Raw genomic sequence first — 41,630 nt, 5'->3', positions numbered from 1 at the left:
GTGCAAACAAATCTTCACCGCCGTCATCCGGAGTGATAAAGCCGAAGCCCTTAGAATCGTTGAACCACTTGACTGTACCTGTTGCCATAAAATAGCGTCTTTCAAATAATAACAATCACACGAGCCGTAAAAGCAAGAAGCCTCGCGTAACGCTGCCCCTTCTAGAACTTGCTCACTTCTATTGACAAGCTGAAACACGCTTATCAATGAATGTCATTGTTCGCGTTAAAAATAAAAAAGTCAAGTAATTTCCTTTGTGCAATTTAATTTATGGTTTTGCATTGTTTTTTACTCTTGATTTAATCTGTTCTATCGTCATCTGCATAGCAATCGGAAAACGCGTAATATCGATATAAACGTTTATTTATTCAGTGTTGCGCGTTGCGCATTTGGCGGAAGGTTTTAGAATAGGCGCATGGTAACCAAGCACGAAGACGGGACAGTAGCGACGCGACAAGAGCAAAAGCTCAAGCCGCCCCCAATGTATCAAGTATTTTTGCTCAATGATGACTACACGCCAATGGAATTCGTGGTCATCATCCTGCAGGAATATTTCAACAAGGATCGCGAAGCCGCAACGCAGATAATGCTAAAAGTGCATCGCGATGGCAAAGGCATGTGTGGTGTGTATCCGAAAGATATCGCATCCACCAAGGTTGAACTGGTATTAACGCACGCACGCAAAGCAGGGCATCCCCTGCAATGCATGATGGAGGAAGCATGATTGCGCAGGAACTGGAAGTAAGTTTGCACATGGCGTTTGTCGAAGCACGACAAGCAAGGCACGAGTTCATCACGGTTGAACACCTGCTGCTGGCCTTGCTCGACAACCCGTCCGCGGCCGAGGTGCTGCGAGCCTGTGCGGTCAACATTGACGATATGCGCAAGACGCTGACTATCTTCATTGGCGACAACACACCGACGGTGCCGGGTTCGAATGAAGTGGATACCCAACCAACCCTGGGTTTCCAGCGCGTCATCCAGCGCGCCATCATGCATGTGCAATCGGCTTCCAACGGCAAGAAGGAAGTGACCGGCGCCAACGTGCTGGTTGCGATCTTCGGCGAAAAGGATTCGCACGCGGTGTACTACCTGCACCAGCAAGGCGTGACTCGGCTCGACGTGGTCAATTTCATTTCGCACGGGGTGCGCAAGGACCAGCAAGCCGACGCCCAGAAATCCTCTGAAGGTGCGGAAGAAGTGCAGTCCGAAGGCCAGGCCAAGGAAAGCCCGCTGGACCAGTTCACGCAAAACCTGAACAAGCTGGCGACCGAAGGAAAAATCGATCCGCTGATCGGCCGCGAGTACGAGGTCGAGCGCGTGATCCAGACCTTGTGCCGTCGCCGTAAAAACAATCCTTTGCTGGTCGGTGAAGCCGGCGTCGGCAAGACTGCGATAGCAGAGGGACTGGCATGGCGCATCACCCAGGGCGAGGTTCCTGAAATATTACAAAACGCGATTGTCTATTCACTGGACATGGGCTCGCTGCTGGCCGGCACCAAATACCGCGGCGATTTCGAGCAACGCTTGAAAGCCGTGCTCAAGCAATTGAAAGACAGTCCGCACGGCATCCTGTTCATCGACGAGATCCACACGATCATCGGCGCCGGTTCGGCGTCCGGCGGTACGCTGGATGCGTCCAATCTGCTGAAACCGGCTTTGTCCAGTGGCCAGTTGAAATGCATAGGCGCCACCACTTACACCGAGTTCCGCGGTGTCTTTGAAAAAGACCATGCGTTGTCGCGTCGTTTTCAGAAGATCGATGTCAACGAACCGACGGTGGAGCAAACCGTGCAAATCCTGCGTGGCTTGAAGTCGCGCTTTGAAGAACACCACGGTGTCAAATACTCGGCTTCCGCACTGACCAGTGCAGCCGAACTGGCGGCGCGCTTCATCAACGACCGCCATCTGCCGGACAAGGCGATCGATGTGATCGATGAAGCCGGTGCGGCGCAACGCATCCTGCCGAAATCGAAGCAGAAAAAGACCATAGGCAAAGGCGAGATCGAAGACATCATCGCCAAGATTGCGCGGATTCCGCCGCAGTCGGTCAACCAGGACGATCGCAGCAAGCTGCAAACCATAGACCGCGATTTACGCAATGTGGTGTTCGGCCAGGATCCGGCGATCGATGCGCTGGCGTCGGCGATCAAGATGGCGCGTGCCGGCCTGGGCAAGACCGACCGGCCGATCGGCTCTTTCCTGTTCTCCGGTCCGACCGGGGTCGGCAAGACCGAAGTGGCCAAGCAACTGGCGTTCATCCTCGGCATCGATCTGATCCGTTTCGACATGTCCGAATACATGGAGCGTCACGCTGTGAGCCGCCTGATTGGCGCGCCTCCGGGTTATGTCGGTTTCGATCAGGGCGGTTTGCTGACCGAAGCGGTGACCAAGAAACCACATGCGGTATTGCTGCTGGATGAAATTGAAAAAGCCCATCCGGACATTTTCAATATTTTGCTGCAGGTGATGGATCATGGCGCACTGACCGACAACAACGGACGCAAAGCCGATTTCCGCAACGTGATCATCATCATGACCACCAATGCCGGCGCGGAAAGTCTGCAAAAACGTTCGATTGGCTTCACCGACAAAAAAGAAGCCGGTGACGAGATGGCGGATATCAAGCGTATGTTTACGCCGGAATTCCGCAACCGCATCGATTCCATCATCAGTTTCCATGCACTGGATGAAGAAGTCATCTTGCGTGTGGTCGACAAGTTCCTGATGCAATTGGAAGAGCAGTTGCACGAGAAAAAAGTGGATGCGATCTTCACCGAGAACTTGCGGAAGTTCCTGGCCAAGAAGGGTTTCGATCCATTGATGGGCGCGCGGCCGATGTCACGTCTGATCCAGGACATGATACGCAAGGCGCTGGCCGACGAACTGTTGTTCGGCAAGCTGGTCACCGGTGGCCGGGTCACTGTCGATCTGGACGACAAGGATCAGATCAGCCTGGACTTTGCAGAAAAAGATTCGTCTTCGCCTGCGGCGCCGGAGGAAACGGTGGAAGTGGAATAAGGAAGTGGAGTAACTTCGCGCCCGGCCAAGCATTTGTCCGAGCAATTAAAAAGCCTGAATTCACGCAAGTGATTCAGGCTTTTTAATATGTACTACTGTTGCGTCATTCCCGCGTACGCGGGATGACAGAGTTTCAGAGTTGGGTTTAAGGCAGCAGGGCAGTGTCGGCGGCCTGTTTGGCCTGAATATCCGAAACGGCTTGCTGGATTGCAGACAGACGGTAATCGGTGCCGGGATGGATCGCTGTATAGCCATTCAGCACGCTGGCCGGATAGCTGGTCGCCAGACGTTGCCAGAGAGCTGCTGCGCCATCGACCTTGTAACCGGCACGGGCAACCATGTACAGCGACAATTTATCGGCTGCCGCATCCAACTGTTGCGGGTATGGCTTGACGCCCGCCATGCCGTTCAAGGCCGCGGTATCTGGCCGCAAGCGGATCAGATTGTCGATCACACCGGTCATGGTGGCGGTGTTGCGTTGGCGGGCCGGATGGGTCAGCGTGTTGTGCGCCATTTCCTTGGCGATCACCAAGGCCAGTTCATCGTCGCTCTTGGTGAATTTCATCATGCCGCTGCTGATCAGCACGCGTCGGCCATCGGCATAACTGACCACATTCTCGGTGTTGCCGAGCTCTATGCCAAAGGCGCAGGCGCGAGTCAGCGGGATGTTCAAGATCTGGTTGCCGCCATTGCGCGCGATCGTGACCTTGATGCTATTGCGGCCATTCACCAGCGGGCCGAGCATCAAGGCAGTCTGGCGTTCGGCATCGGCTCCCGCCGGCACCGGCTTGTCCTGGATGGCTACCAGCAGATCGCCGCGTTGCAGGCCGACCTTGGCGGCGCCGCTGCCAGTGAGTACGCCAGTCACTTGCAGTTGATCGCTCAGGCCCAGGGCGCTTGCCGCTTCAATGAATTCAGCAGTATAGGAATATTTTGTCTTGGCGGTGAAGCCCAGCAGATTGCGCGCATTGTTTCTGCATAAGACGGCGTTGTTTACCAGCAAAGGAGCGGCGACGTCGTACAAGCGGTCTTGCATGCCGATCAAGGTTTTCAGTTCGGTCTGCTTCGGTGATGGCGTCAGCGCTACCGGCTTGGGAGGGGCCGGCGGCAGTTTGACGCTGGGTGTGGTGGAGGTACTACTCGGTTCCTGTGTCGCACAGGCCGCCAGCAACAGCACCGGCAATGCCAGCGCCGTATAACGCTTGACTCCTTGCCATCCGGCGCCGCGCGTCAAATTCATCAATCTCATTAATTTCTCCATCAATTTTTTCCGGTGCTGCCGAAGCCGCCTGCGCCGCGTTCGCTGCTCTCGAAATCTGCTACGACATTAAACTGGACACGAGCTACGGGCACAATGATTAATTGCGCCAGCCGTTCCATCGGGTTGAGGGTAAATTCGGTAGTGCCGCGGTTCCAGGTCGAAACCATCAGCTGACCCTGGTAATCAGAGTCGATCAGGCCGACCAGGTTCCCCAGCACGATGCCATGTTTGTGGCCGAGGCCGCTGCGCGGCAGGATCATTGCCGCATAAGCCGGGTCGCCGATATGAATCGCCAGGCCGGTCGGGATCAGATGGGTTTCACCGGGTTTGATCGTCAGCGCGGTGTCCAGGCAGGCGCGCAGGTCCAGGCCCGCACTGCCTTCGGTCGCATAAGCCGGCAATTGATCTTGCATGCGTGGGTCGAGAATTTTGACGTCGATGGTATTCATGGAATTTTGTAACAATCTATTAAGTGAAATGATAGGGCTAGGTATAGGTATAGCAAACATGACAGGAACAATCCCGCCCGGTGTTCGTCAAGCTACTTCTGATTTTCGCTGCCGACCGCGGGCGATGAAAGCCGCCGCGGAAAGTAGATGCTGATACAGATGCCAATGCAGATGCGCGGATGCTAACCAAGACGAGCGGCGATTGCAGCAATCAACTGGCGCGCCAGTTGTTGTTTGCCGGCGCGCGGCAGGCTTGTGTGGCCGTCGGTATCAAACAACACCAGCTGGTTATCGTCTTTGCCGAACGTGTCATGGCCGATATTGCCGACCAACAGCGGCACATTTTTCCTGATGCGTTTGGCTTCGCCATACTGCAGCAGGTGCTCCGATTCAGCCGCAAAACCGACACAGTAAGGCGCTTTCGCCAATGCTGCAACTGTTGCCAGAATATCCGGGTTTTGCTCGAACACCAGTTCGGGAGCGCTGCCGTCGGCATTTTTTTTCAGTTTTTGCGGGCTGGCATTGGCCACGCGCCAGTCAGCCACCGCCGCCACGGCGACGAAGACATCGGTGCGGCCATCGGTGGGGCCATTGGCGCCGGCCAGTTGCGCCATCACGATATCGTGCATTTGTTGCGCGGTCTGGACGCTGATACGGCGTACACCGTAGGGTGTAGTCAGTGCAGTCGGACCTGACACCAGGGTGACTTCCGCCCCGGCTTCGTAAGCTGCGCGGGCTACGGCGTAACCCATTTTTCCGGATGAAAGATTAGTGATGCCACGGACCGGATCGATCGGTTCGAAAGTAGGGCCGGCGGTCAGCAGCACGCGCTTGCCTTTGAGCAGCTTGGGTTGGAACGAAGCGATCACTTCTGTCAGCAACTGGTCCGCCTCCAGCATGCGGCCCATGCCGACTTCACCGCATGCCTGCTCGCCGGCATCGGGGCCAAGCAACTGAATGCCGTCCGCCAGCAATTGCGTCAGATTACGTTGAGTTGCCGGGTTTTGCCACATCTCGACATTCATCGCCGGCGCCACCAGCAAAGGCAAGGTGGCCTGGCGCGCCACGCACAGAGTCGACAACAAATCGTCGCAGGCGCCGTGCGCCAGCTTGAAGATGAAATCGGCGGAGCAGGGCGCGATGACGATGGCGTCGGCGTCGCGGGTGAGGTCGATGTGCGGCATGTTGTTGCCAATGCGCGCATCCCATTGATCGGTAAATACCGGCTTGCCGGACAGGCCCTGCATGGTAATCGGGGTAATGAAATGCATCGCCGCCGCGGTCATCACGACTTGTACCGATGCGCCCGCTTTGATCAGTGCGCGCGTGAATTCCGCCGCCTTGTAACAGGCGATGCCGCCGGTCAGTCCCAGCACGATTTTTTTACCAGCGAGATCCATGGTTACTCCTGGAAAGGTAAGGAGGGAGGGTGGCTGTGTCGCGTATTTCGCTTGTGTTTTGCTTATTAATTAATTACTTATTCACGCGACGCAACTCATCAATCACAAACAATACCGCACCGACGCAAATCGCGCTATCGGCGATGTTGAAAGCAGGCCAGTGCCAGTTACGCATATAGAAGTCGAGAAAATCGATCACATGGCCGTAGGCAATGCGGTCAACCACATTGCCGATGGCGCCGCCCAGTATCAATGCCAGCGCGGTGCAAAACATGCGCTGTCCGGCATGGCGTTTCAGCAGGAAAATGATGAACAGCGCGGCAGCGATGCCGAGCCCGGTAAACAGATAACGTTGCCAGCCTGATTCCGTAGACAGAAAGCTGAACGCGGCGCCTTTGTTATATATCAGCACCAGATTGAAGAACGAGGTCACTGCCTGCGATTCGCCATAGCTGAACAGGCGCACCACGGTGATCTTGGTCAGTTGATCGATCAGCAGCACCAGGGCGGCGATGGCAAGCCACGGCGCCAGGCCGTATTTGGAGGAAGATGAAGAATAAGATGAAGAAGATGAGGATGCAGCGCGTTTTTTAGTGGCCATATGGGTTTATCTGTTCTCGGCAGTGTGGCAAAAAAGTGCGCAGCTCGCGACATCGTGCCAGGACGAGTGCCAACTGCGCATGATCAACTTGCGTATGACTGATTTACTTCAGCGGTTCAGGCGAAATGCCGGTCTTCACCGTTGCCGAATAAATTGGCAACGCAGCGTCCGCACAGGCCCGGATGTTCCGGGTGGCTGCCGACGTCGGCCCGATAGTGCCAGCAACGTTCGCATTTTTGCTGCGCCGACGGCGTCACCAGGATCGCTTCTTCCGCTTCTGTCGCTACTTCAGAGACCGTTGCGCTGGAGGTGATCAGGACAAATTTCAGGTCGTCGCCCAGGCTGTTGAGCAGTGCATATTTTTCCGGACCAGCCTTGATCTCTACTTCCGCCTGCAGCGAGGAGCCGATACCGCCTGCAACCCGGACTTCTTCCAACTGCTTGGTGACATCGGCGCGCACGGCGCGTATGGCGCTGAATTTTTCGATCAGGGCTGCGGCGCCTTTGATTTCCGGCAGCGTGTAATAGGTCTGGGTGAAAATGGTTTCATCGCTGGCCGCAAAGGCTTCCGGGCTGGCGAAGAACGACCAGGCCTCTTCCGCCGTGAACGACAGCGTCGGCGCCATCACCCGCAGCAGCGCCTGGGTGATATGCCAGATCGCGGTTTGTGCCGAACGGCGCGCCGGCGAGCTGACGCCGCTGGTGTACAGACGATCTTTCAAGATGTCGAGATAGAAACCACCCAGGTCTTCCGAGCAGTACATCTGCAGTTTCGAGATCACCGGATGGAACTCGTAAGTCTCGTAATGCTGCAAGATATCGGCTTGCAGGCGGGCCATGCTGGCGATCGCATAACGATCGATTTCCAGCAGATCGGCGATCGGCACCGCATCCTTCAAAGGATCGAAGTCGGAAGTATTCGCCAGCAGGAAGCGCAGGGTGTTGCGGATGCGGCGATACGATTCTGTGACTCGCTTCAAGATCTCGTCGGAGATCGTGATCTCACCCGAATAATCGCTGGCAGCTACCCACAGGCGCAGGATTTCCGCGCCCAGCGAGTCCGCCACCTTTTGCGGCTCGACGCCGTTCTTCAGCGACTTCGACATCTTGCGGCCTTCGCCGTCGACCACAAAACCGTGCGTCAGCAACGCGTTATAAGGCGCGCGGCCATTCAGCATGGCCGAGGTCAGCAGGGAAGAATGGAACCAGCCGCGATGCTGGTCCGAACCTTCCAGATACAGGTCGGCCGGGAATTGCGACTGGCTGGCGTGCGAGCCGCGCAATACAGTCTGATGGGTAGTGCCGGAATCGAACCAGACATCCAGCGTGTCTTTATTCTTGATGTAGTTGACGGCGTCGTCGCCCAGCAATTCTTTCGGGTCCAGCGCTTGCCACGCTTCGATCCCGCTTTGCTCGATGCGCTGGGCGATTTGTTCCAGCAATTCCGGTGTGCGCGGATGCAACTGGCCGGTTTCCTTGTGCACGAAGAACGCCATCGGCACGCCCCATTGGCGTTGGCGCGACAAGGTCCAGTCAGGACGGTTGGCGATCATGCCATGCAAACGCGCCTTGCCCCAGCTTGGGAAGAACGCGGTTTCTTCAATTGCTTGCAAGGCAGTGCTGCGCAAGCTTGGATGGCCGTCTTTCGGCAGGTTGTCCATGCTGGCGAACCACTGTGAAGTGGCGCGGTAGACGATCGGCGTCTTGTGCCGCCAGCAATGCATATAGCTGTGATCGAACATGACCAGCTTGAACAGCGCGCCAACTTCCTCCAGCTTGCCGCAGATCGGCTTGGAGGCTTCCCAGATGGTCATGCCGGCAAAGAACGGCAGCCAGGAAGCAAACTTGCCGTCGCCCATGACCGGGCTGATGATGTCGGCGTCCTTCATGCCATGCGCTTTGCATGAGATAAAGTCTTCGATGCCGTAGGCCGGCGCCGAGTGGACGATGCCGGTGCCGCTGTCGGTGGTAACGTAGTCGCCCAGGTAGACCGGCGACAGGCGGTCATAGCCAGCGTCGGCGGCGGCCAGCGGATGTTTGAAATTGATCAGCGCCAGCGCTTCGCCTTTGCAACTGGCGATAACCTTGCCTTCGAGACCGAAACGTTGCAGGCAATCCTCGACCAGGTCTTGCGCCAGGATCAGCAGCAAGGGGGCGCCGTTGCGCGCGGTCTGCACCAGCGCGTAGTCGACTTCCGGGTGGACGTTGAGGGCCTGGTTGGAGGGGATGGTCCACGGCGTGGTAGTCCAGATGACGACATAACCTTGATCGGTCGGCAGCGACGCCAGGCCGAACGCAGCGGCGATTTTTTCCGGCTCGGCAAACGGGAAGCCGACATCGATGGAAGGATCGCGCTTGTCCTGGTATTCGACTTCTGCTTCAGCCAGAGCCGAACCGCAATCAAAACACCAGTTGACCGGCTTCAGACCGCGATACACATAACCTTTTTCCAGGATAGTGCCGAGCGCGCGCAGCTCGTCGGCTTCGTTGCCGAAGGCCATGGTCTTGTATGGGTTGTCCCATTCGCCCAGCACACCGAGGCGGATGAAGTCTTTGCGTTGCAGATCGATCTGTTCATTAGCGTAAGCGCGCGCCTTGGCCTGCACTTCCGCCACCGGCAGGTTCTTGCCGTATTTCTTTTCGATCTGGATCTCGATCGGCATGCCGTGGCAATCCCAGCCCGGCACGTAAGGCGCATCGAAGCCGGCCATGTTGCGGGCCTTGACGATCATGTCCTTGAGGATCTTGTTGACGGCGTGGCCCAGGTGGATTTCACCATTGGCGTACGGCGGGCCGTCATGCAGGATGAATTTCGGGCGGCCCTTGGAGGCTTTGCGAATCCGTTCGTAGACTTTCTTTTCCTGCCATTGCTTGACCCATTGCGGCTCGCGCTTGGCCAGATCGCCGCGCATCGGGAAGGCCGTTTCGGTCATGTTGACCGGGTATTTGCTTTGCGGCTTGCCTTGTGGCTTATTCGGCAATTTCGCTGCTTTATTGTTTTCTGGTTTGCTGGTCTGATCGGACATAATTTTCTTCAATGGAATTCAGTGGAGCCAGGCGCAGGCGGAGCGCGTTAAGTTAAACTGGCACTAGCGTTATCAGGGTAAAGCGACGGTGCAGCGTCAAATTCGGTCTGTCGCGGAAGTTGGCACATGCGCAGCTGCAGCGTCTTGCTGGCCGAAATATGCGCGCGCATTGCTGACGTCGCGCGCAATCGCGGCAGTCAAGGTCGGCAAGTCGACATATTTCTCTTCGTCGCGCAGTTTTTGCAAAAACTCAACCCTTATCAATTTGCCGTAGCAATCGCCGGCAAAGTCGAGAATATAACTTTCCAGCAGCACCCGGCCGCTGTCGTCCACGGTAGGACGAATACCAATGCTGGCCACCGCCGGCAAAGGCTGTTCGGCCAGGCCATGTACTTTGACGGTAAAAATGCCAGACAAGGCCGGGAGCTTATGGTTAACCCGCAGGTTCAAGGTCGGGAAGCCGATAGTGCGGCCCAGTTTCTTGCCATGCACCACATGCCCAGAGATCGCATACGGATGGCCCAGCAATGCTCGCGCATGGCTGAAATCGCCGGCCGCCAGCGCGGCGCGCACCGCCGACGATGATACTCGCGCACCTTCATTCATGACCGTCGGCAGGGTTTCGACATGGAAGCCGTATTTCTTGCCAGCCTCGATCAGGGTGGCGATATTGCCGGCGCGGCGCGCGCCAAAGCAAAAATCTTCGCCGACCATCAGCCATTTCACGTGCAAGCCTTCAACCAGCACTTTCTCAATGAAATCCTGAGGCGACATGGCCGCAAAACTGGCGTTGAAGTGTTCGACAATCACGCGATCGATGCCGGCCTGCGACAGCGACTGCAGCTTGTCGCGCAGGTTGGCGACGCGGGTCGGCATATTGGCCGGTTGTCCGGCGCGTTGCGCGAAAAATTCACGCGGGTGCGGCTCGAACGTCATCACCGCAGCATCCAGCCCCAGTTCCGTGGCGGCCTTGCGGACGTGCGCGAGCAGCACCTGATGGCCGCGATGCACGCCATCGAAGTTGCCGATAGTGAGCGCGCAAGGGGCGCGCGATTCGGCGTTGGGAAGTCCGCGAAATACCTTCATTGAAGTGACCGGAATATTTATTGCAAAAACCTTGGATTATAAATGCTTTCGACGTTTTACCCTTGCCCAGAAGTCGAACGGCAGCGGATTGCGTGGTTTTTAATTGATAAAACAGCTATTTTATTGAAATTTGGATACTGATTGACGCATTGACGAATCATTGAAGAATAATAACGCCAAAAAAAATCGCCCCTGAGGGCGATTTGTCGTCAGACAATCAAACCTCGGCTAATTTAGCCCTGTTTGTTGCCGCCCAGCAGGCCGCCCAGCAAACCACCCAGATCCAGGCCGCCGGCAGGCGCGCTGGCGTTGCCTTGTGGTGTCAGTTTGTCTACCAGGCCAGGCAAGATCTCTGACAGATGACCGGCTGCTTCGCTCGGTGAAATCCCTGCCGCTTGCGCCAGTTCTTCCAGATGGCCGCCACCCAGCGCTTGTTGTACCTGATCCGGCGTAATCGCCTGATTCGCTCCGTTACCTATCCACGACTGCGCAACCTGGCCCAGGCCGGCGCCTTCGAACGCGCTGAGCAAGCCGCCCAGGCCGCCGGCAGCGCCGCCAGCGCCACCTTGTTTAGTCAGCAAACCAATTGCTGCCTGGATCAACAGGGCTTTCGGATCGTTCGCTTGCTGTTGGCCGCCACCGATTGCGCCAAGTACCGAATCCAGCAGTCCCATAATATTCTCCTGAGTAAATAATGCGTAATTAATGCGTAATAAAGCGTCAGCCATCAAGGCCAGTTGTTACTTCGTAGGCGAAGCGTTGAAAGGATTAATCTTACAACGCGGCAAGAGCTTTGAGTAGTTGCGAAACTGAAAACGATTGTGTCTTGAGAGCGTTTATCATTCTAGCCAGGGTTTTTATTTTTGCTTAGAACAAATTGTAGGATCGATAGAGGCACAGTAGAGCTTACCGGGCTTACATTTATTTCGGGCTTACATCTCGCCCCAAACCGCATTGATCGCTGCCAGCGCCGCCAAACCAGCGGTTTCGGTACGCAGAATCCTTGGCCCCATCGACAACATCAGCGCGCCCTGGCTACAGGCCAGATTTTCTTCCGCCTCTGTGAATCCGCCCTCGGGGCCGATCAACAGCGCCAATGCTTGCGGTGGATGATGGCGCGCCCAGTCCGACAGCGATTGCTCACCGCGTGGCGACAGCAGGACGCGCTTATGCAAATCCTGTTGCTGGGCCCAGTCGTTGAAAGGGCTGAGAGTGGCGAGGGTGGGCAGGCGGTTACGCCCGCTTTGTTCAGCAGCGGCGATGATCACCGCTTGCCAGTGGTTTTGTTTTTTCTCGGCGCGTTCGCTGCTGAGGCGCACTACGCAGCGCTGCGCCGCCAGCGGTTGAATCGCGGCGACGCCGAGTTCGACAGCTTTTTCGATGATCCAATCCAGTTTCGACGATTCCGGCAAAGCCTGGGCCAGCGTGATCGCATACGGCAGCTCGGCCTCGCGCGGTGAAAAGGTCTTGATCTCGACGTTGACGCGTTTTTTTTCGATGCTGCTGATGGTCGCGGTGTATTCGCCGCCTTCGCCGTTGAACAAGGTGATTGGCGCGGCCGGCCCTAGGCGCAGTACCAGCAGGTGATGGGCGACTGCTTCCGGCAAAACCAGCAACTGGCCGATTTCGAGCGGGGTGGAGACATAGAAACGAGGCATGGAATGAAAAAATCCTTAATCAATAAGTCATGCAGGCAGCAGTCAGCAAGCCCAAGCCAAGACTGACTGTACCAAGAAAGATGCCGGATGCGATTTTGTTTTCGGGAATATCTTCCAGCAGCGTCGGCAACAATAGCTTGACGATCAAGAAAGCCAGCAATTGCGCGATTAACGCGACCACTCCCCACACCAGCATATCCAGCAGGTTGACGCTATTCGAAATAGCGGAAGCCAGGGCCACGATATAACCCAGCAAAGCACCGGCCAGGCTGGCAGCGGCAGCGTGATTGCCGGCGCGGATCAAGGCTAGCTCGTGGTAGGGCGTGATAAAAATATAGATCACAAAAAACACTGCCACCAACAGTAGTGCTAAGCCGAAGTGGGATAAAAAGGCTGGCAGGCCGATGGGTAAAAAGCTCATAGGTCAGTGCTCCTGATAGCTGGGGGTGCTTGTGTCGTTCAAGGTTGCGGATTGATCGTCAGTCAACAAAATAATGCGGTACAAAGCGGCTGGTATCTTTGGTAATCAGCGATACATCTTCGCGGATGCCGATGCCGGCTGGAGCATCCCCTACCACCCACGAGCCGATGGAAGTGTAGGCCGGCGTAATGCCGTCGTCGAATTTCGGTTGCGGCGCGAAAGCCTGATAGATATAACCCTCGGCGCCGTATTGCCCTGGCTGATGGTGGACTTCGCCGCCGGCATAGATCGTGATGTTTTCGCCTTCGCGCGAGTACAGTGGCTTTTTGACGAAGTCGCCGCTGATACGCCAGGCATCGAAAAAGGCCGGTAACAGATTGGGGTGACCGGGAAACAATTCCCATAGCACCGGCAAAATGGCCTTGTTAGACAGCACCATTTTCCAGGCTGGTTCGATCAGGCGCAGCGGGCGCGCCAGCAGATGTTCTGCGAACGCTTCACGGCACAGCCATTCCCACGGATAGAGCTTGAACAGGTTGGCTATCTTCAGATCGAAGTCGTCGACAAATTCGGCATGCTGCTGGTCCCAGCCGATATTTTCTATCGCCAGCTGTTTGGTGGCGAAGCCGGCCTGGATCGCGGTATCGCGTAAATAGGACAGGTTGCCTTCGTCTTCTTCATGGCCGCCGATGCAGGCAAAGTGCAACAAGCCCTTGCTGCGATGGTCGCTGGCTAGTGTCTGCCATTGGGCGATCAGTTTTTCATGGATCGAGTTGAATTGATCGGCTTGCGGGAATACGTCTTGCAGCCAATACCACTGCGCTACGCTGGATTCGACCAGGCCGGTCGGGGTATCTGCGTTGTACTCCAGCATTTTGGGCGGATTATGACCGTCCCAGGACAGGTCGAAGCGTCCGTACAGGGAGAACTCTTTTTCGCGCCAGCTTTCTTCAACCAGCGCCCAGAACGGCTGCGGAATGGCGAACTGTTGCAGCCGTTCGTGCGCGATCACATGCTCGACCGCTTGCAAAGCCATCTGGTGCAATTCGCTGGTGGCGTCTTCGACCGCATCGATTTGCGCCGCAGTGAAGCGATAGGCATAGCGCTCATCCCAATACAGATCGTCAATCGAGTGATAGCTGAAGCCAAGCGATTCGAATTGCGCCTGCCAGTTGGCGCGCGGAGTCAGGTTTTCGCGGATCATATTTAACCGGCCCTAACCGCCGGCGGAAGAAATGTGGGCGCCGCCGAAACCGCCGCGCGACACGCTGCGGCCGACCGAATGATTGCTGCTTTCGGCGCCCGCCAGGCCAAAGCTGTTGCCGCCGCCGCGTGCGCTGCGCTGCGCGCTTTCGCGGGCGCCCTCGTCATAGCTAGGGCCGTAGTAGCGGCCATAGTAGCCGCTGTGGCCGCCGGAACTGGCGCCCGACGCCGGCTGGCAAAGCTCAGGACGCGCCCAGTCTTTCTTGCAATCTTCCTGGCTGGCGTATTCGTCGCGCGCTTGCCTGGGGCTGCAGCCGGCCAGTAGCGCCGACGCCGCCAGCACCAGCGGCACAGCGTGGCTCTTTCTGGCCGGCGGAGCGGCAGGTGCGGGGGGTTGCTTCAAAAGACCGGTGGGTGGCAAGACGCTCTCCAAATCAGGCAACGATGAATTTGCAACAACAAACTAAGCGCCCAGATTCTGCACGAAATTGGGTAAGGCGAATAGTGCCGAATGGACATTTTCGTTGTAGTACTGGAGTTCGCCCACAGCCCTATCCCCTAAGCGGCATGCTATCGCATGGCTATCCAGCCGCAGCGGATCGAGACTGTCGCTGGCAATCGCCATGCCCCACAGCGCGCCATATAGCGGCACATGCACGGTATAGGGATGGACCTGGCTGAACACGCTGTTGAGACGCTGGCGCAGCAACGCGAATCGTTGCGGATGGTGGAACGGGCTGCCCAGATGCATCACCAATGCGCCGCCCGGGTTGAGCAAGGCGCGGCAGGCTTGCAGGAATTCCGAGGTATAGCAATCGGCTGCCAGCGCGCTACCGTTCGCACCTTGCGGGTCGGTCAGGTCGAGCAAGATCAAATCGTAGAGCTGCTGCTGGTCAGTGGCGGCGTTGGCTGCTTCCTGTACGTAGGCAAAACCATCCTGGGCGACGTGGCGGACACGCGGGTCGTCCAGCGCGCCCTGATGGATTTGTTGCAGGTGCAGACGCGCCAGCTGGATCACCATCGGATCGAGTTCGCACAGCGTGATCTGTTCGATCGACGGATGCTTGAGCAGTTCTTCGCTGCTGCCGCCGTCGCCGCCGCCGATAATCAAGGCGCGGCGCGGGCCAGGGTGGCTGAGCGCAGCCGGATGGACCAGGCATTCATGGTAGAAAAATTCATCGCGCTCCGATGTCATGAAAACGCCGTCCAGCCGCATTACCTTGCCGAATTCCGCGGAATCAGCAATTTCTATGTGCTGGAACGGCGATTGCATTTGTGCCAGCGGCGGCGCCAACTGCGTGCCATAAGCGGTATGTGGCGTGAGCTGCTCCAGCGCCAAGGTCTGGTCGCTGGCGCCGCTGCCGCGCTGCAAGCGATGGGTCTGCCATCGGGCCGGTGCAAAGCTGCTGATCAGGGTATCCAGCAAAGCGCTGGCCTTGGCGCTGTTATCTTCCGTGAAATTGCATACATACACATCCAGAGTCACCGCCTGGCGTTCGGGCCAGGTATGGATCGCCAGATGCGATTCGGCCAGCAGCAAGGCGCAGGTAACGCCGGCAGGGCTGCCGTCGGCGCTCTGAAAGGGGTGGAATTTTTCGCCGACGATAGTCAAGCCTGAGCGCAGCGTTTGCTCCACCACAAACTGGCGCAATCTGACCGGATCGAGCAATAAGGCTGGGGGGCAGCGGCAGTCGTAACAGTCGGCCGTCAGATGTAAACCTTGCATGGTGAGATCAGTGCTGAAATTAATGCTGTTTATTGCGGGTAGATAAGTCGATATGAAAATCACAATAAAACCATGCGATTCAACTTCGATGCGCTTGCGTGCTGTATGCGATGCGGCAGCATTTTACTGCCCATTTGCCCCCGCAACACAGGACAGATAAGCGGATTTGAACCGGGATCGGCCGCATTTTGGTAAAATATCGGCCTTTGTGGGCTGTTCTGACGCTCTTCGCCCGCCAACCGCTTGTTAAAGCCGATCTTCAATTGATGTTCGACTGATTTTCAACTGATTCCTTAACCGTTGCCAACCGCTCCCACCATGACTTCCACACTCCCGACTACCAAGATGGCCAATGCAATCCGTGCGCTGGCAATGGACGCTGTACAAAAAGCTAATTCCGGCCATCCCGGCATGCCGATGGGCATGGCGGAAATTGCAGTCGCCTTGTGGGCCAAACATTACCGTCACAATCCAAGCAATCCGCATTGGTTCAATCGTGACCGGTTTGTATTGTCAAACGGTCATGGTTCGATGTTGCAATACGCCTTGCTGCACCTGACCGGCTACGATCTGCCGATGGACGAGTTGCGCAATTTCCGTCAGATGCATTCGAAGACGCCGGGCCATCCTGAAGTCGACGTCACGCCTGGCATAGAAACCACTACCGGCCCGCTGGGTCAGGGTTTGACCAACGCCGTCGGCATGGCTTTGGCGGAAAAACTGCTGGCAGCGGAATTCAACCGCTCCGGCTTCCCGGTGGTTGACCATCACACTTACACATTCGTCGGCGACGGCTGCCTGATGGAAGGCATTTCGCACGAGGCTTGCTCGCTGGCCGGCACACTGCGCCTGTCGAAACTGGTCGTGCTCTACGATGATAACGGTATCTCGATCGACGGCCATGTCGAAGGCTGGTTCAAGGACGATACCCCGAAGCGTTTCGAAGCCTACGGCTGGAACGTGATCCGCGCCGTCGACGGCCACAATGTGGAAGCCGTCAACGCTGCGATCCATCAAGCCAAATTGTCCGACAAGCCAACCCTGATCTGCTGCAAGACCGTGATCGGCAAGGGTTCGCCGAACCTGGCCGGTACCGACAAGGTGCACGGCGCCGCATTGGGCGACAAGGAAATCGCCGCTGCGCGCGAGGCCCTGGGTTGGAACTACGCACCGTTCGAAATCCCTGCCGACGTTTATGCCGCATGGGACGCTAAGCCGCAAGGCAAGCAATTCGAAGGCGACTGGAATGCACTGTTCGCCAGCTACGCTGCCGAATATCCGCAGTTAGCCAGCGAGTTCACCCGCCGCATGAAGGGCGAGCTGCCGGGCAATTTCGAAGAAACCGTGAGTGCATACATCGCCAGCTGCGTCGAAAAGAAGGAAACCATCGCTACCCGCAAAGCCAGCCAGAACGCGATCCAGGCACTGGCGCCGGTGCTGCCGGAATTCCTCGGCGGTTCGGCCGACCTGACCGGTTCCAACCTGACCAACTGGAAAGAAAGCGTGGCAGTACGCGCTGACCAGCCGGGCAACCATATCAATTACGGCGTGCGCGAATTCGGCATGAGCGCGATGATGAACGGTATCGCTCTGCATGGCGGCTACATCCCGTTCGGCGCGACTTTCCTGACTTTCTCCGATTACAGCCGAAACGCTTTGCGTATGGCGTCGCTGATGAAGATCCGTTCGATCTTCGTGTTCACCCATGACTCGATCGGCCTGGGCGAAGACGGCCCGACTCACCAATCGGTGGAACATGTATCGAGCCTGCGTTTGATTCCGCAACTGGATAACTGGCGTCCATGCGACACGGTTGAATCGGCGGTGGCGTGGCAACAAGCGGTGCAACGCAAGAACGGCCCAAGCACGCTGATTTTCTCGCGTCAGAATTTGCAATATCAGGAGCGCGACGCCGCGCAAATCGCTGACATCAAGCGCGGTGCTTATGTCTTGAAAGATGCGGCCGACGCCAAGGCGATCCTGATCGCTACCGGTTCTGAAGTGGAACTGGCGATGCAGGCTGCGGCAGCACTGGCGCAGGAAGGTATTGCGGTACGTGTGGTGTCGATGCCTTGCGCCGATGTTTTCGACCGCCAGGAATCGGCTTATAAAGCCAGCGTATTGCAGCGCGGTTTGCCGCGCGTGGCGATCGAAGCCGGCGTCACTGCGTTCTGGCACAAGTATGTCGGCCTGGAAGGCGCTGTGGTCGGCATCGATACATTCGGCGAATCGGCTCCGGCCGGTGTGTTGTTCAAACATTTCGGCTTCACTGTTGAAAACGTCGTCGCCAAGACCAAGTTGATACTGGCATGAACGTAAGAGAAGTAAAAAAAGCTAGAGGTCTCGACATCACCAATATCGTTGGCGATGTCGTCATCCGCCGCGCCACCGTGGCCGACGCCGGGGTGATTGCCGCAGTGCGCATCGATAGCTGGCGCGCCACTTATCGCGGGATTATTCCGGATGACTATCTGGATGGCATGAAGGTTGAAGACAGCACCGCCATCTGGAGCCGCATCCTGTCGGCGACGTCGAGTGCGGCCAATGTGTTTGTGGCTGAAGTCGACGGTGAAGTGCTGGGTTTTGCGGCCGGCATGACGCTTGCCGAAGCCAAGCTCGGTTACGATTCCGAGCTGACCGCGATTTATCTGGAGCCGTCGGTGCAGCGGGCCGGCATCGGCCGCCGTCTGGTCGCGCATGTGGCGGCAACGCTGGCCAGCGCCGGCGCCAATAACATGCTGGTGTGGGTGCTGGCGGAAAATCGCCAGGCGCGGCAGTTCTACGAGATGCTGGGGGCCGAACTGTTGGTTGAGCAGCCGTTCAGCTGGGATGGATTGGATTTGCAGGAAGCCGGCTACGGTTGGCGTACCATCAGGGTCAATTGAAGCGTTAGTATTTGTGATGCAATTGAAACGAATTTATTGTTAATACCTTAGGAGAAAACCATGACTATTCGCGTCGCCATCAATGGCTATGGCCGCATCGGCCGCAACATCCTTCGCGCCCATTACGAAGGCGGCAAAAAGCATGACATCGAGATCGTTGCCATCAACGACCTCGGCGACTCAAAAACCAATGCTCACCTGACCCAGTACGATACCGCCCACGGCAAGTTCCCTGGCAGCGTGACTGTCGACGGCGATTTCATCGTGGTCAATGGCGATCGCATCAAGGTATTGGCACAACGCAACCCGGCCGAATTGCCATGGGGTGAGTTGGGCGTTGACGTCGTGCTGGAGTGCACCGGCTTCTTCACCACCAAGGAAAAGGCTAGCGCCCATATCAAGGGCGGCGCCAAGAAAGTCATCATCTCCGCACCGGGCGGCAAAGACGTCGACGCTACCGTTGTTTTCGGCGTCAACCACGGCGTACTGAAAGCCAGCGATACCGTGATTTCCAACGCTTCTTGCACCACCAACTGCCTGGCGCCGCTGGTCAAGCCGTTGAACGACAAGATCGGTGTGTTGAACGGCCTGATGACTACCGTCCACTCCTACACCAACGACCAGGTGCTGACTGACGTTTATCACGAAGATCTGCGCCGCGCCCGTTCCGCCACCATGAGCATGATCCCGGCCAAGACCGGCGCTGCTGCGGCGGTCGGCCTGGTGTTGCCTGAACTGAACGGCAAGCTGGACGGTTTTGCGATTCGCGTGCCTACCATCAACGTCTCGCTGGTCGATTTGTCGTTCGTCGCTGCACGCGACACCACTGTTGATGAAGTCAATGCAATCATGAAAGATGCATCGGAAAACGGCGCATTGAAGGGTTTGCTGACTTACAACACTGAGCCACTGGTTTCGGTCGATTTCAACCACAATCCGGCTTCGTCGAACTTTGACTCGACGCTGACCAAGGTTTCCGGCCGTCTGGTAAAAGTGTCGAGCTGGTACGACAATGAGTGGGGTTTCTCGAACCGCATGCTGGACACTACGGTTGCACTGGTTAACGCCAAGTAATTCGCCAAGTAAATCAGTCATCGCTAGTAGAAACGCCCCGCTGTTCGGGGCGTTTTTTTATGGCTGTCATTTTCCAGGCTGCTTGCGCTCGGCTTCGGGCTGATCTGGTCTGGGGTATAGTGGGTTGGTGACGATTGATTCAACTCAATTGAGGGGCCGACATGACAAGCACTGAAGATAGCCAAGGCGATTTCGAAACGATTGCCCGTTCAACGGTACCTTCCGATCTGGAGATCATCAAGGCCTTGCTGGAGTCTGAGAGGATACCGGCGTTTATCGTCGATGGCGGCATCAACCAGGTGTATTCCCTGATTGCGGTGGCGACCGGCGGTGCGCGGCTGCAAGTGGCGTCCAGGCACGTCAAGGCCGCCAGGCAGATCCTGACGGCTTTCGAGGCCGGACAACTGACGCTGGACGACGACGTTGATGTCGCTGACGAAGAGCCCGATCCAGCCCCGGATAAACGCAGAGGCCGTGCTTTTGGCGCTGCTATATTGGTGTTTCTGGGCGGCGGCTAAAGCTTTAGTCCTTATGCGTTGGCGACTCTGAAAGTTTCGGCCCACAACTGCTTCACCACCGAGATTTCGGCGGCTATGCGGGTCGCTGTCACGCGTGCTCTTTCTTCCCCCTGCAAGCGGCCTTGATGCTGCAGTTTACGGAAAGTCCGGTAAGCGTCAGCCACCGCGTTGGCCAATACGGCATCAATCAAGCCCAGTTCCCCGCATAGTTTCAACAAGGCGATATTGCCGATATCCGCGGTCAGCTGCGGATAGGCGGCGGCATGTCGCAAGATCAGGAATTGCACCAGGAATTCGATGTCGATCATGCCGCCGGCATCGTGCTTGAGATCGAAACGATCGCTGCGGCTCGGGTGGGCGTCGCGCATTTTCTGGCGCATATCCAGCACTTCGCTTTGCAGCTGTTGCGCATCGCGCACCTGGCGCAGTACTTCTACTCGCAGGGTTTCGAAGCGTTCGCCGATGGCGGCGTCGCCGGCGCAGAAACGGGCCCGGGTCAGAGCCTGGTGCTCCCATAACCAGGCCGATTTGCGCTGGTATTTTTCGAATTTTCCGAACGACGACACCAGCAGGCCGCTGGCGCCATCGGGGCGCAACGCAATGTCGATATCGAACAAAATGCCGGCCGGCGTATGGCTGGTCATCCATGTAATGAAACGCTGCGCCAGCTTGGCGTAGAGGGCGGGGCCGTCCTGGTCGTCATCCTCATACAGGAACACCACGTCCAGGTCGGAGACATAACCGAGTTCCTTGCCGCCCAGTTTGCCGTAGGCGATGACGGTGAACAGCGGTGTCTCGCGATGCCGGCCCGGCATCACGTTCCAGATGGCTTGTACCGTGGCGGCTACCAGGATGTCGGCCAGAATTGACAGATGATCGGCCAGCGCCTCAACGCTAAGCATGCCTTCCAGATCCTGCGCCAACAGGCGGAATTGCTGCGCATGGTGCATTTCGCGCAGCATATCCATCTGCCGTTCGGTGTCGCCGGGAGCAGTCTCCAGCTGACGCCGGCATTCCTGCGCAAACACCGGCCAGTCCGGCGCCGCGTTCAGGCTGCGCGGATCCAGCAGTTCGTCCAGCAGGATAGGGTGCTGGGTCAGGTATTTGGCGGCCCAGTCGCTGGCGCTGATCATGCGGATCACGCGGTGCAGGGTAGCAGGATATTCGGTCAGCAGCGCCAGATAGGCGGCACGACGCGCAATCGCCTCCAGAAAATCCAGCAAACGGCTGAGAGTAGGCAGGTGGCGCTCGGGTTCGGGAATAGCGGCAACCGCCGGCAGCGCGGCATTGACCAGTGCCAGCAGGCGCGCGCGGCTGGCTACCGGCAGGTTTTGCACCCGCGTCGATTGCCAGGTGGTGGCCAGCCGTTGCGCCGCCGCCGAGGCATCGGAGAAGCCGCAATGGGTCAATACCAGGGCAATTGTTTCGCGGCTGTCGGTTTCGCTTAGCGTATGCAGCACATTGTCGCAGTCGTCCCAGTCCTTCTGGCTGGGGCTGCCATGCTGCTTGTCCTTGAAGATATCGTCGAACTGGTCGTCGACCAGGGTGCGATGCTGGTCAAGCACTTGCATCAATGAGGGCACGTCGGCAAAACCCATGGTCTGGGCGATGATCAGGCAATCCGCCTGGTTGGTGGGGAAAGTATGGGTTTGCGCATCGTCCAGGTATTGCAGCCGGTGTTCCAGGTTGCGCAGGAAATCATAGGCTGCCAGCAGTTTATCGACTACCTCGGCGTCCAGCAGGTTTTTAGCAGCCAGGGTGCGCAGCGTGGCGCGGGTGGAGCGATCCCGCAGATCGCCATCGCGGCCGCCGCGAATCAGTTGGAACACCTGCGCCAGGAACTCGATTTCACGGATCCCGCCGCGCCCCAGCTTGACGTTGTTGCTGCGCTCCGGATGCAGCGCTTCCAGGCGTTTTACTTCTGTGCGGATTTGCGCATGCATGGAGCGCATGGCGTCGATCGAGCCGTAATCGAGGTAACGCCGGAATACGAACGGCCGGCTGATGTTTTCCAAAGTGGCGATATCTTCCGGGCGGCCGGTCAGGGCGCGGGCTTTGCACCAGGCATAACGCTCCCATTCCCGGCCTTGGGTCACCAGATAGGTCTCGACCATATTAAAGCTGGCGACCAGCGGCCCTGAAGCGCCATTCGGCCGTAGCGCCATGTCGACCCGGAAGGTGAAGCCGTCTTCGGTGATCTCAGACAGCGCGCCGATCAGCTTTTTGCCGAGCCGGGTAAAGAACTCATGATTCGACAGGGAGCGTTGGTCGGCGTTGGTGGTTTTGGTATCGCCATCTTCCGCATACGTGAAAATCAGATCGATGTCGGAAGAAACATTGAGTTCGCAACCGCCCAGCTTGCCCATGCCCAATACCAGCAATTCCTGCGGCTGGCCCGATTCTTCGCCCTGCGGCGTACCGTGCAGCGCGACCATGTCGGCAGTCAGCGCAGCCAAGTGGGTTTGCACCGCAAATTCGGCGAAAGCGGTGACTGCGCTCACCACTTCATCCAGATCGGCCAGCCCGCGCAAATCGCGTTCTATCAGGGTGCACACCAGCAGGTTGCGCAGGCGGCGCATGGCGCGCGGCAAGGGCATGCCGGAATCTGTTTCTTTTTGTAACAGTTGACTAAGCAGCATCGGGCCGACGGTTAATCTTGTCATCGGCTTGGCCAACTCTGCGATTTGTCCGGCGCGCCCGGCTTCGGCATTGACCCAGCGTGAGAAATAGCGCGAGGCAGCGGTACTGCTTAATAAGGATGGAGTCACAGGGATAGGGTCACGGGTTTAAAGGATAATTGGCGCAAAATTCAAAGAAAATGGGAAGCTCGACAGGAAGCTTAATCACGGCCTTTTTGTTTTTTTAGCTAAGCACATGCTGATCCATGCGAACATATGGTCTGGCAGCTAGTCGAACATCAACAGCTTGCCAATCTGGAATCGATCAGATGCAGCCGATTTATTTTACTTCCTATCCCTGGTCAGTTGGGGACAGAGCGCAGAGTAACTCGCCGCACGTTTGGTTTGGCGGCTCCTGAATTCTGTTTCACAATGATTAATTTTACCCATTCTGATTGATGTTGGAAGAACAAGCAAAAATTCCGCCGCCGGCTAGCAAACTTGCCATCTGCTGGCGCGCCGGAATTGCCACTTACAAACACCTCAACCTGGTTACCCATCACCTGCTGGGCGCCTTGCTGACGCTGTTGATCGTGGCGTATTTCCTGTTTTGCGGACTATTCCTGGGTTTGCGCTATGTGGTGTTGCCGAATGTCGGCTACTACAAGGCAGAGATTGAGCAAATCGTTAGCAAAGAGGTAGGCAACCCGATTTCGATAGGCGCGATCCAGGCGTCCTGGCATGGCTTGCAGCCGCACCTGGTACTGGGTAACGTGGTGGTTCACGACAAAGGCGGCAAGCCAGCGCTGACTTTACCGCAGGTGGCGGCCACTATTTCCTGGCGTTCGGCGCTGGTGGGCGGCGTCAGGCTGGCCACGCTGGAGATTGACAAGCCTGATCTGCAAGTCGAGCGCGATCCTCAGGGCAATCTGTTTGTCGCCGGCATTCTGGTCAATTCCAAGCAGGAAAATGACGGCGCTGGCGCCGAGTGGCTGCTGTCTCAGCACAAGGTGGTGATTCGTGACGGCCAGTTGCGTTGGCGCGACGATCTGCGCAAAGCGCCTGAGCTGACCCTGACCAATATCGATCTGGTGCTGCAGAATCGCTGGCGCCGCCACCAATTGTCGGTGCGGGCGACGCCGCCGGCGTCATTTGCCGCGCCGCTGGACGTGCGAGCGGATTTCGTCCATCCGGTATTTGCCCGCAAGAAGGCCGATATCAAGCGCTGGATCGGCACCCTCTATGCCAATTTGCAAGATACCGATCTGGCGGTGTGGAAGCCGTACTTCGACTATCCCTTTGAAGTCAATCAAGGCAAGGGCGCGGTGCAAGCCTGGCTCGATCTGGATCATGCCAAGGTGCGTAACTTTACCGCCGATCTGCAACTGAACGGTCTGGCCGTACGCTTGCGGCCCGACTTGCAGCCACTGGCATTAGAGAACGTCAGCGGGCGTATATCTGCGCATGAAGAACTGGGGCCGGCGCCAGAAGATGGCGCGCCGACCTTCGGTGCTCACGGCCATGCCGTCACGTTTACCAATTTTTCCCTGAAAACGGCTGACGGCTTGAGTTTGCCGCGGACTACCATCAGCGAATCCTATCTGCCTGCGCAGGGCAAGCAGGCGGAAAAATTTAGTTTGCAGGCCGAGCAGCTCGATTTGCAGACACTGGCCAGCTTCGTCCAGCGCTTGCCCCTGAGCGCGGCACAGATCAAGATGATCAGCGATTTCGCGCCACGCGGCCAACTGCACGATTTTGCCGCGCAATGGCAGGGCGCTTATCCGGCGATTGTGTCGTACAGCGCAAAAGGCCGCTTCGAGGGCTTAAGCGTCAATGCCCGAGCGCCACGCGCAGCGCAGCCGAAGACGGCTAGCCAGCCGGCGCAAGCGGCGGTGCCGGGGATTCCTGGGATCGATAATCTGAGCGGCAGCATCAACGCCAACCAGGACGGCGGCAGCTTGAACCTGGCATCGGAAAAAATGCAGCTGGATTTGCCCGGTTTCTTCGAAATCCCACTGCTGCCTTTCGATAAGCTCGATATGAAGGCGCGTTGGAGTTTCCAGCAAAAGAAGGTGCTGTTGCAAATCGATAGCATGAATTTTGTTCAGGACGGTCTGGCCGGCACCTTGTCCGGCAGCCACCTTATACCCTTGCAAGAGCGTCACGGCGCCGCGTTGGGAGTGGTGGACCTGACCGCCAGCATCAGCGAATTCGACCTGAAAAAGATCGGCAGCTATCTGCCGATACACACCCCGGAGCATTTACGCAACTGGCTGGTCGGCGCGCTTAAGGACGGCAAGGCAAAAGATGTCGCGATCAGGATCAAGGGCGATCTGGCTGATTTCCCGTTCCGCACGGACGCAGCCAACGCCAAGCCTAAGGGCGAATTCAGCGTCGCCGGGAAAATTGAAAATGGCACGCTGGAATACGAGCCTGGCCATTTCGGCGTGGATGGAAAACAGCCCTTGTGGCCCTTGCTGGAAAAAATAGACGGCACCTTTGCATTGGATCGCACGCGTTTGCAGATCAAGGCCGCTACTGCGCAGACTTCGGCGGTGACGGTAAGCGATGTCACCGCGACGGTGCCTGAACTGGGATCGCATGATGAGATGCTGCTGATCGACGGCAGCGCCGCCGGCGCTTTGCAGAATTTCGTGCAGTTCACCAACAATAGTCCGGTGCTGCACTGGATCGACGGTTTTACCAGTGAGTCGCAAGCCAAAGGCAACGCCAAGTTGCAATTGAATCTGCAAATACCTTTGTCCCACGGCATCGATAGCAAGGTTACCGGCGTGCTGCAGTTCCTCAACAATGACGTCGTTTTGCAAAAAATCATCCCGCCTATCGCCAACGCCACCGGCCAGCTTGAATTCAACGAAAAGGGCTTCAATCTGAATGGCGTCAAAGGCAGTTTACTGGGCGGACCGGTGCAAGCCAGCGGCGGCACCCAGGCTGATCATCAGACCCTGATCAAGATTGAAGGCAACGCCAGCATTGATGGTTTGCGTGCACTTTATCCAGGCGTAGCGATGCAAAAGCTGTTGTCGCACGCCAGCGGCGGCAGTCGTTATAACGCTACTATTGCAATCCGCGAGCACCATCCTGAGTTAGTGGTCGAATCCAGCTTGCAGGGCATGGGCCTGGATTTTCCGGAGCCCTTGCGCAAGAGCGTGAGCGAAACCATGCCGCTCAAATTCGAATGGCTGGGCATGGCTTCCGACGATGCCGCGGTAGCGCGCGACGAGCTTAAGCTGGCCTTGGGATCGGCTATCGTAGCTCGTTATCAGCGGCAGAAACCGCTCAACAAGAGTGTTGCCGAAAATGGCAAAGCGGCTGACTGGAAAATACTGCGCGGCGGCATCGGCATCAATACGCCGGCGCCTGAGCCGGATAGCGGCGTTGCGGTCAATCTGAACGCCAAGACATTGAATCTCGACGCCTGGAACAATCTGGCCGGCGCATTGAGCGAGGATAGCGCTGCTAAAGCCGGTGACGAATCGTCTTTGTCCGGCCTGGCGCAATATGCCGAGCCGAATCTGGTATCGGTCCGGGCCAGCCAGCTGATCCTGCTCGGCAAGACGCTGGATAACGTGGTGCTGGGCGCTTCGCATCAGAAAAACGCCTGGCAGGTCAATATCGATTCCAAGCAAGCTTCGGGTTACGTGACTTGGAACGCATCGCCGTCGGGCCACGGCCTTGGCAAAGTCACCGCACGTTTGTCGTCGCTGACTATTCCGCAAGGCGGTGAGTCGGATGTAGGCGAGGTGCTGGAAGGCAAGGGCGGCTCTACCCAGATTCCGGCGCTGGACATTATCGCCGAGGATTTCCAGTTGCTCGGCAAGAAGCTGGGACGGCTTGAGCTGAGCGCCAGCAACGTGCGCGCCAATGTCGGCAACGAATGGCGGATCCAGAAATTATCGATCAAGAATTCCGATGCAGAATTGAAGGCCGAGGGTAAATGGACCACAGTCAACGGTGACAACACCACCAGCCTGACTTACGCCATGGATATCGCCGATGCCGGAAAACTTCTGGACCGCTTCGGTTTTGCGCATGTGTTGCGGGCCGCCAAAGGACGCATGGATGGCGAGGTCAGCTGGAAGGGCTTGCCGTTCACCATGGATATTCCGTCGCTATCCGGCCAGCTCAACCTGGATATGGCGGCAGGCCAGTTCCTGAAAGTCGATCCGGGCGCCGCCAAGTTGCTTGGGGTCTTGAGTTTGCAATCGTTACCACGCCGCCTGACCCTGGATTTCCGCGATATTTTTTCTGAGGGTTTCGCCTTCGATAGCGTGGTCGGCACCGCTTCTATTGCGCAAGGCAAGGCGCGTACTGATAATTTCAAGATGCGCAGCGTGAATGCTACGGTGTTGATGGATGGCGTCGCCGATATCGCCCGCGAGACGCAAGACCTGCATGTGGCGGTGCTGCCGGAAATCAATGCCGGCACCGCCTCGGTGGTGGCGCTGGCGATCAATCCGGTAATCGGCATCGGCACCTTCCTGGCGCAACTGTTCTTGCGCGATCCGCTGATGAGAGCTTTCACCTTTGAATATAATATTACCGGCGGCTGGACCGATCCGGTGGTGACCAAACTCGATCACAAGAGCGACGTGCCGGCGGCGAATACGCCTGGTCTGTCATACGGCCGCTGAATTTATCACCTGAGTTGTCACCCCCGTTATTGCCCGATTCATCACCCCAGTTATCGCCTCGGCGCAGGAGTTCAGAACCATGAGTCAAGCACCCAGCTCAACCAGTTTCAACGTCGCCGCGATTCAAATGGTGTCGACGCCGGTGCTGGAAGAAAATTTCAATACGGCGCGGCGTCTTGTCGCCGAGGCCGCCGGGCAAGGCGCGCAACTGGTGTTGCTGCCTGAATACTGGCCAATCATGGGCATGCAGGACACCGACAAGCTGACCTGCGCCGAAATCCTGGGCGAGGGGCCGATCCAGACCTTCATGGCGCAACTGGCAAGGGAACACGGTATCTGGTTGATCGGCGGCACCCTGCCGATGATCGCCGACGAGGTCGGCAAAGTGCTCAACACCACCCTGGTCTACGATCCCGACGGCCAGCAAGTGAGCCGCTACGACAAGATCCATCTGTTTAGTTTCAGCAATGGCGACGAGTCCTACGACGAGGCACGCACCATCGTCTACGGCAAGGACACCGGCAGTTTCGCGGCACCGTTCGGCAAGGTCGGTTTATCGGTCTGTTACGATCTGCGCTTTCCAGAGTTGTACCGGGCGCTGGGCGACTGCGCCCTGATCGTGGTGCCGGCGGCGTTTACCTACACTACCGGCAAGGCGCATTGGGAAATTTTGCTGCGCGCACGCGCCATTGAAAACCAATGTTACGTGTTGGCCGCGGCGCAAGGCGGTAAACATCCGAATGGCCGCCGTACCTGGGGCCATAGCATGCTGATCGATCCCTGGGGCGAAATTAAGTCGGTGCAGGCGGAAGGCGAAGGCCTTGTCAGCGGCAGCATCGACCCCCATGTCCTTAAGGGAGTACGGGCCAGTTTGCCGGCGTTGCTGCACCGCAAATTATAAATTTGTTGGTAGTTGAATATTGTTGCTGACAATAAATTTATAGTCACTTTCATAGGGAAGACCGGAGACGGGCGCTCCCAGTCTGACCCACCAATGCACGATACTCAGGCGGATGCTCTACAATCCGCATTACACCATTGCAAAGCCGAAATACCATGAAACCATTTGAACCAAACCTAAGCACTTTAGCCATCGCGCGCGATATCCTGTTGACTCCGTTCGGCCTGGACGAATCGAGCTTGCTAAAAGCGCTAGGGACCATGTTCACGCACAAGGTCGATTACGCCGATCTGTACTTCCAGTTCACCAAGAGCGAAGGCTGGAGCCTGGAAGAAGGTATCGTCAAGACCGGCAGTTTCTCCATCGACCAGGGGGTCGGCGTGCGCGCCATCTCCGGCGACAAGACTGCGTTTTCGTATTCCGATGAAATTTCCGAGAGCGCCTTGCACGATGCGGCGCTGGCAACCCGCACCATTGCGCGTCAGGGCGCCGGCAAGATCAAGATTGCCGCCGGCATGCAACAGAACGGTGGTCGCTCGCTGTATCTGCCGCACGATCCGTTGGTCTCGCTGGACGCCACTGAAAAAGTCAAACTGCTGGAACGGGTGGAGCGCTTGGCGCGCGCCAAGGATCCGCGTGTGGTGCAAGTGATGGCCGGCCTGGCCGGAGAATACGATGTGGTGCTGGTGGCGCGCAGCGACGGCGTGATTGCGGCCGATATCCGGCCGCTGGTGCGCTTGTCGGTGACAGTCATCGTCGAACAAAACGGTCGCCGCGAAACCGGCAGCAGCGGTGGCGGCGGCCGTTATAGCTACGGCTATTTCAGCGATGCCTTGCTGGAGCAATACGCCGCCGATGCAGTTGCCTCGGCGCTGGTGAACCTGGATGCACGGCCAGCCCCGGCCGGCCCGATGACCGTGGTGCTTGGGCCTGGCTGGCCAGGCATCCTGCTGCATGAAGCGATCGGCCATGGCCTGGAAGGCGATTTCAACCGCAAGGGCTCCAGCACATTTTCCGGCCGTATCGGCGAACGCGTGGCAGCCAAGGGTGTCACCGTGGTGGATGACGGCACCATTGCCGATCGCCGCGGCTCGCTCAACATCGACGATGAAGGTAATCCTAGTCAATGCACCACGCTGATCGAGGATGGCATCCTGAAGGGTTATATCCAGGACACCATGAATGCGCGCCTGATGAAGATGCCGGTGACCGGCAATGCACGGCGCGAATCGTTTGCCCATCTGCCGATGCCGCGCATGACCAACACCTATATGCTGGCCGGCGACAAAGACCCGGCTGAGATTCTGGCGTCGGTAAAGAACGGTTTGTATGCAGTCAATTTCGGCGGCGGCCAGGTCGATATCACCAACGGCAAATTCGTGTTTTCGGCGAGCGAAGCCTATATGATCGAAAACGGCAAGGTTACCTATCCGGTCAAGGGCGCAACCTTGATCGGCAACGGTCCAGACGTCCTGCACCGGGTCTCCATGATCGGCAATGACATGCAGCTCGATCCCGGTGTCGGCGTGTGCGGAAAAGAAGGCCAGAGCGTGCCGGTCGGCGTCGGCCAGCCTACTTTGCGCATCGATGGCGTGACTGTCGGCGGCACGGCTTAAGGGTAGGGCTTAAAGGTAAGGGATTGAAGCATGGCGCAAGCAACCATGATGGAATGGCGCTGGCTGCCATTCCAGGATTTGAGTACCGTGCAATTGTATGCGGCGATGCAATTGCGGCAGCGCGTGTTCGTACTGGAGCAAACCTGCGTATTCCAAGATGCCGACGGCATCGATCTGCACTCCTGGCACGGCTTCGGTTATTTGCCGGATGGCGAGCTGGGCGCATATGCGCGTATCGTACCGCCCGGTAAGGCGTTTGATTTGCCGTCGATAGGACGGGTCGTGACCGCCCCCGAGGTACGTGGCAAAAGCGGCGGCAATGAGCTGATGCAACAGGCGATGGCGCAAACCGCCAGATTATTTCCCGGGCATAGCGTCAAGATCGGTGCGCAGGCGCATCTACAACGCTTTTATGGCCGCTTCGGTTTCGAGCCGGTCGGCGAGTTGTACGATGAAGACGGCATTTCACATATTCATATGATTGCGCCGCCTGCGCTGTAGTCCCTCACGAGGGCACAGGCCTGATTGGCGCCATTGCTTCAATTTTCTTTTGCAATAAATCTGCGGCAGCAATCAACTCGGCAAGCAATTGATTACTCACTTCTAGATGGCCTTCATATTGGGAGGTCATCGACAGAGCCTGTCAAAAAAATCTTGGGTTGTTCCAGTACGCGCAACACAAAGGCATTGTCCTCTGCTTGCTTACGTCGCAGCTCCTGCATGGAATAAATCGAGGGATTCACAGGTCGACCCAATCTCGCTTCACTGGCGCTTAATAAGTTGTACAAATCAGCGTAGGTCAAATCGTCGCTGATGATAAATAGGTCGATGTCGCTTTTTGCTGTATCGTTGCCTTTGGCAATTGAGCCATAAATGAAGGCCGTGTGAATCTTATCGGATAGCGGCAATAGTGCAGCACGCAAAATATCAGACAGGCCAGCCGTCTTCAGCATAATGCCACGCAGCTCCTCAAAAATCGGCGCCTCACGGTTGGCTTGATAGTGTTTCTGGTTCCCAATTTTTTTGGTCGTGACCAATCCTGATGCGGTCAGCTTTTCCAATTCGCGCTGCACAACGCCGATTCCTGAATCGACAAAACGTACAATCTCGTTTGTATAAAAGCTGCGGTCTGCATTGACGAACAGCAGCCCGAGTACCCGTTGCTGTACTTTGGAGAAAAGTGCATCCGCCAGTCCGATTGAAATAATACCCATAAAAGGAATATTGATTCCCTATGTGGGTATTGTAAAGTTGTTTTTATACTCTGACTCCCCTTCTGGTTTTTAATTTTCCCGATCATCATCGTGTAAAAACCGGGTTATCCTGCTCAGGCAAATTGATAGCTGTCTTTTACCAGGATGCTGAATGAGCCAGAGCTTGCGAGTGATTGCCGAACGATATGATGTCGACGACCGCATCTTAAAAGTCAATGATCAATGATGAATGCGCAGCGCTCAATACCGATTGAAACAGCAACCGAAAGGAAAATGATGTCAAACGTTACGTCGCCCCAGCAAATAGCCGCATCACTGACAGAACACTGGTCGCCGCGCGTGGTCGCCGAGGTAGACGATTCTTATGTCAAGGTCGCCAAGGTCAAAGGCTCTCTGGCCTGGCATAGCCACGAACATGAAGATGAATTGTTTCTGGTCCTCAAAGGCCATCTGCGCATCGAAATGGAAGATGGCGCAGTCGAGTTGGGCGAGGGCGAAATGTTTGTCGTTCCCAAAGGCGTACGGCATAACCCGGTAGCGGAGCAGGAGTGCCACCTGATGCTGATCGAACGTAAATCGACCTTGCATACCGGCGATGTCGTGAGCGAAAAAACGCGTTCGCTGGCCGAGCAATTGCGCCCGCTGTGATGCAAGGCTTACTGGCTTGAAGCAGCCAGGTTTTTCTGTGCTTTCCAGCACGCATAGTCTTGCGGCAGACAGACCGCACAAGGCCGATAACCGGCGGCTTGCGCATCGGCCCGGTTGAGAAAAAACACGCGATTCTTTACATAGCCGCCTTTGGCGATTGCCTGTAGCGCTGCACGGCAATCCAGGCGGCCGTAGATGCGGCTGCGGCGGTGGCCGCCCAGTTGACCCGGGCGGTCGCTGTCATAACTGCCGCCGTCGGCGCCGATGAGCCGCCATTGTTTGCTGACGGTATTCATCTTTTGCTCATTTTCTCTGTTCCCGTTCGAGCAACGCCTGCTTACGCTCCACTCCCCATCGATAACCCGAAGCGCTGCCGTCGCTGCGTATCACGCGATGGCAGGGAATCGCCACCGCCAGGCTATTCGCAGCGCAGGCTTGGGCTACGGCGCGCACTGCCTTGGGCGAGCCGATACGGGTGGCGATTTCAGCGTAGCTGGTGGTGCTGCCGGCCGGTATGTCGCGCAGCGCCTGCCAGACGCGCTGCTGGAACGCCGTGCCGCGCACATCGAGCGGCAAATCCAGGCCCAGGGCAGGGGCTTCGATGAAACCGACCACTTGCGCCACCAGTTGTTCGAAGTCGTGATCGGCGCCGATCAGGTGGGCGCGCGGGAATTGATCCTGCAAGTCGTGCGCCAGCGCGTTCGGATCGTCACCCAGCAGAATGGCGCAGACGCCGCGCTCGCTTTGCGCCACCAGGATCGCGCCTAGCGAGCATTCACCAATCGCAAAACGGATATCGGTGTTGGCGCCGCCGGCGCGATAGTCAGTCGGCGTCATGCCTAGTACCTGGCCCGAGGCTTCATAGAAACGGCTGTTGGAATTAAAGCCGGCGTCGTAGATCGCCTCAGTCACTGAATTACTGTGGTTGAGATGGTCGCGCACTTTCCGGGCGCGATGGGCGTTGGCATAGGCCTTGGGCGTCAACCCGGTGACAGCTTTGAACACGCGGTGGAAATGAAACAAGCTGAGGCCGGCGTCGGCCGCCAGCATTTCCAGGCTGGGTAGTTCTAGTGCGCTTTCGATGCTGCGGCAGGCGGCGGCCACCAGTTCAGCATGATGGGCCGCCACCGAGGTTTGATCGGCGCCGCGTTTGCTGGGCCGGTAGCCGGCTGCTTCTGCCGCTGCCGGAGTATCGAAGAACTCGACGTTTTCCGGGCGCGGCAGGCGTGTCGGGCTGCTCGGGCGGCAATATACGCCGGTGGTTTTGACGGCATAGACAAACAGTTTGTCGGCAGTTGCGTCTCTTGCCTGCACTGCGGCCCAGCGCGGGTCGGATTCCGCAACTTGCTTACCGGTTTGCTGCTGTTGTGTGAGTGTTCGCATAGTGGCTTCCTGACTTTCAATTGAATGTTGTAGCCTTACTTTATTGCTTCGCCCGGCTAGCAACACTCCGAGTCTTGCTATCAAATTCAAATAACTTGCTTAATTCTTTGGTAAGCGCCACAAATACCAGGCGGCTACGGTGCGATAAGGGCTCCAGCTTAGGCCGATTTCGCTGATCTGTTTTTTGCTTGGCGTCTGTTGCAGGTTTTTCAGGCGTCGATAGCCTTCGCGCACGCCGAAATCGTCGGCCGGCAAAATGTCCGATCGTTCCAATGTGTAGATCAGCAGCATCTCGACAGTCCAGCGGCCGACGCCGCGCAGGCTGACCAGTCGCTCGATGAGTGCTTCGTCGCTGATTGTCAGTGCTTCGGCGCGCCGTGGAACAATACCGTCCAAGGCTGCTTGTGCGATGCCGTGGATGGTCGCGATTTTGCTGGCAGAGAAGCCGCAGCCACGCAAGATATCGACTGGCGTATCCAGTAGTTGCTGCGCGCTCGGAAAGCTAGCGTGGTGAAACAGGGCCAGCATGCGGGCCAGGATGGCGTCGCCGGCGCGAGCGTGCAACTGCTGATAAGCAATCGCGCGTACCAATGCCTCATATGGCTCACGCGCCGCTTTGGAGGCATGGCGACAGGGGCCGATGTGGGCAATGTGGCGCGCCCAGTCGGGATCCAGCGCCGACAAGAATTTTTCAGCGTTACGGTATGCGTTTTCCGATATGTCCGCTGCGATCGTGGTTGGGTCCGGCATGGTTGCAACTAACATCAAGCGGCCTTGCGGAAAGTGAGATTGATTCTTTGCCTGCCAAGCAGAGGATGTTCGGCTTCCTTCAGCGCCAGCACGCCGTGATAACGCAGCCGGTCCGCTCCACCCCAGACCACGACGTCGCCGTGAAACAGCGGCACGCGTAGCGCCTTGTCGCCACGTTGATGGCCGCCGAACAGAAACATCGCAGGAATACCTAGCGAGACGGAAACAATCGGCGCGGCGTAGTCTTGCTCATCCTTATCCTGATGCAGCGACAGTTTGGTGCCTGGCTGATAGCGGTTGATCAGGCAAGCGTCAGGTGTGAAACCGTCGAAACCGGCTTGCGCTGCTGCGGCCTGCGCCAGCTGTAAAAAAATCTCGGGCATGGCCGGCCAGTTGCGGCCGTGCTCTGGATCGACGGCGCTGTAGCGATAACCGCGGCGGTCGCTGGTCCAGCCGAGGGCGCCGCAATTGGTCAAGGCTACCGACATGCGAAAACCGCCCGGCGTCAGCATGTGCCGGAACGGCGATGCCTGCTGGATAGCTGCCAGCGCCGGCAGCAGTTGCGCGACATACGGGGTGGCGAAGCCACGCAATACAAAGGCGTTTTGTGTCAATTGCTGCTGGCGCTGATCGGGTTGCTCCAGCTCTTCAAACAAATCTAAAGTCATGCGTTGCTCTTCATAAAGCATCATGGAAAATCACGCCCAGCGTGTGCCGCGATCCGGAGCGGATGCGGCTGACGCCATGCCGTAAATTTACCCTATAAGTGCCGTGCTGACCTTGCACCGGGCGATTGTGGACCGCAAACACCACGGCGTCGCCTTGGGTCAGAGGAACCACTTCGGGGCGTGACTGCATGCGCGGCCTTTGCTCGGTCATCACGAATTCGCCGCCGCTGAAATCGCGGCCCGGTTCGGATAGCAGGATTGCCGCCTGCAATGGAAATACGTGTTCGCCGTACAGATCCTGGTGCAGGCAGTTGTAATCGTCGACGCCATATTGCAACAGCAACGGGGTTGGCCGCAGCTGGCCCGCAGCATGACAACGGTCGATGAATGCAGCATGTTGTTGCGGGAAGCGGACATCGATATTCATGCTCTGGTGCCAGCGGTTGGCGATAGGCGCCAGCTGTGGATAGAGCGCGCTGCGCAAGTCGCCGATCAGATCGGGCAGGGGGTAGCTGAAATATTTATACTCGCCGCGTCCGAAACCATGGCGCGCCATCACGACTCTGCTGCGGAATAGTTCGTTGTGCGCGTACAGCGCGGACAAAGCCTGACATTCCTGAGACGTCAGCAACTTTGGCAGCAGCGCACTGCCGTAGTTGTCCAGCTCGTGCGCGAGGTTTTCCCAATCCACCCGCTGCAGTCGTTCTGTGATGGAGCCGTCGTTGTGAACGACGGCATGCTTCAGGTAAGGCGCGGCCCCAACTTCAACTTCAACCGGATCGGCAGTTTCGTGCAGTGTTTTCATCATTTCCTCTGTATCTGTTTGATAACGCCAAGGGTAAGCAGGCTGCCGAGTTGGCGCACTCCGACTCTTGCTGTCAAATTCGGAATCATCTTGTTTTGCAAGAAAATTGCTGCGTGATAAGCATTAAATGCAGTTGATTTTTGATTTTGAGGCAAGTATGTATTGTGGGCAGAGTGGTTTTTCTTTGTTGCGGCAGCTATCAAACTGCATGGCATCAAACTTCAAACAGGAAAATCATCATGCCACTCGCACTTTGGGCGCTCACACTTAGCGCTTTTGCCATCGGTACCACAGAATTCGTTATCGTTGGGCTCATCCCAACTATTGCCGCCAGTCTCGGCGTTTCCGTTCCTTCGGCCGGCCTGCTGGTCAGTCTCTATGCCCTCGGCGTTGCGGTGGGCGCGCCGGTGCTTACCGCCTTGACTGGCCGCGTGCCGCGCAAGCAGCTTTTGCTGGGCTTGATGGCCTTGTTTACTATCGGCAACCTGGTCGCATGGATGGCGCCGGGATACGAAGCGCTGATGGCGGCACGCGTGCTTACCGGGTTGGCGCATGGCGTGTTCTTTTCGATCGGATCGACCATTGCCACCGGCCTGGTGCCGAAAGAAAAGGCGGCCAGCGCAATTGCGTTAATGTTCACCGGGCTGACAGTCGCCTTGGTCACCGGCGTGCCGCTCGGCACGTTCATCGGCCAGACGTTTGGCTGGCAGTCGACTTTTCTGGCGGTGTCTGTGCTTGGGGTGATTGCATTTATCGGCGGCTGGATCCTGGTGCCGGACAATATTGCCAGCAGCAAGCCGGCTTCCTTACTGACTCAGGCTGCAGTCCTGAAGCAGCCGCGGCTGTTGCTGGTGTACGCGATCACTGCCCTGGGTTACGGCGGCTCTTTCATTGCCTTTACCTACCTGGCGCCGATTTTGCAGGAAATCTCGGGCTTCTCGGCTGCCGCCGTCAGTCTGGTGATGCTGGTGTATGGCGTCTCGGTGGCGTTCGGCAATATCTGGGGCGGCAAGCTGGCTGACCAGAAGGGACCGATACGCGCATTGCAAATCGTGTTTGCCTTGCTGGCTGTGGTGTTGTTCGTGCTGACTTTCACTGCATCCAATCCTTGGCTGGCAGTCCTGACCGTGCTGGCATGGGGCGCTTTCGCCTTCGGCAACGTGCCGGGCTTGCAAGTGTATGTGGTGCAGCAGGCAGAACGCCACGCACCGCGTGCAGTGGATGTTGCCTCCGGCCTGAACATCGCCGCATTCAATGTCGGGATTGCGCTGGGCGCCTGGGGCGGCGGTCTGATCGTCAGCCATCTTGGTTTGATGGCGACACCTTGGATCGGCGCTATCGTGGTGCTGGCTGCATTGGGCTTGACCTCGCTGGCAGGACGGCTGGACCGGCGCGATGGCGTTGCCCCTGTCATCGGCTCCGGCCACGCGGTCGCCATGCGTTGATAGGGTAGTCAGAGGCTGTGCCCGGTCGCTATTGTCTTGCTGTACATAAAACATGTGGTAATACTGGCCTTGCCAAACTTCTGGAAATCCTGCACTATTGGGTCTGATTTTAATAATCCTTTACTTAAAACCATGTCTTTCGCACGCGCTTATTTCTTTTTTTACTTTAGCTATTCCAGCCCCACGGCGGTGAAAAGCGGTAAGCGTTCGTAAGTAAAGAGCAAACCGAAATTTCTAAAAAACCGCCAGCGATGGCGGTTTTTTTATACCCAGTCAATTTTGAGCCAGGAGAAAAACATGCTACGCACCGATGATTTGCGCATACGAGAAATGAAAGAATTAGTCCCACCGTCACATTTGATCCGCGAATTCGGCTGCTCCGAGAAAGTGGCCGAAACGGCCGCCAATTCGCGGATTGCCTTGCATCGCATCTTGCATGGCCAGGATGACCGCCTGATGGTGGTGATCGGGCCTTGCTCGATCCACGATACCAAGGCAGCGATGGAATATGCGCGCCGCCTGGTGGGTGAGCGCGAGCGCCTCAAGGGCGAGCTGGAAATCGTGATGCGGGTGTACTTCGAAAAGCCGCGCACCACGGTCGGCTGGAAAGGCTTGATCAACGATCCGTACATGGACAACAGCTTCCGCATCAATGACGGCCTGCGCATGGCGCGTGAGCTGTTGTTGAATATTAACGAACTGGGTCTGCCGGCCGGTACTGAATTTCTGGATGTGATCAGCCCGCAATACATTGCCGATCTGATCAGCTGGGGTGCGATCGGCGCTCGTACCACCGAATCGCAAGTGCATCGCGAACTGGCTTCCGGCTTGTCATGCCCGGTCGGTTTCAAGAACGGCACCGACGGCAATATCAAAATTGCGGTGGACGCCATCAAGGCCGCCTCGCAGCCGCATCATTTCCTGTCGGTGACCAAGGGCGGCCATTCGGCGATTGTGTCGACCAACGGCAATGAAGACTGCCATATCATTTTGCGCGGGGGCAAAGCGCCGAATTACGACGCCGCCAGCGTCGATGCGGCTTGCAAGGATATCGCCAACAGCGGCCTGGCGTCGCGTCTGATGATCGATGCTTCGCACGCCAACAGCTCGAAGAAACCGGAAAACCAGATTCCGGTATGCGCCGATATCGGCAGCCAGGTAGCAGCCGGCGACGGCCGCATTGTGGGCGTGATGGTTGAATCGCACCTGATCGCCGGCCGCCAGGATCTGGTGCCGGGCAAGGAACTGGTGTATGGCCAGTCGGTCACCGACGGTTGCATCAACTGGGAAGAAAGCGTGACGCTGCTGGAAGGCCTGGCAGAAGCGGTAAAACAACGCCGTTTGCTGAATAGCAGCCCGGCCTAAGCAAGCAGGGTGGATGGCCTATCCGCCCGTCTCTAGATCAAGCGCGATCAAAAGCGCTTGGTCAACACCATCATTTCGCCCTCGCGCCGCATCTCGGTGCGATTCAGGAACGACATGCCAAGCAGCGCGAACGGCAGCCCGCTCTCCTGCACCAGGGCGTCGACCTGATTCATTTCAATATCGCCGATCTTGACCGTGTTGAGTTTGACCATGTACGCCGGCGCTGCGCCGTTGGCAGTATTGACCATGGTCATCCTGCCCTTTTTGTAATCGACCCCCAGCCGTGCCGCGTCCGAAGCGGGCAGTGCGATCATGGTGGCGCCGGTGTCGACCAGCATGGTCATCATGCCACCGTTGATCTGGGCTTGCGCCACGAAATGCCCTTGCGGATTGACTTTCAAGGTGACGCTGGAAGATGCACCCGGGGCGCTGCGGCTGACGTAATCGCCGATGCCGATGACTTGCCGCTTGCCTTTAACCTCCAGCGTTGCGGTGGCGCTATTGGCTTCCACCAGCTTCACGTCGTCGGTGATTTTGCTGCCGACTGCATAGGTTTTCGGCGAGGAGCCGTCAATCACCAGCACGGCTTTTCCGGGAAACAGGCCGACTACGCCGATATCGGAAGCTTGTGCCGCGCTAGAAATGGAAGCAAGTAAAAACAGGCTGGTGACGCAGGTGACTAAAGCAAGCGGGCGCATGGTTGTCCGACTTTCCTGGCAAGAGGTTGAGATAGCGCCGTAATGCCGATAGCTTGGTCAGCCGGCAACAGCAGGTGGATGATACCTGCAATATGTTGCCACGCTACAATTTAGTCACGGAAATTATTGAATTCCAGCGGCAAATCGGCCACTTCCTTGCGCAGCATCGCCATCGCTGCCTGCAAGTCGTCACGCTTGGCGCCGGTGATGCGGACGGCGTCGCCCTGGATGCTGGCCTGGACTTTCATCTTGCTGTCCTTGACGATGCGGACGATCTTCTTGGCTGCTTCGGATTCAATGCCGTTCTTGATCTTGATGATTTGCTTGACCTTGTCGCCGCCGATCTTTTCGATCTTGCCGATGTCGAGGAAGCGCGTATCGACATTGCGTTTGACCAGTTTTGCGGTCAGCACGTCGCGTACCTGGCTTAACTGGAATTCCGAGTCGGCATACGCGGTCAGGTCGCGTTCTTTCAACTCGATGCGGGCGTCGCTGCCCTTGAAGTCGAAGCGGGTCGAGATTTCCTTGTTGGCTTGATCGTTGGCATTTTTTACTTCGACCAGATTGGCTTCCGATACGGTATCGAATGATGGCATGGTGATATTCCTTCAGTATGTTCAAACAAAGCCGGCCGTCTATATTGCGAGCGGCCGTCGAGCTATGCGCATTTTAGCGGACAAGAAACCCGAGGTGTCGGTCTCGCTGGTCTATTTTCTTGCATGGCTGGCTATATTTCGGGGGGCGGGTTAGCCGCTGGCCGGGCCAGCTTACGTTTATAATCCCGGTGCTATGACTATCTCCAAGCTTCCGTTCCAATTCGATTTTTCGCTGCGCCGGCACAATACCTTTGGTATCGATGCCAAGACGCATGCCTATCTGCCGGTCACTTCGCTGGAAACATTACAAGCGCTCAGATCAGACCTTGATGCTACCCGCTTGCCGCGCCTGGTGCTGGGCGGCGGCAGCAATCTGGTGCTGACCCAGGATTTCCCCGGTTTGGTGTTGCATATGTGTAATCGCGGGCGCGAAATTGTCGCTTCAGACGACGATGCCGTTTATGTGCGCGCCGCTGCCGGTGAAAACTGGCATGAGCTAGTGCTATGGACGCTGGAGCAAGGCTTGGCAGGGCTGGAGAATCTGTCGCTGATTCCTGGCAACGTCGGCGCCGCGCCGATCCAGAACATAGGCGCTTACGGTATCGAGCTGCAAGAGCGCTTCCACGGATTAACCGCACTCGATATGGAGAGCGGCGAGATCCTGCATCTGGACCGGGACGCCTGCGCTTTTGCCTATCGCGACAGCATCTTCAAGCACAGCCTGCGCGACAGGGTGGTGGTGCTCGACGTCACCTTCGCCTTGCCGAAACGCTGGCAGCCTGCTCTGCGTTATGCCGATGTGGCGCAAGAGTTGGAAGCGCGCAAACTGGCGCAGCCAACTGCACGCGATATCAGCGATGCGGTGATTGCAATCCGTACCCGCAAATTGCCTGATCCGGCGCTGATCGGCAATGCCGGCAGCTTTTTCAAAAATCCGATCGTGACGGCGCCGCAACGCAATGCCTTGCTGGTGCAACATCCGCAACTGGTGAATTACCAGCAAGCCAACGGCAGCTACAAGCTGGCTGCCGGCTGGCTGATCGATCAATGCGGCTGGAAAGGGAGAAACCTGGGCGCGGCCGGCGTTTATGAGAAGCAGGCGCTGGTGCTGGTCAACCGCGGCGGCGCCAGCGGCCAGGATGTGGTGCGCCTGGCGCAAGCGGTGCAAGCGGATGTGATGGCAAGGTTTGGCGTGGTGCTGGAGCCGGAACCGATTTTTATTTGAGGAAGTAGTTTGTTTCTTCTGCGATTTTATCGCTATCAAGTCACATTGATGTCACATCGCAGCGTTAAGCTCTGCCATGTCTCATCTCCAACACTCCCTAAGGTAATGGATTTAGCCCGTCATGCGATTGCATGACGGGCTTTTTTTTACGTGTTTTTTTGCAAATATCAGGCGTAATGGCAAACGTAGTTTACGGTTTCCAGCGTCTCGATATCGAAACTGGAATTGGCCGGGATATCAAAACTGTCGCCGCCGCTGTAGGTGGTCCAGGCTTGCTGATCTTTCTGGCGCACGCGGCAGCTGCCGCTGGTGATGTCCATGATTTCAGCGACGCCGGTGTTAAACGTCAGCGATGACGGCAGGATGACGCCCAGCGTTTTCTTGCTGCCGTCGGCGAAAACCACGGTGTGGGAAACACATTTGCCGTCGAAATAAACATTGCCTTGCTTGAGGACAGTGACATTGTCGAATTGAGTAGTCATGTTGGGTTCTTTTGTTTGGCGTGAGCTTATTCTGCGTCTTTGTCGAGCAGCGGCAGCGATACGGCGTTGCTGGATGCGAGCAGGCCGGTGCTTTGATAGATCGCCAGCTTTTGGCGGGTATCGCTGATGTCGAGGTTGCGCATGGTCAGTTGGCCGATACGGTCTTGCGGCGAGAAAGCGCCTTCGCCCTTTTCCATGGTCAGGCGATCCGGATGATAGGTCAGGTTGGCCG

The 41,630-nt window shown here is 57.2% G+C and carries 38 protein-coding genes (1 of these 38 only partly in view); 14 read left to right on the top strand and 24 right to left on the bottom strand.

What is annotated here, in order from left to right; genetic code table 11:
* Positions 1-88 (bottom strand): cold-shock protein (locus VNZ60_RS00620; protein ID WP_325656166.1); only part of this gene is annotated, 88 nt, incomplete at its 3' end.
* A gap of 327 nt (positions 89-415) precedes the next feature.
* Here VNZ60_RS00620 and clpS point away from each other — a divergent pair.
* Entirely contained in the window at positions 416-724 is a 309-nt protein-coding gene (gene clpS / locus VNZ60_RS00615) for an ATP-dependent Clp protease adapter ClpS (RefSeq protein WP_325656158.1), read from the top strand.
* Positions 721-3,021, top strand: a complete 2,301-nt coding sequence (gene clpA / locus VNZ60_RS00610) for an ATP-dependent Clp protease ATP-binding subunit ClpA (RefSeq protein WP_325656156.1) — start codon at positions 721-723, stop codon at positions 3,019-3,021. Before clpS ends, clpA begins: the two co-directional genes overlap by 4 nt.
* 145 nt (positions 3,022-3,166) lie before the next feature.
* Here the strand turns inward: clpA and VNZ60_RS00605 are convergent, their stop codons facing one another.
* The 12 genes from VNZ60_RS00605 to speE all read right to left on the bottom strand — a co-directional run bounded on the left by VNZ60_RS00605 (position 3,167) and on the right by speE (position 15,852).
* On the bottom strand, positions 3,167-4,270 hold the full coding sequence (locus VNZ60_RS00605; RefSeq protein ID WP_325656154.1) for a M48 family metallopeptidase: 1,104 nt from the start codon (positions 4,268-4,270) through the stop codon (positions 3,167-3,169).
* Between the two features lie 11 nt (positions 4,271-4,281).
* Entirely contained in the window at positions 4,282-4,731 is a 450-nt protein-coding gene (gene dut, locus VNZ60_RS00600) for a dUTP diphosphatase (RefSeq protein ID WP_325656151.1), read from the bottom strand.
* 182 nt (positions 4,732-4,913) lie between these two features.
* Positions 4,914-6,131 carry a bifunctional phosphopantothenoylcysteine decarboxylase/phosphopantothenate--cysteine ligase CoaBC gene (gene coaBC, locus VNZ60_RS00595; RefSeq protein WP_325656149.1) on the bottom strand — a complete coding sequence of 406 codons (1,218 nt, stop codon included), beginning with the start codon at positions 6,129-6,131 and terminating at the stop codon, positions 4,914-4,916.
* Positions 6,132-6,204: 73 nt separating this feature from the next.
* Positions 6,205-6,732, bottom strand: a complete 528-nt coding sequence (lspA, locus tag VNZ60_RS00590) for a signal peptidase II (RefSeq protein WP_325656147.1) — start codon at positions 6,730-6,732, stop codon at positions 6,205-6,207.
* A gap of 116 nt (positions 6,733-6,848) precedes the next feature.
* A complete protein-coding gene (gene ileS / locus VNZ60_RS00585) occupies positions 6,849-9,758 on the bottom strand; it encodes an isoleucine--tRNA ligase (RefSeq protein ID WP_325656145.1) in 2,910 nt (969 codons plus the stop codon).
* 96 nt (positions 9,759-9,854) lie between these two features.
* Positions 9,855-10,844 (bottom strand): bifunctional riboflavin kinase/FAD synthetase, encoded by a 990-nt coding sequence (locus tag VNZ60_RS00580; protein WP_325656143.1) that lies wholly within the window; start codon positions 10,842-10,844, stop codon positions 9,855-9,857.
* Between the two features lie 233 nt (positions 10,845-11,077).
* Complete coding sequence (locus VNZ60_RS00575; protein WP_325656141.1) at positions 11,078-11,518, bottom strand: YidB family protein; 441 nt, start codon at positions 11,516-11,518, stop codon at positions 11,078-11,080.
* Positions 11,519-11,776: 258 nt separating this feature from the next.
* Positions 11,777-12,502, bottom strand: a complete 726-nt coding sequence (locus VNZ60_RS00570; RefSeq protein ID WP_325656139.1) for a 16S rRNA (uracil(1498)-N(3))-methyltransferase — start codon at positions 12,500-12,502, stop codon at positions 11,777-11,779.
* Positions 12,503-12,521: 19 nt separating this feature from the next.
* Positions 12,522-12,923: a DUF350 domain-containing protein gene (locus VNZ60_RS00565; protein ID WP_325656137.1), complete on the bottom strand. Its 402-nt coding sequence runs from the start codon at positions 12,921-12,923 to the stop codon at positions 12,522-12,524.
* Positions 12,924-12,981: 58 nt separating this feature from the next.
* On the bottom strand, positions 12,982-14,127 hold the full coding sequence (locus VNZ60_RS00560) for a glutathionylspermidine synthase family protein (protein ID WP_325656135.1): 1,146 nt from the start codon (positions 14,125-14,127) through the stop codon (positions 12,982-12,984).
* Between the two features lie 12 nt (positions 14,128-14,139).
* Positions 14,140-14,547: a hypothetical protein gene (locus tag VNZ60_RS00555; RefSeq protein WP_325656133.1), complete on the bottom strand. Its 408-nt coding sequence runs from the start codon at positions 14,545-14,547 to the stop codon at positions 14,140-14,142.
* A gap of 42 nt (positions 14,548-14,589) precedes the next feature.
* Entirely contained in the window at positions 14,590-15,852 is a 1,263-nt protein-coding gene (gene speE / locus VNZ60_RS00550) for a polyamine aminopropyltransferase (RefSeq protein WP_325656131.1), read from the bottom strand.
* A 318-nt stretch (positions 15,853-16,170) separates the two neighbouring features.
* On the opposite strand from speE, the gene tkt reads away from it, so the two are divergent.
* The 4 genes from tkt to VNZ60_RS00530 all read left to right on the top strand — a co-directional run bounded on the left by tkt (position 16,171) and on the right by VNZ60_RS00530 (position 20,329).
* Positions 16,171-18,165, top strand: a complete 1,995-nt coding sequence (tkt, locus tag VNZ60_RS00545; protein ID WP_325656129.1) for a transketolase — start codon at positions 16,171-16,173, stop codon at positions 18,163-18,165.
* Positions 18,162-18,737, top strand: coding sequence for a GNAT family N-acetyltransferase (locus tag VNZ60_RS00540; RefSeq protein WP_325656127.1), 576 nt, complete (start codon positions 18,162-18,164; stop codon positions 18,735-18,737). The genes tkt and VNZ60_RS00540 overlap by 4 nt, the downstream gene beginning before the upstream one ends.
* Before the next feature lie 60 nt (positions 18,738-18,797).
* A complete protein-coding gene (gene gap / locus VNZ60_RS00535) occupies positions 18,798-19,811 on the top strand; it encodes a type I glyceraldehyde-3-phosphate dehydrogenase (protein ID WP_325656125.1) in 1,014 nt (337 codons plus the stop codon).
* A gap of 161 nt (positions 19,812-19,972) precedes the next feature.
* Positions 19,973-20,329, top strand: coding sequence for a putative signal transducing protein (locus VNZ60_RS00530; RefSeq protein WP_325656123.1), 357 nt, complete (start codon positions 19,973-19,975; stop codon positions 20,327-20,329).
* 11 nt (positions 20,330-20,340) lie between these two features.
* Here VNZ60_RS00530 and glnE read toward each other — a convergent pair whose 3' ends face one another.
* A complete protein-coding gene (gene glnE / locus VNZ60_RS00525; RefSeq protein ID WP_325656121.1) occupies positions 20,341-23,097 on the bottom strand; it encodes a bifunctional [glutamate--ammonia ligase]-adenylyl-L-tyrosine phosphorylase/[glutamate--ammonia-ligase] adenylyltransferase in 2,757 nt (918 codons plus the stop codon).
* A gap of 308 nt (positions 23,098-23,405) precedes the next feature.
* On the opposite strand from glnE, the gene VNZ60_RS00520 reads away from it, so the two are divergent.
* The 4 genes from VNZ60_RS00520 to VNZ60_RS00505 all read left to right on the top strand — a co-directional run bounded on the left by VNZ60_RS00520 (position 23,406) and on the right by VNZ60_RS00505 (position 30,620).
* Positions 23,406-27,602, top strand: a complete 4,197-nt coding sequence (locus tag VNZ60_RS00520) for a YhdP family protein (protein WP_325656119.1) — start codon at positions 23,406-23,408, stop codon at positions 27,600-27,602.
* A gap of 79 nt (positions 27,603-27,681) precedes the next feature.
* Positions 27,682-28,503, top strand: a complete 822-nt coding sequence (locus VNZ60_RS00515) for a carbon-nitrogen hydrolase family protein (RefSeq protein WP_325656117.1) — start codon at positions 27,682-27,684, stop codon at positions 28,501-28,503.
* Between the two features lie 155 nt (positions 28,504-28,658).
* The gene (tldD, locus tag VNZ60_RS00510; RefSeq protein ID WP_325656115.1) at positions 28,659-30,119 is read left to right on the top strand and encodes a metalloprotease TldD; all 1,461 of its coding nucleotides are present in this window, start codon (positions 28,659-28,661) and stop codon (positions 30,117-30,119) included.
* 30 nt (positions 30,120-30,149) lie between these two features.
* Positions 30,150-30,620 carry a GNAT family N-acetyltransferase gene (locus tag VNZ60_RS00505; RefSeq protein ID WP_325656113.1) on the top strand — a complete coding sequence of 157 codons (471 nt, stop codon included), beginning with the start codon at positions 30,150-30,152 and terminating at the stop codon, positions 30,618-30,620.
* Between the two features lie 113 nt (positions 30,621-30,733).
* Here VNZ60_RS00505 and VNZ60_RS00500 read toward each other — a convergent pair whose 3' ends face one another.
* The gene (locus VNZ60_RS00500) at positions 30,734-31,333 is read right to left on the bottom strand and encodes a nucleotidyltransferase domain-containing protein (protein ID WP_325656111.1); all 600 of its coding nucleotides are present in this window, start codon (positions 31,331-31,333) and stop codon (positions 30,734-30,736) included.
* A gap of 273 nt (positions 31,334-31,606) precedes the next feature.
* Here VNZ60_RS00500 and VNZ60_RS00495 point away from each other — a divergent pair, with 273 nt between their 5' ends.
* On the top strand, positions 31,607-31,981 hold the full coding sequence (locus VNZ60_RS00495) for a cupin domain-containing protein (protein ID WP_414648744.1): 375 nt from the start codon (positions 31,607-31,609) through the stop codon (positions 31,979-31,981).
* 8 nt (positions 31,982-31,989) lie between these two features.
* On the opposite strand, the gene VNZ60_RS00490 is transcribed toward VNZ60_RS00495, so the two are convergent.
* From VNZ60_RS00490 to VNZ60_RS00470, 5 genes are all read right to left on the bottom strand, one after another.
* On the bottom strand, positions 31,990-32,277 hold the full coding sequence (locus VNZ60_RS00490) for an Ada metal-binding domain-containing protein (protein ID WP_325656109.1): 288 nt from the start codon (positions 32,275-32,277) through the stop codon (positions 31,990-31,992).
* 7 nt (positions 32,278-32,284) lie between these two features.
* Positions 32,285-33,364 (bottom strand): bifunctional DNA-binding transcriptional regulator/O6-methylguanine-DNA methyltransferase Ada, encoded by a 1,080-nt coding sequence (ada, locus tag VNZ60_RS00485; RefSeq protein ID WP_325656107.1) that lies wholly within the window; start codon positions 33,362-33,364, stop codon positions 32,285-32,287.
* Positions 33,365-33,463: 99 nt separating this feature from the next.
* Positions 33,464-34,129, bottom strand: coding sequence for a DNA-3-methyladenine glycosylase family protein (locus VNZ60_RS00480; protein ID WP_325656105.1), 666 nt, complete (start codon positions 34,127-34,129; stop codon positions 33,464-33,466).
* Entirely contained in the window at positions 34,129-34,782 is a 654-nt protein-coding gene (gene alkB, locus VNZ60_RS00475; RefSeq protein WP_325656103.1) for a DNA oxidative demethylase AlkB, read from the bottom strand. Before alkB ends, VNZ60_RS00480 begins: the two co-directional genes overlap by 1 nt.
* Before the next feature lie 10 nt (positions 34,783-34,792).
* A complete protein-coding gene (locus VNZ60_RS00470; RefSeq protein WP_414648743.1) occupies positions 34,793-35,590 on the bottom strand; it encodes a 2OG-Fe(II) oxygenase in 798 nt (265 codons plus the stop codon).
* Positions 35,591-35,826: 236 nt separating this feature from the next.
* Between VNZ60_RS00470 and VNZ60_RS00465 the strand changes: the two genes are divergently transcribed.
* Positions 35,827-37,032: an MFS transporter gene (locus VNZ60_RS00465; protein ID WP_325656101.1), complete on the top strand. Its 1,206-nt coding sequence runs from the start codon at positions 35,827-35,829 to the stop codon at positions 37,030-37,032.
* A 297-nt stretch (positions 37,033-37,329) separates the two neighbouring features.
* Positions 37,330-38,397, top strand: coding sequence for a 3-deoxy-7-phosphoheptulonate synthase AroG (gene aroG / locus VNZ60_RS00460; RefSeq protein WP_325656099.1), 1,068 nt, complete (start codon positions 37,330-37,332; stop codon positions 38,395-38,397).
* Between the two features lie 47 nt (positions 38,398-38,444).
* Here the strand turns inward: aroG and VNZ60_RS00455 are convergent, their stop codons facing one another.
* Together VNZ60_RS00455 and VNZ60_RS00450 are read right to left on the bottom strand one after the other, a co-directional pair.
* Positions 38,445-39,095 carry a retropepsin-like aspartic protease family protein gene (locus VNZ60_RS00455; RefSeq protein WP_325656097.1) on the bottom strand — a complete coding sequence of 217 codons (651 nt, stop codon included), beginning with the start codon at positions 39,093-39,095 and terminating at the stop codon, positions 38,445-38,447.
* Positions 39,096-39,205: 110 nt separating this feature from the next.
* Complete coding sequence (locus tag VNZ60_RS00450) at positions 39,206-39,691, bottom strand: YajQ family cyclic di-GMP-binding protein (protein ID WP_325656095.1); 486 nt, start codon at positions 39,689-39,691, stop codon at positions 39,206-39,208.
* Positions 39,692-39,884: 193 nt separating this feature from the next.
* Here VNZ60_RS00450 and murB point away from each other — a divergent pair, with 193 nt between their 5' ends.
* Positions 39,885-40,916: a UDP-N-acetylmuramate dehydrogenase gene (murB, locus tag VNZ60_RS00445; protein WP_325656093.1), complete on the top strand. Its 1,032-nt coding sequence runs from the start codon at positions 39,885-39,887 to the stop codon at positions 40,914-40,916.
* Between the two features lie 167 nt (positions 40,917-41,083).
* Here murB and ppnP read toward each other — a convergent pair whose 3' ends face one another.
* Positions 41,084-41,398, bottom strand: coding sequence for a pyrimidine/purine nucleoside phosphorylase (gene ppnP, locus VNZ60_RS00440; protein ID WP_325656091.1), 315 nt, complete (start codon positions 41,396-41,398; stop codon positions 41,084-41,086).
* Positions 41,399-41,424: 26 nt separating this feature from the next.
* Positions 41,425-41,630: the 3' portion of an argininosuccinate synthase gene (gene argG, locus VNZ60_RS00435; RefSeq protein WP_325656089.1), read on the bottom strand. It continues 1,129 nt past the right edge of the window; the window shows 206 of its 1,335 coding nt (coding positions 1,130-1,335); its start codon lies beyond the right edge, outside the window; it ends in the stop codon at positions 41,425-41,427.

Origin of the sequence: Collimonas sp. (assembly GCF_035566375.1) — a bacterium.
Lineage (GTDB): Bacteria > Pseudomonadota > Gammaproteobacteria > Burkholderiales > Burkholderiaceae_D > Collimonas.
This window is presented reverse-complemented; position numbering and strand designations above follow the sequence as displayed.

Coding starts and splice junctions, on each gene's coding strand:
- clpS (WP_325656158.1), top strand. CDS start 416: ATGGTAACCAAGCACGAAGACGGGACAGTAGCGACGCGACAAGAGCAA.
- clpA (WP_325656156.1), top strand. CDS start 721: ATGATTGCGCAGGAACTGGAAGTAAGTTTGCACATGGCGTTTGTCGAA.
- VNZ60_RS00605 (WP_325656154.1), bottom strand. CDS start 4,270: ATGAGATTGATGAATTTGACGCGCGGCGCCGGATGGCAAGGAGTCAAG.
- dut (WP_325656151.1), bottom strand. CDS start 4,731: ATGAATACCATCGACGTCAAAATTCTCGACCCACGCATGCAAGATCAA.
- coaBC (WP_325656149.1), bottom strand. CDS start 6,131: ATGGATCTCGCTGGTAAAAAAATCGTGCTGGGACTGACCGGCGGCATC.
- lspA (WP_325656147.1), bottom strand. CDS start 6,732: ATGGCCACTAAAAAACGCGCTGCATCCTCATCTTCTTCATCTTATTCT.
- ileS (WP_325656145.1), bottom strand. CDS start 9,758: ATGTCCGATCAGACCAGCAAACCAGAAAACAATAAAGCAGCGAAATTG.
- VNZ60_RS00580 (WP_325656143.1), bottom strand. CDS start 10,844: ATGAAGGTATTTCGCGGACTTCCCAACGCCGAATCGCGCGCCCCTTGC.
- VNZ60_RS00575 (WP_325656141.1), bottom strand. CDS start 11,518: ATGGGACTGCTGGATTCGGTACTTGGCGCAATCGGTGGCGGCCAACAG.
- VNZ60_RS00570 (WP_325656139.1), bottom strand. CDS start 12,502: ATGCCTCGTTTCTATGTCTCCACCCCGCTCGAAATCGGCCAGTTGCTG.
- VNZ60_RS00565 (WP_325656137.1), bottom strand. CDS start 12,923: ATGAGCTTTTTACCCATCGGCCTGCCAGCCTTTTTATCCCACTTCGGC.
- VNZ60_RS00560 (WP_325656135.1), bottom strand. CDS start 14,127: ATGATCCGCGAAAACCTGACTCCGCGCGCCAACTGGCAGGCGCAATTC.
- speE (WP_325656131.1), bottom strand. CDS start 15,852: ATGCAAGGTTTACATCTGACGGCCGACTGTTACGACTGCCGCTGCCCC.
- tkt (WP_325656129.1), top strand. CDS start 16,171: ATGACTTCCACACTCCCGACTACCAAGATGGCCAATGCAATCCGTGCG.
- VNZ60_RS00540 (WP_325656127.1), top strand. CDS start 18,162: ATGAACGTAAGAGAAGTAAAAAAAGCTAGAGGTCTCGACATCACCAAT.
- gap (WP_325656125.1), top strand. CDS start 18,798: ATGACTATTCGCGTCGCCATCAATGGCTATGGCCGCATCGGCCGCAAC.
- VNZ60_RS00530 (WP_325656123.1), top strand. CDS start 19,973: ATGACAAGCACTGAAGATAGCCAAGGCGATTTCGAAACGATTGCCCGT.
- VNZ60_RS00520 (WP_325656119.1), top strand. CDS start 23,406: ATGTTGGAAGAACAAGCAAAAATTCCGCCGCCGGCTAGCAAACTTGCC.
- VNZ60_RS00515 (WP_325656117.1), top strand. CDS start 27,682: ATGAGTCAAGCACCCAGCTCAACCAGTTTCAACGTCGCCGCGATTCAA.
- tldD (WP_325656115.1), top strand. CDS start 28,659: ATGAAACCATTTGAACCAAACCTAAGCACTTTAGCCATCGCGCGCGAT.
- VNZ60_RS00505 (WP_325656113.1), top strand. CDS start 30,150: ATGGCGCAAGCAACCATGATGGAATGGCGCTGGCTGCCATTCCAGGAT.
- VNZ60_RS00500 (WP_325656111.1), bottom strand. CDS start 31,333: ATGGGTATTATTTCAATCGGACTGGCGGATGCACTTTTCTCCAAAGTA.
- VNZ60_RS00495 (WP_414648744.1), top strand. CDS start 31,607: ATGATGTCAAACGTTACGTCGCCCCAGCAAATAGCCGCATCACTGACA.
- VNZ60_RS00490 (WP_325656109.1), bottom strand. CDS start 32,277: ATGAATACCGTCAGCAAACAATGGCGGCTCATCGGCGCCGACGGCGGC.
- ada (WP_325656107.1), bottom strand. CDS start 33,364: ATGCGAACACTCACACAACAGCAGCAAACCGGTAAGCAAGTTGCGGAA.
- VNZ60_RS00480 (WP_325656105.1), bottom strand. CDS start 34,129: ATGTTAGTTGCAACCATGCCGGACCCAACCACGATCGCAGCGGACATA.
- alkB (WP_325656103.1), bottom strand. CDS start 34,782: ATGACTTTAGATTTGTTTGAAGAGCTGGAGCAACCCGATCAGCGCCAG.
- VNZ60_RS00470 (WP_414648743.1), bottom strand. CDS start 35,590: ATGATGAAAACACTGCACGAAACTGCCGATCCGGTTGAAGTTGAAGTT.
- VNZ60_RS00465 (WP_325656101.1), top strand. CDS start 35,827: ATGCCACTCGCACTTTGGGCGCTCACACTTAGCGCTTTTGCCATCGGT.
- aroG (WP_325656099.1), top strand. CDS start 37,330: ATGCTACGCACCGATGATTTGCGCATACGAGAAATGAAAGAATTAGTC.
- VNZ60_RS00455 (WP_325656097.1), bottom strand. CDS start 39,095: ATGCGCCCGCTTGCTTTAGTCACCTGCGTCACCAGCCTGTTTTTACTT.
- VNZ60_RS00450 (WP_325656095.1), bottom strand. CDS start 39,691: ATGCCATCATTCGATACCGTATCGGAAGCCAATCTGGTCGAAGTAAAA.
- murB (WP_325656093.1), top strand. CDS start 39,885: ATGACTATCTCCAAGCTTCCGTTCCAATTCGATTTTTCGCTGCGCCGG.
- ppnP (WP_325656091.1), bottom strand. CDS start 41,398: ATGACTACTCAATTCGACAATGTCACTGTCCTCAAGCAAGGCAATGTT.